This window comes from Leifsonia sp. NPDC058292, assembly GCF_042880955.1.
In the GTDB taxonomy this organism is placed as follows: domain Bacteria; phylum Actinomycetota; class Actinomycetes; order Actinomycetales; family Microbacteriaceae; genus Leifsonia.
In genome coordinates this window covers 112221-168334 of sequence record NZ_JBHVYL010000001.1, presented here as the reverse complement: position 1 = coordinate 168334, position 56114 = coordinate 112221, and the positions used below count along the sequence as shown (strand labels likewise).

55 protein-coding genes, 1 tRNA gene and 1 pseudogene (2 of these 57 cut by a window edge) are annotated in these 56114 nt (G+C 67.9%); 37 read left to right on the top strand and 20 right to left on the bottom strand.

Features of this window, described 5'->3' with window-relative positions; all coding sequences use genetic code 11:
- The 10 genes from phnE (ACFVWR_RS00815) to ACFVWR_RS00770 form a co-directional block, all read left to right on the top strand.
- Nucleotides 1-241: the 3' end of a phosphonate ABC transporter, permease protein PhnE gene (gene phnE, locus ACFVWR_RS00815; protein ID WP_387207147.1), read on the top strand. 608 nt of this gene lie to the left of the window's left edge; the window shows 241 of its 849 coding nt (coding positions 609-849); its start codon lies beyond the left edge, outside the window; the stop codon is at nucleotides 239-241.
- Nucleotides 238-1155, top strand: coding sequence for a phosphonate ABC transporter, permease protein PhnE (phnE, locus tag ACFVWR_RS00810; RefSeq protein ID WP_387207146.1), 918 nt, complete (start codon nucleotides 238-240; stop codon nucleotides 1153-1155). The genes phnE (ACFVWR_RS00815) and phnE (ACFVWR_RS00810) overlap by 4 nt, the downstream gene beginning before the upstream one ends.
- 10 nt (nucleotides 1156-1165) lie before the next feature.
- A complete protein-coding gene (locus ACFVWR_RS00805) occupies nucleotides 1166-2077 on the top strand; it encodes a metallophosphoesterase (protein ID WP_387207145.1) in 912 nt (303 codons plus the stop codon).
- Nucleotides 2074-2928 carry a MurR/RpiR family transcriptional regulator gene (locus ACFVWR_RS00800; RefSeq protein WP_387207144.1) on the top strand — a complete coding sequence of 285 codons (855 nt, stop codon included), beginning with the start codon at nucleotides 2074-2076 and terminating at the stop codon, nucleotides 2926-2928. Before ACFVWR_RS00805 ends, ACFVWR_RS00800 begins: the two co-directional genes overlap by 4 nt.
- 108 nt (nucleotides 2929-3036) lie before the next feature.
- Nucleotides 3037-5634, top strand: a complete 2598-nt coding sequence (locus ACFVWR_RS00795) for a LuxR C-terminal-related transcriptional regulator (protein WP_387207143.1) — start codon at nucleotides 3037-3039, stop codon at nucleotides 5632-5634.
- A 155-nt stretch (nucleotides 5635-5789) separates the two neighbouring features.
- On the top strand, nucleotides 5790-9404 hold the full coding sequence (locus tag ACFVWR_RS00790) for an IPT/TIG domain-containing protein (protein WP_387207142.1): 3615 nt from the start codon (nucleotides 5790-5792) through the stop codon (nucleotides 9402-9404).
- A 40-nt stretch (nucleotides 9405-9444) separates the two neighbouring features.
- The gene (locus tag ACFVWR_RS00785) at nucleotides 9445-10080 is read left to right on the top strand and encodes a SipW-dependent-type signal peptide-containing protein (protein ID WP_387207141.1); all 636 of its coding nucleotides are present in this window, start codon (nucleotides 9445-9447) and stop codon (nucleotides 10078-10080) included.
- 7 nt (nucleotides 10081-10087) lie between these two features.
- Nucleotides 10088-10726 (top strand): SipW-dependent-type signal peptide-containing protein, encoded by a 639-nt coding sequence (locus ACFVWR_RS00780; protein WP_387207140.1) that lies wholly within the window; start codon nucleotides 10088-10090, stop codon nucleotides 10724-10726.
- Between the two features lie 9 nt (nucleotides 10727-10735).
- On the top strand, nucleotides 10736-11995 hold the full coding sequence (locus ACFVWR_RS00775) for a signal peptidase I (protein ID WP_387207139.1): 1260 nt from the start codon (nucleotides 10736-10738) through the stop codon (nucleotides 11993-11995).
- Nucleotides 11992-12453 (top strand): hypothetical protein, encoded by a 462-nt coding sequence (locus ACFVWR_RS00770; RefSeq protein ID WP_387207138.1) that lies wholly within the window; start codon nucleotides 11992-11994, stop codon nucleotides 12451-12453. Before ACFVWR_RS00775 ends, ACFVWR_RS00770 begins: the two co-directional genes overlap by 4 nt.
- Nucleotides 12454-12507: 54 nt before the next feature.
- Here ACFVWR_RS00770 and ACFVWR_RS00765 read toward each other — a convergent pair whose 3' ends face one another.
- Nucleotides 12508-13470 (bottom strand): helix-turn-helix domain-containing protein, encoded by a 963-nt coding sequence (locus tag ACFVWR_RS00765; RefSeq protein WP_387207137.1) that lies wholly within the window; start codon nucleotides 13468-13470, stop codon nucleotides 12508-12510.
- An 86-nt stretch (nucleotides 13471-13556) separates the two neighbouring features.
- Here ACFVWR_RS00765 and ACFVWR_RS00760 point away from each other — a divergent pair, with 86 nt between their 5' ends.
- Nucleotides 13557-13778 (top strand): hypothetical protein, encoded by a 222-nt coding sequence (locus tag ACFVWR_RS00760; RefSeq protein ID WP_387207136.1) that lies wholly within the window; start codon nucleotides 13557-13559, stop codon nucleotides 13776-13778.
- 18 nt (nucleotides 13779-13796) lie between these two features.
- On the opposite strand, the gene ACFVWR_RS00755 is transcribed toward ACFVWR_RS00760, so the two are convergent.
- Entirely contained in the window at nucleotides 13797-14168 is a 372-nt protein-coding gene (locus tag ACFVWR_RS00755) for a hypothetical protein (RefSeq protein ID WP_387207135.1), read from the bottom strand.
- A gap of 87 nt (nucleotides 14169-14255) precedes the next feature.
- Between ACFVWR_RS00755 and ACFVWR_RS00750 the strand changes: the two genes are divergently transcribed.
- Together ACFVWR_RS00750 and ACFVWR_RS00745 are read left to right on the top strand one after the other, a co-directional pair.
- The gene (locus tag ACFVWR_RS00750) at nucleotides 14256-15491 is read left to right on the top strand and encodes an alpha/beta hydrolase family protein (RefSeq protein ID WP_387207134.1); all 1236 of its coding nucleotides are present in this window, start codon (nucleotides 14256-14258) and stop codon (nucleotides 15489-15491) included.
- A 90-nt stretch (nucleotides 15492-15581) separates the two neighbouring features.
- A complete protein-coding gene (locus tag ACFVWR_RS00745; protein WP_387207133.1) occupies nucleotides 15582-16046 on the top strand; it encodes an SHOCT domain-containing protein in 465 nt (154 codons plus the stop codon).
- Nucleotides 16047-16125: 79 nt separating this feature from the next.
- Here the strand turns inward: ACFVWR_RS00745 and ACFVWR_RS00740 are convergent, their stop codons facing one another.
- Entirely contained in the window at nucleotides 16126-16419 is a 294-nt protein-coding gene (locus ACFVWR_RS00740; RefSeq protein ID WP_387207132.1) for a GNAT family N-acetyltransferase, read from the bottom strand.
- 168 nt (nucleotides 16420-16587) lie between these two features.
- Between ACFVWR_RS00740 and ACFVWR_RS00735 the strand changes: the two genes are divergently transcribed.
- The 4 genes from ACFVWR_RS00735 to ACFVWR_RS00720 all read left to right on the top strand — a co-directional run bounded on the left by ACFVWR_RS00735 (nucleotide 16588) and on the right by ACFVWR_RS00720 (nucleotide 19854).
- Nucleotides 16588-17367, top strand: coding sequence for a dienelactone hydrolase family protein (locus ACFVWR_RS00735; RefSeq protein ID WP_387207131.1), 780 nt, complete (start codon nucleotides 16588-16590; stop codon nucleotides 17365-17367).
- Between the two features lie 165 nt (nucleotides 17368-17532).
- A tRNA-Arg gene (locus ACFVWR_RS00730) sits at nucleotides 17533-17605 on the top strand.
- A gap of 179 nt (nucleotides 17606-17784) precedes the next feature.
- Nucleotides 17785-19059 carry a hypothetical protein gene (locus ACFVWR_RS00725; protein ID WP_387207130.1) on the top strand — a complete coding sequence of 425 codons (1275 nt, stop codon included), beginning with the start codon at nucleotides 17785-17787 and terminating at the stop codon, nucleotides 19057-19059.
- 30 nt (nucleotides 19060-19089) lie between these two features.
- The gene (locus ACFVWR_RS00720; RefSeq protein WP_387207129.1) at nucleotides 19090-19854 is read left to right on the top strand and encodes an SDR family NAD(P)-dependent oxidoreductase; all 765 of its coding nucleotides are present in this window, start codon (nucleotides 19090-19092) and stop codon (nucleotides 19852-19854) included.
- A 5-nt stretch (nucleotides 19855-19859) separates the two neighbouring features.
- Here the strand turns inward: ACFVWR_RS00720 and ACFVWR_RS00715 are convergent, their stop codons facing one another.
- Complete coding sequence (locus ACFVWR_RS00715; RefSeq protein ID WP_387207128.1) at nucleotides 19860-20216, bottom strand: hypothetical protein; 357 nt, start codon at nucleotides 20214-20216, stop codon at nucleotides 19860-19862.
- A gap of 116 nt (nucleotides 20217-20332) precedes the next feature.
- Here ACFVWR_RS00715 and ACFVWR_RS00710 point away from each other — a divergent pair, with 116 nt between their 5' ends.
- The 3 genes from ACFVWR_RS00710 (at nucleotide 20333) to ACFVWR_RS00700 (ending at nucleotide 24185) form a co-directional block, all read left to right on the top strand.
- The gene (locus tag ACFVWR_RS00710) at nucleotides 20333-21307 is read left to right on the top strand and encodes a GlxA family transcriptional regulator (RefSeq protein ID WP_387207127.1); all 975 of its coding nucleotides are present in this window, start codon (nucleotides 20333-20335) and stop codon (nucleotides 21305-21307) included.
- A gap of 86 nt (nucleotides 21308-21393) precedes the next feature.
- Nucleotides 21394-22392 carry a type I glyceraldehyde-3-phosphate dehydrogenase gene (gap, locus tag ACFVWR_RS00705; protein WP_387207126.1) on the top strand — a complete coding sequence of 333 codons (999 nt, stop codon included), beginning with the start codon at nucleotides 21394-21396 and terminating at the stop codon, nucleotides 22390-22392.
- 137 nt (nucleotides 22393-22529) lie between these two features.
- Nucleotides 22530-24185: a cell wall-binding repeat-containing protein gene (locus ACFVWR_RS00700; protein WP_387207125.1), complete on the top strand. Its 1656-nt coding sequence runs from the start codon at nucleotides 22530-22532 to the stop codon at nucleotides 24183-24185.
- Between the two features lie 73 nt (nucleotides 24186-24258).
- On the opposite strand, the gene ACFVWR_RS00695 is transcribed toward ACFVWR_RS00700, so the two are convergent.
- The 3 genes and pseudogenes from ACFVWR_RS00695 to ACFVWR_RS00685 form a co-directional block, all read right to left on the bottom strand.
- A complete protein-coding gene (locus tag ACFVWR_RS00695; RefSeq protein ID WP_387207124.1) occupies nucleotides 24259-24543 on the bottom strand; it encodes a Fe-S cluster assembly protein HesB in 285 nt (94 codons plus the stop codon).
- Between the two features lie 73 nt (nucleotides 24544-24616).
- Nucleotides 24617-25138 (bottom strand): annotated as a pseudogene (locus tag ACFVWR_RS00690) (tyrosine-protein phosphatase).
- Between the two features lie 280 nt (nucleotides 25139-25418).
- The gene (locus ACFVWR_RS00685; RefSeq protein WP_387207123.1) at nucleotides 25419-25760 is read right to left on the bottom strand and encodes a hypothetical protein; all 342 of its coding nucleotides are present in this window, start codon (nucleotides 25758-25760) and stop codon (nucleotides 25419-25421) included.
- A 1037-nt stretch (nucleotides 25761-26797) separates the two neighbouring features.
- Here ACFVWR_RS00685 and ACFVWR_RS00680 point away from each other — a divergent pair.
- From ACFVWR_RS00680 to ACFVWR_RS00670, 3 genes are all read left to right on the top strand, one after another.
- Complete coding sequence (locus ACFVWR_RS00680) at nucleotides 26798-28750, top strand: cell wall-binding repeat-containing protein (RefSeq protein WP_387207122.1); 1953 nt, start codon at nucleotides 26798-26800, stop codon at nucleotides 28748-28750.
- A 39-nt stretch (nucleotides 28751-28789) separates the two neighbouring features.
- Nucleotides 28790-30052 (top strand): hypothetical protein, encoded by a 1263-nt coding sequence (locus tag ACFVWR_RS00675; protein ID WP_387207121.1) that lies wholly within the window; start codon nucleotides 28790-28792, stop codon nucleotides 30050-30052.
- Nucleotides 30053-30575: 523 nt separating this feature from the next.
- Complete coding sequence (locus ACFVWR_RS00670) at nucleotides 30576-31088, top strand: hypothetical protein (RefSeq protein WP_387207120.1); 513 nt, start codon at nucleotides 30576-30578, stop codon at nucleotides 31086-31088.
- A 60-nt stretch (nucleotides 31089-31148) separates the two neighbouring features.
- Here the strand turns inward: ACFVWR_RS00670 and ACFVWR_RS00665 are convergent, their stop codons facing one another.
- Nucleotides 31149-31709, bottom strand: a complete 561-nt coding sequence (locus ACFVWR_RS00665) for a type 1 glutamine amidotransferase domain-containing protein (protein ID WP_387207119.1) — start codon at nucleotides 31707-31709, stop codon at nucleotides 31149-31151.
- A gap of 200 nt (nucleotides 31710-31909) precedes the next feature.
- On the opposite strand from ACFVWR_RS00665, the gene ACFVWR_RS00660 reads away from it, so the two are divergent.
- Nucleotides 31910-32695 carry a DUF805 domain-containing protein gene (locus tag ACFVWR_RS00660; RefSeq protein ID WP_387207118.1) on the top strand — a complete coding sequence of 262 codons (786 nt, stop codon included), beginning with the start codon at nucleotides 31910-31912 and terminating at the stop codon, nucleotides 32693-32695.
- The gene (locus tag ACFVWR_RS00655; RefSeq protein WP_387207117.1) at nucleotides 32692-33522 is read left to right on the top strand and encodes an aldo/keto reductase; all 831 of its coding nucleotides are present in this window, start codon (nucleotides 32692-32694) and stop codon (nucleotides 33520-33522) included. The genes ACFVWR_RS00660 and ACFVWR_RS00655 overlap by 4 nt, the downstream gene beginning before the upstream one ends.
- A gap of 11 nt (nucleotides 33523-33533) precedes the next feature.
- On the opposite strand, the gene ACFVWR_RS00650 is transcribed toward ACFVWR_RS00655, so the two are convergent.
- Both ACFVWR_RS00650 and ACFVWR_RS00645 read right to left on the bottom strand, forming a co-directional pair.
- Entirely contained in the window at nucleotides 33534-35684 is a 2151-nt protein-coding gene (locus ACFVWR_RS00650) for a S9 family peptidase (protein WP_387207116.1), read from the bottom strand.
- A gap of 9 nt (nucleotides 35685-35693) precedes the next feature.
- Nucleotides 35694-37181: an FUSC family protein gene (locus ACFVWR_RS00645; RefSeq protein ID WP_387207114.1), complete on the bottom strand. Its 1488-nt coding sequence runs from the start codon at nucleotides 37179-37181 to the stop codon at nucleotides 35694-35696.
- 79 nt (nucleotides 37182-37260) lie between these two features.
- Between ACFVWR_RS00645 and ACFVWR_RS00640 the strand changes: the two genes are divergently transcribed.
- Nucleotides 37261-38961, top strand: coding sequence for an alpha-glucosidase (locus ACFVWR_RS00640; RefSeq protein WP_387207113.1), 1701 nt, complete (start codon nucleotides 37261-37263; stop codon nucleotides 38959-38961).
- Nucleotides 38962-39079: 118 nt separating this feature from the next.
- Nucleotides 39080-39514 (top strand): SRPBCC domain-containing protein, encoded by a 435-nt coding sequence (locus tag ACFVWR_RS00635; protein WP_387207112.1) that lies wholly within the window; start codon nucleotides 39080-39082, stop codon nucleotides 39512-39514.
- A gap of 367 nt (nucleotides 39515-39881) precedes the next feature.
- Here the strand turns inward: ACFVWR_RS00635 and ACFVWR_RS00630 are convergent, their stop codons facing one another.
- The 3 genes from ACFVWR_RS00630 to ACFVWR_RS00620 all read right to left on the bottom strand — a co-directional run bounded on the left by ACFVWR_RS00630 (nucleotide 39882) and on the right by ACFVWR_RS00620 (nucleotide 43328).
- On the bottom strand, nucleotides 39882-40466 hold the full coding sequence (locus tag ACFVWR_RS00630) for a TetR/AcrR family transcriptional regulator (protein WP_387207110.1): 585 nt from the start codon (nucleotides 40464-40466) through the stop codon (nucleotides 39882-39884).
- Nucleotides 40467-40541: 75 nt separating this feature from the next.
- On the bottom strand, nucleotides 40542-42833 hold the full coding sequence (locus ACFVWR_RS00625) for a transglycosylase domain-containing protein (protein ID WP_387207109.1): 2292 nt from the start codon (nucleotides 42831-42833) through the stop codon (nucleotides 40542-40544).
- Nucleotides 42834-42878: 45 nt separating this feature from the next.
- Complete coding sequence (locus ACFVWR_RS00620) at nucleotides 42879-43328, bottom strand: MarR family winged helix-turn-helix transcriptional regulator (RefSeq protein ID WP_387207108.1); 450 nt, start codon at nucleotides 43326-43328, stop codon at nucleotides 42879-42881.
- A 376-nt stretch (nucleotides 43329-43704) separates the two neighbouring features.
- Between ACFVWR_RS00620 and ACFVWR_RS00615 the strand changes: the two genes are divergently transcribed.
- The 3 genes from ACFVWR_RS00615 to ACFVWR_RS00605 all read left to right on the top strand — a co-directional run bounded on the left by ACFVWR_RS00615 (nucleotide 43705) and on the right by ACFVWR_RS00605 (nucleotide 46401).
- Nucleotides 43705-44400, top strand: coding sequence for a PadR family transcriptional regulator (locus tag ACFVWR_RS00615; protein ID WP_387207107.1), 696 nt, complete (start codon nucleotides 43705-43707; stop codon nucleotides 44398-44400).
- A gap of 157 nt (nucleotides 44401-44557) precedes the next feature.
- Nucleotides 44558-45571 (top strand): ATP-binding cassette domain-containing protein, encoded by a 1014-nt coding sequence (locus ACFVWR_RS00610; protein ID WP_387207106.1) that lies wholly within the window; start codon nucleotides 44558-44560, stop codon nucleotides 45569-45571.
- Entirely contained in the window at nucleotides 45568-46401 is an 834-nt protein-coding gene (locus ACFVWR_RS00605) for an ABC transporter permease (protein WP_387207105.1), read from the top strand. Before ACFVWR_RS00610 ends, ACFVWR_RS00605 begins: the two co-directional genes overlap by 4 nt.
- 80 nt (nucleotides 46402-46481) lie before the next feature.
- Here ACFVWR_RS00605 and ACFVWR_RS00600 read toward each other — a convergent pair whose 3' ends face one another.
- Both ACFVWR_RS00600 and upp read right to left on the bottom strand, forming a co-directional pair.
- Nucleotides 46482-47210, bottom strand: a complete 729-nt coding sequence (locus ACFVWR_RS00600; RefSeq protein WP_387207104.1) for a winged helix-turn-helix domain-containing protein — start codon at nucleotides 47208-47210, stop codon at nucleotides 46482-46484.
- 435 nt (nucleotides 47211-47645) lie between these two features.
- Nucleotides 47646-48278 (bottom strand): uracil phosphoribosyltransferase, encoded by a 633-nt coding sequence (upp, locus tag ACFVWR_RS00595; protein ID WP_387207102.1) that lies wholly within the window; start codon nucleotides 48276-48278, stop codon nucleotides 47646-47648.
- 40 nt (nucleotides 48279-48318) lie between these two features.
- On the opposite strand from upp, the gene tadA reads away from it, so the two are divergent.
- The gene (gene tadA / locus ACFVWR_RS00590) at nucleotides 48319-48786 is read left to right on the top strand and encodes a tRNA adenosine(34) deaminase TadA (RefSeq protein ID WP_387207101.1); all 468 of its coding nucleotides are present in this window, start codon (nucleotides 48319-48321) and stop codon (nucleotides 48784-48786) included.
- A gap of 45 nt (nucleotides 48787-48831) precedes the next feature.
- Here the strand turns inward: tadA and ACFVWR_RS00585 are convergent, their stop codons facing one another.
- Both ACFVWR_RS00585 and ACFVWR_RS00580 read right to left on the bottom strand, forming a co-directional pair.
- A complete protein-coding gene (locus tag ACFVWR_RS00585; RefSeq protein ID WP_387207100.1) occupies nucleotides 48832-49554 on the bottom strand; it encodes a glutamine amidotransferase in 723 nt (240 codons plus the stop codon).
- Nucleotides 49551-50513, bottom strand: coding sequence for a cation diffusion facilitator family transporter (locus ACFVWR_RS00580; RefSeq protein WP_387207099.1), 963 nt, complete (start codon nucleotides 50511-50513; stop codon nucleotides 49551-49553). Before ACFVWR_RS00580 ends, ACFVWR_RS00585 begins: the two co-directional genes overlap by 4 nt.
- A gap of 23 nt (nucleotides 50514-50536) precedes the next feature.
- Here ACFVWR_RS00580 and proC point away from each other — a divergent pair, with 23 nt between their 5' ends.
- On the top strand, nucleotides 50537-51385 hold the full coding sequence (gene proC, locus ACFVWR_RS00575; protein WP_387207098.1) for a pyrroline-5-carboxylate reductase: 849 nt from the start codon (nucleotides 50537-50539) through the stop codon (nucleotides 51383-51385).
- Between the two features lie 88 nt (nucleotides 51386-51473).
- Here proC and ACFVWR_RS00570 read toward each other — a convergent pair whose 3' ends face one another.
- From ACFVWR_RS00570 to ACFVWR_RS00560, 3 genes are all read right to left on the bottom strand, one after another.
- Nucleotides 51474-52370 (bottom strand): hypothetical protein, encoded by an 897-nt coding sequence (locus ACFVWR_RS00570; RefSeq protein ID WP_387207097.1) that lies wholly within the window; start codon nucleotides 52368-52370, stop codon nucleotides 51474-51476.
- Between the two features lie 119 nt (nucleotides 52371-52489).
- On the bottom strand, nucleotides 52490-53161 hold the full coding sequence (locus ACFVWR_RS00565; protein WP_387207096.1) for a potassium channel family protein: 672 nt from the start codon (nucleotides 53159-53161) through the stop codon (nucleotides 52490-52492).
- Nucleotides 53154-54590 (bottom strand): TrkH family potassium uptake protein, encoded by a 1437-nt coding sequence (locus ACFVWR_RS00560; RefSeq protein ID WP_387207095.1) that lies wholly within the window; start codon nucleotides 54588-54590, stop codon nucleotides 53154-53156. The genes ACFVWR_RS00565 and ACFVWR_RS00560 overlap by 8 nt, the downstream gene beginning before the upstream one ends.
- A gap of 67 nt (nucleotides 54591-54657) precedes the next feature.
- Here ACFVWR_RS00560 and ACFVWR_RS00555 point away from each other — a divergent pair, with 67 nt between their 5' ends.
- From ACFVWR_RS00555 to ACFVWR_RS00535, 5 genes are all read left to right on the top strand, one after another.
- Nucleotides 54658-55086, top strand: a complete 429-nt coding sequence (locus ACFVWR_RS00555) for an ArsR/SmtB family transcription factor (RefSeq protein ID WP_387207093.1) — start codon at nucleotides 54658-54660, stop codon at nucleotides 55084-55086.
- Between the two features lie 127 nt (nucleotides 55087-55213).
- Entirely contained in the window at nucleotides 55214-55429 is a 216-nt protein-coding gene (locus ACFVWR_RS00550) for a helix-turn-helix domain-containing protein (protein ID WP_387207092.1), read from the top strand.
- A gap of 70 nt (nucleotides 55430-55499) precedes the next feature.
- Nucleotides 55500-55598 (top strand): 30S ribosomal protein bS22, encoded by a 99-nt coding sequence (locus ACFVWR_RS00545; RefSeq protein ID WP_003792170.1) that lies wholly within the window; start codon nucleotides 55500-55502, stop codon nucleotides 55596-55598.
- 115 nt (nucleotides 55599-55713) lie between these two features.
- Nucleotides 55714-55977 carry a glutaredoxin family protein gene (locus ACFVWR_RS00540; protein ID WP_387207091.1) on the top strand — a complete coding sequence of 88 codons (264 nt, stop codon included), beginning with the start codon at nucleotides 55714-55716 and terminating at the stop codon, nucleotides 55975-55977.
- Nucleotides 55974-56114: the 5' end (the start) of a Dabb family protein gene (locus ACFVWR_RS00535; protein WP_387207090.1), read on the top strand. 162 nt of this gene lie beyond the right edge of the window; 141 of the gene's 303 nt are visible here — the first part of the coding sequence; it begins with the start codon at nucleotides 55974-55976; the stop codon falls past the right edge of the window. The genes ACFVWR_RS00540 and ACFVWR_RS00535 overlap by 4 nt, the downstream gene beginning before the upstream one ends.

Here is a 56114-nt window from a genome sequence, read left to right as displayed (position 1 = left end):
GGCGATGGTGCCCGAGGTGGCGCCCACCTACCTGTCGCAGGCGATCTACGTGCTCGAGTTGAACATCCGGGCGTCGACCGTCATCGGATTGGTCGGCGCGGGTGGTCTCGGCATGCTCATCGACAAGGTGCGCACGTTTTATCAGTACCACTACCTCAGCCTCATCATCTTCGAGATCCTCGTGCTGGTCGTTCTGCTCGAGCTGTTGAGCTCGTTCACGCGTCGGAGGCTCCTGCGATGAGCGCGACCATCGAACGGCAGGCCGCTTCACGCGTGGGCGTCGCCCCACAGCAGCGTCCGCGCAAGCCGGTGCGCGTTGCGCGCGCGATCGTGTGGGTCGTCGTGACCGTGGTCGTGGTGGCCGCCTTCTGGGGCGTCGACATCTCGTGGGATGCGCTCTGGCAGCTGCCGCAGAAGCTGGCGCACTACCTCGGCCTGATGTTCCTGCCGCCGGCCTGGAGCAAGCTCCCGGATGCGCTCGGCGCGACGATGCTCTCCGTCGCCATGGCCTGGTTCGGCACGGTCATCGGCGTCATCGTGTCGTTCCCGCTCAGTCTTCTCGCGACGCGCGGGCTCACTCCGGCCATCGTGCGCTGGCCGCTGCGTGCCGTGTTCGCGGTGCTGCGCGCCGTGCCGGAGGTGGTGATCGCGGTGCTCATGCTGTCGGTGACGGGGCTCACCGCATACACCGGCGCCCTCGCCATCGCGATCGGCTCCATCGGAACGCTGGGCAAGTGGGGCTACGAGAGCTTCGAGTCGGTCGACCGCGGCGCCATCGAAGCCGCCACGGTGACGGGCGGTTCCCGCGTGCAGATCATGCGCTGGGGCGTGTGGCCGAACGCCAAGCCCGACGTGCTCGCGTTCTGGCTCTACCGGTTCGAGATCAACGTTCGCGCCTCCGCCATCCTGGGCCTCATCGGCGCGGGCGGCATCGGAAAGATGCTGATCGACAACATCCAGTTCCGGGTCTGGGATGTGGTCGGGATGCTCATGATCGTCGTGGTCGTCGTCACCATGATCATCGACCAGCTCTCGGGCATGGTGCGGCACCGCATCATCGCGGGCCAGTGGGAGCTGCCCATCGTCACCGCCGTGCGCCGCCGGTCGGCGCGTCGGGCGCGTGCCGAGAGCATCGAGCTGAAGGCCACCGAATAGGGTGGATGACGTGACCTTTCCGCCGCCGACCACCGAGCGTGGTCTGCGCATCCTGCACCTCTCCGACACCCACCTCTTCGGCGACGGCAGCCTGCACTACGGCCGGGTCGACACCCTTGCCGCGCTCGAGCGGGTTCTCGATCGTGCCGCCGAGCTCGACCGGGTGGATGTGGTCGTGGCGTCCGGCGACCTCTCCGACGACGGCAGCGAAGAGTCGTACCGGCTGCTCGCCTCGCGAGTAGGGCCATGGGCCGACGCACGCGACGCGGCCGTCGTCTACGCCATGGGCAACCATGACCTGCGGCCGGGCTTCGAAGCCGTGCTCGGCGCACGGGAGGCCGTGACCGAGGTCGCAGGATTCCGCATCGTCAGCGTCGACACATCCGTGCCGGGAGCGGGCTACGGCAGCATCGACGCAGCACAGCTCGACAGGCTGCGCGATGTGCTCGCGACGCCGTCACCGCACGGAACCGTCGTGGTGCTGCACCATCCGCCGGTGCCCGCGTCGAGCGCCCTGCTGGCCGCGCTCGAGCTTCAGAGTCCGCACGACCTCCTCGAGGTCTGTGCCGCCGGCGATGTGCGACTGATCCTCGCCGGCCACTACCACCACGCCCTCGCCGCTGAGGCGCACGGCATCCCGGTCGTCGTCGCTCCGGGCATCGCGAACACGGCCGACCCGATCGCACGTCCCGGAACCGAGCGCGCCACGATCGGTTCGGGTTTCGCCCTCATCGATCTGCCCGGGGTCACGGATGCGGACGCCCACGACCCCGCCCACGACCCCGCCCACGACCGCGCCCGAGCCGCAGCGCCGCGCGTGCTCTTCGTCGCGGCGCCGAGCGCCGACGACGGCGCCGAACTGTTCGATCTCGATGCCGCCGAGGTCGAGCGCATCGCGGCTGCCGCCGGTCCCGCCGCATGAGCGAGCGTCGCCCGGGCGAGGTCATGGCGACCATCCGTTCCCTTCTTCCGTCTCTGCTCCCCACCGAGCAGGCGGTCGCATCCGTGCTCCTCGAACGATCCACCGAGATCGTCGAGCTGAGCTCTCAGCAGGTGGCCGAGTTGGCCGGTGCGTCGCGCGCCACAGTCGTGCGCACCTGCCAGAGCCTCGGTTTCACCGGGTACCAGCAGCTTCGGGTGCTGCTGGCACGCGATGCCGGGTACCGCCCCGTCGAGCAGGCGCCTGCTCCCGACGGGGCGGCCGGCATCGTCGCCCAGACCTTCACGCACATCGCCGGCCGGGTGAACGACATGCTGGCCCTCCTCGACGCGGATGCCGTGCATCGCGCCGTCGAATCCCTCGCCGTCGCACGCCGCGTGGTGGTGATCGGTAACGGTCTCTCCGCGCCGCTCGCGCTCGACGCAGCGGCCCGCCTCACCAGCGTCGGCCGAGCCGCCGAAGCTCCGCTCGACGTCATCGGCCAGCAGATCACGGCCCGTCTCCTGTCGCCCGACGACGTCGTGCTCGCCATCAGTGGCAGCGGGTCCAACGCTTCCACCCTCCGTACGGTCGACGCCGCGACCGCCGCCGGGGCGTCGGTCATCGCCGTCACGGCCTTCGCCCGCAGTCCGATCGCCCAGGCGGCCGGAACGAGCCTTGTCGTCACCATGCCCGACCTCACCTTCCGCGAGGAGATCACCCTCGCATCCCGCCTTCCGCAGGCGATCCTCATCGAAGGCATCGTCGCGGCGGTCACGCACCGACTCGGCGACTCGGCCCTCCGCGCCAAGAGCCTCGCCCTCGACGCCATCAGCGATAACCTCGCCGAATAGCGCTCCCAAGGGTGTTCTCTTCGCGATCTCTCACCCGAAAGGGGTGAGCGCCGAATTCGACCGCCCGGTATCCTCTGGGAAAGGCTGTATTTCAGAAACGGGGCTCTCGTGGCCGAAGGGGATTTCGACCTCCGCTCGTTTCGGGGACACACCGTCCAGCGCCGGCGCTTGCACCGCGTGCTCGACGATGCCGAAGCGGACGGTCGCTCGACCGTGACCATCACCGCCGGGGCGGGATGGGGCAAGACGACTCTTCTCGATCAGTGGTGCGCCGAGGCGGAGAGACGTCCGCACACCGTCATCCGTGTGGCCGCGCAGCAGCTGGTCGACGCGAACCTGTCTCTGGAGGCGGCACTGCGGTCAGCCTTCGGCGGCGACGCGACCAGGGCCGAGACGGCGACCCCCGTGACGATCGTCATCGACGACGTGCACCTGATCGAGTCCCACGCAGACAGAGGGGTGCTGCAGCGACTCGCCGGGTCGTTGCGCGAACACGAGATGCTCATCCTCAGCGGGCGATCCCAGCCGCTCGGATTCCTCGGCCTGATCAGTCGCCGGTCCGTCACAGACCTTGGTCAATCACAGCTCGCGTTCACGGCCGACGAAACCGAGCAACTGCTCAGCGGCGCCGGATCCGGCGGCCACGGATCCGGCAGCCCCGGACCCGCCATCGACGCGACGTCGATCGCCGAACTTCTCGCACACACGAGGGGCTGGGCATACGGCCTGTCCCTCTTCGCGCAGGTGCTCACCGCCTCGGACGACCCCCGATCAGAGGTCGCCCGGTTCACCGGAGACCCGCGCCCGCCCGCCGACTATCTGGTCGCGGCATTTCTCGCCGTGCTTCCGGAGGCCACGCAGAATTCTCTGCTCGCCCTGTCGGTGGTCGACGACGTGACGATCCCCTTGGCGATGCACCTGACAGACTGCCGCGACATCGGCACGCTGCTGGAGTCGTTGAGCGTCAACACCACGCTCGTGCGCCGGGGGCGGGAAAACCATGAGGGTCCCCGCTACACCTTCGACGAACTTCTGCGAGCCACCCTGCTCGCCGAACAGCGGCGGCGCGACGCTCGTCGGCTGCTGAACCTGCACGAGGCCGCGAGTGCCTGGCTGACCGAGAACGGCGAGTTCGCCGCCGGTCTCGACCAGGCGATCCGCTCGGAGTCGACCGACCTCACCCATCGCCTGCTGCGGTTGCACGGCCTCGGCCTGGTGTTCAGCGGCGCGGCGCCGGTCGTGCACAGCGCCATCGGGATGCTCGAAGACAGGGCGGTGATCACCGGCACCACGGCCACGCTCTCCGCCCTGCTGGCGGCGCCGTATCAGCTCGATTCGGTGCGGCTCGACCATTTCATCCGTCTCGCCTTGGAAGGGTTCGAACGGTATTCGGTGGCGAGCCAGGTCGTTGTGGATGCGTTGCTCGTGATGCGCGCGAAAGAGAAGGAGACCATCCAGGCCGCTCTGCGCACGCTCGAGGAGGCCGTTGCGAGGGCTGAGAGTGAGCCCTCCGGCTGTGCGAATCCGTCGAACATGCTCGACGCGCGGCTCTTCGCCGAGGCGGCCAGAGCGTTCGGTGCTCTGAACCTGGGCGACTTCGAGTCGGCGTTGCAGATCGGTGCGCGGGCCGTGGAGAGCGCGGAGGAGTCGTCGCGTCCGTGGCTCGCGCTCATGCTGGCCGACATCGCGGGGTACGCGGCGGCGCGGCAAGGAGACTGGCGGCAGCAACTCAGCCTCGAGCACCGCGTCGCAGCGAGAACCGCCCAGAATTCGACGCCCCGTGACATCGTCTCCGCCCACTCGGCCTTTCTGAACGCGGCGGCGGCATACCAATCCGGCGAGCCGTACGATGTGGCACGCCTGACCGACATCGTGCAGACGCAGTGGCGGTTTCTCGACCCGGGCCTGTCCCTGCCGCCTCGGGTGCTGACCCTTTTGTTCAAGCTCGACGGCGCCGACAACCAGCGCGCACTGTACGACGAGATGGAGCGCTTGCTCGCTGTCAGCCTCACCAGGCATCCACGCACGCTCGCTACCGGCTCGTACCGTTTCATCGACCTGACGCTCCGGTTCCGCGGGCGGTCCAACGCAAGAGACGCGGTTGCGATGTTGGCCAGGGCTCTGGGGCAGGATGCGTTCGAGGTGCGTCTCGCGAACGCCCACCTCCACGCAGGCACCGCCGCGCAGGGAGCGCACGAGCTCGGCCTCGAAGCCGAGCTGCGCAGGGGACCTCTGGCGTGGCACGGCAGCAATCTCGTTCTCGGCTGGCTTCTGCTGGCCGGCTGGGCTGCGGAGTCGGGGCGGCAGGAGCTGACTCTGACCCGGTTGCAGCGCGCGCTCGAGCTCGGGCAGCTGATGAACGCACGCCGCCCCTTTCTCGCCGGTGGAGCAGCGGCCGCTCGTCTCGTCGAAGAGAGGCTCGGCAGTTTCGGCGTGACCGAGGAGTTCGCGGAGTCGGTGGTCGAAGCGGCTCACCGCCTGGTCTCCGGCGTCACGAAGACGTCCCCGGATGCGGGTCAGCTCACGCCGCGTGAGCGGGCGCTCCTCCGGGAGCTTCCGCTGCACCAGAGCGTCGGCGACATCGCCCGCAAGCACAGTGTGAGCCCGAACACCGTCAAGACCCACCTGCGTTCGATCTATCAGAAGCTCGGCGCCGGCGACCGAACGTCGGCCGTCGAGAACGCCCGCAGGGTCGGGCTGCTCTAAGAACCTCACCCGCCCCGGGGGATACCCCCACCGTGCGCGACACGACAGCATCACAGACACGTCCACCTGGGGGTCTCAATATGTTCGCTGGTCATGTCCGCCGTTCGTCCGTTGCTCGTCACGGTGGAGGTGACCCAGACCCGACGACCGCGCGGGTGACGGCGTCGCCGTCGACATCATCCGCTTCGTCGTTGTTCCGGGCGACGGCGCTCGGCACCGCCATCGCGCTCGCGCTCGTCGGCACGACCGCCCTGTCGGCGCAGGCCGCTCCCGGCGACACCTCGAACGCGACGGGGCAGTACCTGAGCGGTTCGCTGCTCGGCCTCGACGCGGCGCTGGTCGCATCCCTCGACGGTGAGAGCGCGCAGAGCACGGGCGTCGACCAGACGAACGCGAACAACCTGAACGTCGGCGCGCTCGGGCTCGTCACGCTCAGCGCGCCGGGGGGCATCCAGCTACCCATCGATCTCGGTTCGGTCGGCACGGTCTCGCAGTACGCTTCGGCGCTCGGCACCGGCGCGTCCGTGGGTGCTTCCGGCCTCACCGCGGCGAACGGCGACATCGGCACGGGCATCACACCCGCCCCCGGGGTCGCACCCGGGCCGCTCCACCTGAATCTCGCCCAGGCGGTCTCTTCTCTCGGACTTCCGACGGCTACACTCAACGAGCTCGCGCAGCTCGATCTGACCGCCGGAGTGACGGCGGGGCGGGCGGCTCAGGCCGCACCGGCAGCGGCCACCGGGTCCTACTCCCTCGCCGATGTCGGACTCAGCTTTCAGAGCCCCACCGTCGCGGGGCTGAGCTCGGCGATCAACACCCAGGTGGGCTCTGTGCAGACCCTGGTGAACGGACTCGCCGGCCCCAGCGGCACGCTCGCGCAGGCACTGGGGCTGCTCAACGTCGGTGGACTGCTCAGCGTGAACGCGTCGGTCGACGCCTCGAACCTGCAGGCATCCGTCGCGCCTCTGCTGACGGGGCCGATCACTGATCCCGCCTATCCGGGCATCACTCTCGACCTGTCGACGGGCACTGTGTCTGTCGACCTCGGAGCGATCACGGCTCTCGAAGGGCTGGCCCCGAACACCGACCTGCTGACGGATGCGGTGATCACCGAGATCGGTAACCGCGTCACCGGCCTGGTCGGGGCGCTCCTCACCCGCGTGACCGACGTTCTCACGACGACCATTGACGGACTCGGCGTCGACATCTCCGCTTCGCTGCCCATCCTCGGGCCGGTCATCACCGTTGACGCCACGATCGGCAGCCTGCTCTCCAACAGCCCGGCCGGCATCACCGTCGCCGGCATCCCGATCAACGCCGGGGCGGTGCTGTCGGCACTCCTTCCGCCGCTGCAGGCGATCGGCCCGGCCGTGACCGCGATCGGTCCGGCGGTGATCGCCCCGATCGCTTCGACGCTGATCCCGGCGCTCAAGCCGGTTCTCAACGGGGTGCTCACGCTGACGGTCAACAACCAGGCGACGGCCGGTGGCGTCTTCACCGAGACCGCGCTGCGCGCCACGGTGCTGCCTGCCGCGTCCGCGCTCATTCTGAACATCGCATCCGCCACCGTCGGCCCCAACGCGCTCGCTGCGCCCCCGACGATCACCGCCGTCGCACCGGCGAGCGGGCCCGAGACCGGCGGCACCCCAGTGACGATCACCGGCACCGGCTTCACCGGCGCGACCGGAGTCACGTTCGGCGGCGACGCGGGCACCGCGTTCACGATCGTGGACGACACGACGATCACCGTCACCACCCCGCCCCACGCGCCGGGTGCCGTTGATGTGGTCGTGCAGTCACCGTTCGGCGACTCGGTTCCCGGCGCGTTCACCTTCCTGCCGGTCCCCGCTGTCACCGGCATCGCGCCGATCCACGGTCCGGAGACCGGCGGCACCGCCGTCACCGTGACCGGAACCGGGTTCACCGGCGCGACCGGCGTCACGTTCGGCGGCGACCCGGGCATCGCCTTCACGGTGGTGAACGACACGACCATCACCGTCACGACTCCCGCTCATGCTCCGGGCGCGGTGGATGTGGTGGTGCAGCACCCGAACGGCGACTCGGCGCCCGGCGACTTCACGTTCGACGCACTGCCTGTCGTCACCGGGGTCGCTCCCGACCACGGTCCGGAGACGGGTGGCACACCCGTGACGATCACCGGCTCGGGCTTCACCGGCTCGACCGGTGTCACGTTCGCCGGCACGCCGGCAACGGATGTCACGGTCGTGAACGACACGACGATCACCGCGACGAGCCCGGCGCACGCTCCGGGTGCGGTGGATGTGGTGGTGCAGAACCCGAACGGCGATTCGGCTCCCGGCGACTTCACCTTCGACCAGGTTCCGGTCCTCATCTCTCTTACGCCTGACACGGGACCGGAGACCGGCGGCACTCCCGTGACGATCACCGGCACGGGCTTCACCGGCGCCACCGGCGTCACCTTCGGCGGCACGGCAGGCACGGCGTTCACCGTGGTGAATGACACGACGATCACCGTCGACTCCCCGGCGCACGCGCCAGGACTGGTGGACGTGGTGGTGCAGCACCCGAGCGGAGACGCGGCGCCTGGCGACTTCACGTTCACAGCGCTTCCGACAGTGACCGGACTGAGCCCGAACCACGGACCAGAGACGGGCGGAACCGTGGTGACCATCACGGGTAGCGGGCTCACCGGGACGACCGGCGTCACATTCGACGGCACGCCGGGCACGGGCGTCACCGTCGTCGACGACTCCACGATCACCGTCACGACCCCGGCCGGCGGCCCGGGCGCGGTGAGCGTCGTAGTGCAGTCGCCCGCCGGTGACACGGATGCCGGAGACTTCACGTTCGATGCGGTGCCGGCCATCGCATCCCTCGACCCGACGAGCGGTCCGCAGACCGGCGGCACGGTCGTGACGATCACGGGCACGGGCTTCACCGGCTCGACGGGTGTGACCTTCGACGGCGTCGCGGGCACCGCGGTCACCGTCGTCGACGACACGACGATCACCGTGACGACTCCTCCGCACCTGCCCGGCCCGGTGGATGTGGTCGTGCAGAACCCGAACGGAGCCTCCGCTCCCGCCGACTACACCTACGTCGCGGTGGCCGGTGCGACCACGATCACCGGCCTCACCCCCGACCACGGACCAGTTGCCGGCGGAACGGTCGTCACGATCACCGGAACCGCCTTCACGGGCGCCACGCAGGTGACCTTCGACGGAACGCCCGGAACGGCGCTGACGGTGGTGAACGACACGACGATCACCGTCACCACGCCCGCGCACGCCGCGGGCCCCGTGGATGCAGTGGTCACCGGCGCGACGAGCACCTCACCCGCCGAGACGTACACCTACGACCCGTCGACGACGGTCGACACGGTGACCCCCGGTTCCGGTCCTGAGTCGGGCGGCACCACGGTGACCATCGCCGGCCAGTGCTTCACCGGCGCGACCGGTGTGCTCTTCGGAGCCACACCGGCCACGAGCTTCACCGTGGTGGACGACGCGACGATCACGGCCGTGACCCCGGCGGGCGTCGGCATCGTCGACGTCACCGTCGTCGGCGCAGGCACCTGCGGCACCGGCACCATCGGCGACGGATTCGTCTACATCCAGCCGCCCGCGGCGGGCGGTGGTGGCGGAGCGGCCACCGCCGGCAGTGGGGGCGGACTGGCCGGCACCGGATCCGACACCGGCGGCGCATCCCTGATCGCCGGTCTGGCCGTGCTCCTGATGCTCGCCGGAGCGGTCGCGGTCGCGCGGCGGCGCCACACGGAAAAGTCCTGACCGGGCTGTCTCGGCCCGGTCGAGAAGAACGGAGATCATCATGACGCACACGGATGCTGTGACAGGGGCCCCGCCCGAGAGCGGTCGGAGGCGAGGGTTCCGCTCACGGCGGGTGAAGGCCATCCTCGCCGGCGGTCTGGTGCTCGGCGTCGGAGCGGCGGTCACCCTGGCGGCCTGGAACGACTCGGAGTTCGCCCAGGGAACGTTCACGGCGGGCACGTTCAACCTCGTCGGCAGCACAGACGGCACCACCTTCACCGACCACGCGACGGCGGGAACGCCCGCCACGCTGGGATTCACGGTGAACGCAGCAAGCCTGTCTCCCGGTGCCGTCACGACCGCCCCGTTCGCCGTGGAACTCGCCGCGAACACCACCAACGACGCCGTGGTGACCGTCTCGGGCGCAGGATCGACCGGAACGGTCGCCCAGCTCACCTACGAGCTGCTGCAGACGACCACGTTCGGCTGCACCACCAGCACGACGGGAACCACGGTCGTGCCGGCGGGAACAGCCCTCACCACTGTCCCGGCGTCCACGACGTTCCCGCTCGTCCACGGAACCGGTGGTGCGGCGGGGGCACCGGTCTTCCTCTGCTACAAGGTCACGGCGGGAGCCGGCCTCGTGCAAGGGCAGACCGGATCGGCCACCTGGCAGTTCGCGGCGGCCTCGCAGTAGGCGCGCCGTGACGCAGGTGAGGTCGCCCAGCAGCCGGAGGATTCGGGCACTCCGGCTGCGGGCGATCCTGGCCGGCGGGCTGGTGCTGGGGGTGGGAGCGACCATGACCCTTGCCGCGTGGACGGACAACGAGTTCGCCACCGGCTCCTTCACCTCGTCGGTGTTCGATACGCAGTCGAGCGTGAACGGGGCCGCATACGCGGACAACAATGTGTCCCCAGGGCCAACGGTGTCGCTCAGCGGGCCGTTCGCGCCGGGGGTCTCCGCCTACCTGCCGGTGCTCATCCGCACCAAGACCAACTCGGTGGCGGGAACGGTCGTGCTGAACGGCGCGACACTGGGCGGCACGGATGCGGCGACGCTCGGAGCCGCACTCGTCTACCGTGTCGTGCGCACCACCGGCACCTGCGCGGCCAGTGCGTTCACCGGCACCCCGACCTTCGTCGTCGGCGCCGCCGGCACTCAGCGAGCACTCACCGCGGGACAGGAGACCGGCGTCTCGAACGCGCTCGCCGCGGCGACGAGCGCCGCGCCGGGGGCTGCCACCGGCTTCTGCTTCGAGGTGACCCTGCCCGCGGGCGCGGCGAACACGCTGCAGGGCAAGACCGCAACGGCCACCTGGCAGTTCGTGGCGACATCGAGCTAGGTGGTCACCATGCCCCATCGTCGTCGTCGCTCGCGCCTGGCGCGGCTCGGCAACCTCGCGCTCACCCTGGCGGCGGTGGGCGGTGTCCTGTGCATCGTCGCGGTGATCGCCGCGGCTGTCTTCCACGTCAGTCTCATCATGTTCAAGACGGGATCGATGACGCCGGCCATCCCGGCGGGGTCGCTCGCGCTGGTGCGTGAGGTTCCCGCCGGCGAGGTGCGGGCCGGGGATGTGGTCACGGTCGATCGTGAGAACGCCCTGCCGATCACCCACCGCGTGGTGTCGGCCGTTCCGCAGCCCGGCGGCACCACCGCGCTGACCCTGCGCGGTGACGCCAACCCGCAGAACGATCCGGAGCCCTACCGTGTGCGGACCGTGCGGCTCGTGATCGCGAGCGTGCCGGGAGCCGCGCAGGTCGTGGTGCTCGCCTCGAACCCGTTCGTGCTCGGCGCGGTGACCGTCGGCGCGTCGGTGCTGGTGGGGTGGGCGTTCTGGCCGCGACGGCGCGACGACGACGAGCTCGCGGGCGGCGACCCCGCCCACGGCGAGCCGATGCCGGTCGCCGGGGGAGCATCGCAGGGCACGCGCATCCTGAGCCTCTTCCTGGTCGCCGCACTGCCGTTCATGGGAACGCTCGTGCATCCGTCGGGTGCACGAGCCGACACGACCGAGACCGTCGTCAGCAGCCGCTACCTCACGCTGACGTCGCTCGCCGACAGCGACGACATGTCCGCGTTGCGGCCCGAGCGGCCGGTGCGCTGGGTGGTCGGAGTGGCCGCGCATCCGCCCGACCCGGCTCCGATCTCCATCGGTTTGAGCGCCACCGGCGCTCTGGCCGCCGCCGGCGGACTGCGCGTGTCGGTGCTGGCGTGCACGCAGCGCTGGATAGGCGGGCGGTGCCCTGGTGTGCGCCTCCGGATGCTCGACGAGCAGCGACTCACGCGGGCCATCGCAGGCGCGGGCGCCGACGGCATCCGGTTGCTCGGAACGATGCCGTCGAGCGAGCAGCGCTGGCTGGCCGTCGACGTGACCCTCCCAGCTGGCTGGAGCCCCGGGAGCAGCGCGGCCCTGCGCATCCACGTCTGGGGCGCCGGTGACAGCGCGGAGACCCCGGGGCGGTCGGCGCAGCTCTCGGCCACCGGCTCTGCAGTATCCGGCGGTGTGTTCGCGCTCGCCGGAGGGGCGGTGCTCGTCGGTCTCATGCTCGCGGCAGCCGCGAGACGCCGGCGCCGGCCGAGCGCGCTGCAAGCGGGGGAGCGTGGCCGATGAGACGCGCGCTGACGGTCGTGGCCGTCGCGGGAATGCTCGTGGCGGGGCTGGGCGTGCATCCCGCGACGACGGAGGCGGCCTGGTCGCGAGACGGATTCGTCACCTCGACCGCGGTCTCCGGTGTGCTGAACGCCGTACCGACCGTTGCCTGTGGTCAGGCGTCCGGCCTCATCGCGGTGAGCATCCCCATCACCTGGACGGCGCCTCCGACGACCGGGAACGGGGTGGCGCCGACCGCCTACCGCATCGATTACGCCGGCACCGCGGGTTCGGGGTCGACCACCTCATCCACCACCAGCGTCGGCGTTCCCGGAAGCGCGCTCACGGTCGCGGGCACGCTCGTCGTGAGTGTCTACGCCACCCGCGGCGCCTGGGTGTCGCCCGCGCCGCTGCAGACCCGAACGATCACCACCACGCTCGGAGCGCTCGGGATCATCGTGGGCTGGACCTGCGCCTAGCGCGTAGCCCTTGCCGGTCGAGCCACCAGACAGGCGGGGCTGGGCGGCGCGGGGTCAGGCGAACTCGGAGGAACGGCTGAAGGATCGGCGGTACGAGGTGGGAGCGACCCCGACCTCCTGATCGAAGTGATGCCGGAACAGCGTCGCGCTGCCGAAGCCGCACTGCCGCGCGACCTCGTCGATGGGCAGCTCGGTCGTCTCGAGCAGCAACCGGGCGTGCAGGATGCGCTGGCGCGTCAGCCACTGCATGGGCGACGCCCCCGTCTCGGCCACGAATCGGCGCGAGAAGCTGCGGGTCGACATGTGCACCCTGGCGGCCATCGCCGTCACGGTGTGGTTCTCGTCGAGGCGCGATCCCAGGTCGTCGATGAGCTCGCTGAACGTGTCGTCGGTGCAGTCGCTCACGGGGCGCTCGATGTACTGGCGCTGGCCGCCGTCGCGCTGGGGCGGCACCACCATGTTGCGGGCGATCGTGTTGGCGAAGGCGCTGCCGAGCTCGCGGCGCACGAGGTGCAGGCTCGCATCCACGCCCGCGGCGGTGCCGGCGCTGGTGATGAGATTGCCGTCGTCGACGAAGAGCACGTCGGGATTCACTCGCGCCTCGGGAAAGCGCCGCGCCAGAGCGTCCGTGTAGCGCCAGTGCGTGGTGCACGGCCTGCCGTCGAGCAGGCCGGCGGCACCCAGCAGAAAGGCGCCGGAGCACACGCTCAGCAGGATGGCGCCGCGCGCGTCGGCCCGGCGAAGCGCGTCGAGCAGCTCCTCGGGGTAGTCGTCGCGGATGCGCGCGGCCGGCACGGCGATCAGGTCGGCGTCTTCCATGGCCTCGAGGCTGAACGGCGGGATGATCGACGCGCCGGTCGGGTTCGCCAGGGGAACGCCGGGCTCGATGCCACAGACGCGGAAGTCGAACGGGGGCAGGTTCGCGTAGCTCCGGTCGAGGCCGAACACTTCGCACACCACCCCGAACTCGAACATGGCGAAGTCGTCGATGAGGGGTACCGCTACCGAGTGCAGCATGACGCCAAGTCTACTGGCCGAATCTTTACGAAGATAGACCTAAGGCCATCTCGTGGCCGAATCTTTTCGGTCGTAACGTCTGAGACATGGCAAACAACACTTGGGCACAAGGAATCGATCACGGGTGGATCGCCCGCACCCGCAGCACGACGACGGCCGTCGAGAGCATCCCGCGCCGCCGCCGGTTCGTCTTGAGCGACTGGCTGGCGTCCGCTCGTCAGGCCCGCGGCGAGAGCGTCACGCGGGAGACGCAGCGCGCATACGGCGACCTGCAGGCCGCGCGCGACGCGCGCGAATCCGGTCGCTGAGGGCTGGGGTCCGCCGGGTCAGAACGCGAAGACCTGGCCGAACACGATGACCAGGATGAGGAAGACGCCGACGATCCCGCCGATCACGGTGAGCGTTCGAGACGACAGTTTCGCTATCCCGAACCCGACGATGAACGGTAGGGCCAGGCAGAGCAGGGCGAGAATCCACCAGAACGCCTGGTAGCCGAACTGCGACGCCGACTCGAGGCGCCCGCCGAACAGCCTCTGGGTCGCAGGATGCGTTGCGAACGCGATGCAGGCCGACAGCGGATAGGCGATGAGCACCGCCACGATCAGCCCGGCGAACGCTCCCCAGTGGCCTCTGCCGACGCCCACTCCGATGTCGAGTGGCTCTTCACGATGCGGTCCCTGCCTGCTCTTCGTGCTCATGGGCACAGCATAGGGCTCTCGCGCGCGGACCTCCGCAGGAATAGGCTCCCGAATGTGAGCGTAAGCGCGCTTCGAAGGAGGCCTGACATGGCTCTCGGCTCGACACTGCACCACACGCACGGCCCGTTCTCCGACGGCTTCTTCCACAACCCCGACTTCGACTACGACCTGCGCGTCGTGCTCGGGCACGCGTTCTCGGGGGCCGCCGACACCGGCGAAGTGCTCGCCGCGGTCGAGTCCGTCGGCGAACGCGACCACGAGGCGTGGTTCGCCGCCTGGCTGGGGCTGGGCTCGCGCATCCGCGCCGAAGCCGACGACCAGGCCGCCGCTGGGCACGACGTGAGCGCCTCGCGCTCGTATCTGCGCGCGGCCGCCTATCTGGGCGCCGCCCTCAACGCCGTCGCGTCGCTCCCGTCGTCCGACGCCCTGCTTCCGACCTTCCAGGCCCATCGTGCCGCCTGGGATCGGTTCGTCGACACGACGCCCGTCTCGATCCATCGCGTGAGCATCCCTTACGAGGGGATGTCGCTGCCGGGCTACTTCTTCCGGCCGTGGGGCGCCGCCGGGTCGGGACGCACCCTGATCATGAACAACGGGAGCGACGGCCCCATCAGCTCACTCTGGGCTTCCGGCGGTGCCGGCGCGCTGCAGCGCGGCTACAACGTGCTGATGTTCGACGGCCCGGGTCAGCAGTCGATGCTGTTCGAGCACGGCGTTCCGTTCCGTCATGACTGGGAGGCGGTGATCACCCCGGTCGTCGAGTACCTGCTCGGCCGCGACGACGTGCACCGGGACAAGCTCGCCATCTACGGCATCAGCCAGGCCGGCTACTGGGTGCCGCGGGCGCTCGCCTTCGAGCACCGCATCGCCGCCGCCATCGTCGACCCCGGTGTCGTCGACGTCTCCACCTCGTGGACCTCCCATCTGCCGAAAAGCATGATGAAGCTGCTCGCCGCGGGCGAGAAGGAGAGGTTCGACCGCGACATGGAGCTCGCCCTGAAGTTCTCGCCGGATCTGGCGCGCACGTGGAGCTTTCGCGCCCGGCCATATAAGACGGACGGCTATTACGACACCATCAAAGCGGTGCTCAACTATCGCCTCGACAACGTCGCCTCGTCGATCGCCACCCCGCTCCTGATCACCGCGCCCGAAGACGAGCAGTTCTGGCCAGGGCAATCGAGCCGGCTCGCCGAGCTCACACCAGCCGTCTCGACGCTCGTGCCGTTCAGCGCCGACGAGGGCGCCAACTTCCATTGCGAGCCCCTCGCCCGCTCGCTCGTCGATCAGCGCATGTTCGACTGGCTGGATGCCCGCCTCGTCTGACTGTGCGACAGGTCTAGACGCGCATCTGCCCAGAACGGTAGGTTCGGCGCAAGCGGGCGTATCCGCGCTCGGAAGCTGGAGGGGATCATCGTGTCATTCTGGGACAACTTCTGGAACATCATTTGGATCTTCTTCTGGAGCTTCGCGTTCATCGCGTACCTCTTCGCCCTGTTCTCGATCATCGGAGACCTGTTCCGCGACCACAAGCTGAACGGCTGGTGGAAGGCGTTGTGGGTCCTCTTCCTGATCTTCGTGCCCTTCCTCACCGCACTGGTCTACCTGATCGCTCGCGGGCCCGGGATGGCCGAACGTGCCCAGAAGCAGGCGCGAGAAGTGCAACAGGCCACCGACACCTACATTCGGCAGGTCGCCGTCGCCAGCCCGGCCGACGAGATCGCCAAGGCCAAAGCGCTGCTCGACAGCGGCACGATCACGCAGGCCGAGTTCGATCACCTGAAGGCCCGGGCTCTCGCGCACGACGCGGGCGCATCGGCGGGAGCGCACGCCGCGCCGCCGGCGCCGTCCGCACCGGCAGCGCCGGACCACGTCGGCTGAGCCCGGCGGTCTCGACCTCGACGCCGCGACAGATGTCGATGCATCCGGAAGAGGCGCCACCGAGGACGGGTGACGGGCGTCAGCCGGCGCGACGCTGCAGCAGCGGCGAACGCTCCGGATGCGCCTCGAACCAGTCGGCGACATACCAGCACATCGGCACGATCTTGAGGTCGGTGTTCGCTTCGATGTCGTTCACCGCGAACTCGACGAGCTGCCCTGCGTAGCCGTGCCCGCGATCCGTCGGCACCGTGTACGCGCGGGTGAGTGAGATCGTGCCGCCCAGCACGCTGTAGTCGAGAACGCCGACCAGCCGGCCGTCGATGTGCATCGCGTAGCGCTTCGCATCCTTCTCGTCGCTGAACTCTGTGGCCATGCGCTCATGGTACGTCCGTCGCGCGGGCGTGCAAGCCGCGGTAGTGTGATTTCGTGGGATCCCGACCCGCACCCGACGGGACTCCGCGCATTCGCACACCGCGTCGAGCCACAGCAGGCCAGGCCGCAAGCGACAGACGTCGCTTGCGAACCGAGATCTGGAGCTGTTGTGACCATCGAAACCCCGTCGCCCGCACTGTCGCCCGCGCACGAGGCCCTGCTCGCCCAAGTGCCCATCCGCCCGCACTCCGTCATCGACGTCGAGACCGTCGACTACGACCACGAAGGCCTCCCGTTGCAGGGCTACCTCGCCCGGGATGTCCAAGCCGACGAGCGCAGACCGGCCGTGCTCATCCTGCACGACTGGCACGGCGTCGGAGACAACGTGCGGATGCGCGCCCAGATGCTCGCCCGCCTCGGCTACGTCGCGTTCGCGGCCGACCTCTACGGAGCGGATGTGCGCCCTACCGGCGACGACGCCTCCGCCGAAGCGGGCAAGTACTATCGCGACCTGCCCCTGCTGCGCAGCAGGGTGGCCGCCGCGTTCACTTGGCTGCTGCAGCATCCCGCGGTCGACCCGGCTCGTCTCGCGGTCATCGGCTACTGCTTCGGCGGCACCGCCGCACTGGAGTTCGCCCGAACCGGCGCTCCGCTGCGCGGTGTCGTCTCGTTCCACGCCGGCCTCATCGCCCACGATCCCAGCGATGCGGCCGGAATCGCGGCCTCCCTGCTCGTGCTCACCGGCGGCTCCGACCCCGTGGTTCCGGATGAGGCGGTCGCCGCCTTCGAGAACGAGCTGCGCGCCGCGCCCCACATCGACTGGCAGGTCACCACATACTCCGGTGCGCCCCACGCCTTCACCATCCCGGGCACCGACCGCTACCGCCCCGTCGCCGACGCCCGCAGCTGGCGTGCCATGGCCTGCTTCCTAGACGAGGTCTTCGCCTAGCTCCCTCTTTCCTTCCTTCCCGCCCGCCGCCCCCCTCCATTCGTGCCAAAAGTGCCGCTGGCGCCGCCCGAAGTGCACTTTTGCCACGAGTGGTCGCGAATTGGCGGTGGTCGGCGGCATCATGTAGGCTCTAACCCGGTCCGCGAGCGTTCAGTTCGAGGCCATGCGCCCGTAGCTCAACGGATAGAGCATCTGACTACGGATCAGAAGGTTGGGGGTTCGAATCCCTCCGGGCGCACACTGGTTGAGACAGTAAATGAGACCCCCGCTTCGAGCGGGGGTTTCGCTTTTCTGTCGACGTTCGCGGGGTGGCACGCCGATGGGCAGTGCTCCCCGTTGCCGTGCGGAGCGTCGTCGTTAGAGTGGCAGAGCACCCTGCAGCGCAGAGTTGGACGGGGATGCGTCGAAGGAGTAGCCATGACCGACCGCCCCGAGCCGACCCCGTCGCAGGAACCGCAGCCGGAACCGCAGCAACCGCAACAGCCGCAGCCGGAACCCCAGGAACCGCAGCCACCGCAGCAGCAACCGCCCCAGGAGCCGCAGCCGTACCCAGCACAGCCACTGCAGCCGCAGGGCCAGCCGCCCTACCAGCCGCCGTATCCCCAGCAGGCTCCGCAGTACGCGCAACCCGGCCAGCCGCAGTTCGCCGCGCCCGGCCAGCCGCCGTACGGCGCCCCGCCCGCCCCGCCCGCCCCGCCGCGCCGCGGGTTGGGCCGCGGAGCGCTGTTCGGCATCCTCGGCGGCGTGCTGGCGGTCATCGTCGTGGTGGTGCTCGTCATCGTGTTCGCGATCGTCCCAGCGGTGAGCCGCGCTTCGGGTGCAGGGGCCGCCGACGCGGTGAAGGGGTACCTCACCGCGCTCGCGGCGTCTGACGCGAAGAAGGCTCTGACTTTCCTGTCCGACGAGCCGGCCGACAAGAGCCTCCTGACCGCCGATGTGCTGCGCGCCTCCAACGAGAAGGCGCCGCTGAAGAAGATCAAGGTCGTCAAGCCCACCGGCAAGGGGAGCACGATCGCCCACGTGCTCGCCAAGTATTCGATCGGCGACACCCCGGTGACGGTCGACTATTCGGCGTACCGCGACGACGACGGCGACTGGAAGGTCGGCGGCGGCACGACCTCGATCGACCTCGGCGACAGATTCTCCGGGCTGGCCATCACGGTGAACGGCGTCGAGTCGTCGCAGAGCCCCATCGTCGTCTTCCCTGGTGCGTACACTCTCGCAACGACCACCCCGAACTTCGCGATCGGCGGCGACGCGACGGTGATCGCGCCCGGCGGGTTCGAGAGCCCGTCTTTGACCGGTCTCAAGGTCTCGCTCACCGACGAGGGCAAGGCTGCGTTCCGTCAAGCGGTGACCGCCGCGGTGAACGAGTGCCTCGCCTCGAAGAGCCTGGCTGCGGGATGCGGGCTCACCGTGCCGGAGACGCTCAGCGATGGCACGAAACTCGTCGACGGCACACTGACCCGAACCCTGAGCGCCGACGGCCAGGCGAAGCTGGCCTCGCTCGCCCCGGTCGACAGCCTCACCGCTCCTCTGAACGTGCGCGGCGAGTCGATCGGTGGCGTCGACACGACCGCGCAGTGCGAGAAGAACGGCCGGTCGGGCACGTGTTCGGTGCTCTTCGGTCCGTCGCTCGGCGAACCGCTCGTCGACTTCTCCGCCGACCCGCTCGTCGTCCGCTGGGACTAGCGGCGAACCGACCACGCCTACAGTTGGACCATGAGTAACCCTGCTGCACCGCGACCCGTCACCGTCGTCACCGGGGGGAGCCGAGGCATCGGCCGCGCCATCGCCGAAAGGCTCGCGGCCGACGGCCACGACCTCGTGATCACCTATCGTGTCGGGGCTGCCGAGGCCGAGGCTGTCGCGGCTTCGCTCCGTGAACGGGGCGCCGCTGTGCTCGTGGTTCAGGCAGACCTGGAGGTAGCGGAGGATGCGGCCCGCATCATCCCCGCCGCTCTCCAGCATTTCGGGCGGATCACCGGGCTGGTCAACAACGCCGGGATCACGGGCATGATCGGCGACTTCCTCGACGTCGACCCAGAGGAGTCTCGGGCCGTGTTCGCGATCAACGATCTGGCGCCGATCATCCTCAGCAAGCAGGCGATCGCGCACATGTCCACCGCAGAGGGCGGGGCGGGTGGGGCCATCGTCAACATCTCGTCGGGCGCCGCGACGAGCGGGGCGCCGAACACCTACATCCCGTATGCGATGAGCAAGGCCGCCCTGGATGCGCTGACCATCGGGCTGGCCAAGGAGTTCGGCCCTGCGGGGGTGCGCGTGAACACCGTGTCTCCCGGAACGACGCACACCGAGATCCACGCCGCCGCGGGGCGCCCGAATGCTCCGGCGGAGCGTGCGGGCGGCATCCCCATGCGACGCGCGGGCGAACCCCACGAGGTCGCGGGCGCCGTCTCCTACCTACTGAGCGACGACGCGTCGTACACGTCGGGCGCGATCGTGCGCGTCACCGGCGGCGGCTGAGCCTCTCAGATCGCGGTGTCGGCCGGGTCGAGGTAGACGGCGAGATCGCTCTCGGCGATGTCGTCCGCGCTGAAGGCGTGCGCCGTGATGACACCGTCGTTCGCGGCCTTGTCGTACAGCCCGAGAACGGTGTCCTCTTCCGTCATCTCCTCCGGCTCATCCGGTGCGGTCATGGTCGACGTCTCTGTCATCCAGCCGACGGTGAATGACGCGCGGCCGTACGCCCCGTCTGCCATGAGCACAGGGATGTCGACCAACCCCACCCGATGACGGTTGCCGAGCGCTACGGCGTACCGCAGCACCGCCTCAGCGAGCTCGCTTCCGGTCAGGAACACACCGTTCCTGGTCTTGATCGTCTTCATTTCACACCAACCGTTCCAGCTCGAGGTCGCCAAGGTCCGGGGCGGTCACGAGCATCCTACGTCGGGCTGAAGAAAATGGAACCCCGGGCCGGCAAGCCCTCGCGTAGCCTGTCGTCGTGCCTGTCAACCGTCTGAATCGCGTCGCCGTCCTGGTGCTGGAGGGCGCGAAACCGCTCGACGTCGGAATCCCGGCGCAGGTCTTCAGCACGCGCGAAAGCATGCCGTACGAGGTGCGGATGTGCGGAGCGGCGCCCGGCCTCGTCACCGGCGGTGACGGGCTCTCGTACCATGTCGCCGACGGGCTGGATGCCCTGGCCTGGGCCGACATCGTGTTCATCCCCGGCTACCGGTTTCCCGATCGGGACGATCCTCCGCGCGCCGTTCTCGACGCCTTGATCGCCGCTCACGCCCGCGGCGCGCGCCTCGCCGCGATCTCCACGGGCGCGTTCGCGCTGGCGGCGACCGGCCTTCTCGACGGCAAACGCGCCACGACGCACTGGCACTACACGAAGGCGCTGGCCGCGAAGCATCCGCTGATCCGGGTGGATGAGAACGTGCTGTTCGTCGACGAGGGCAGCGTTCTGACGTCGGCCGGCGCCGCCTCGGGCATCGACCTGTGTCTGCACATCCTCCGCGGTGACCTCGGGATGAGCGCCTCGAATCATGCCGCACGGCGCCTGGTCGCCGCGCCGTACCGCAGTGGCGGGCAGGCGCAGTACGTTCCGCGCAGCGTGGCCGAGCCCCTGGGGGAGCGGTTCGCCGCCACCCGGGAGTGGGCGCTGCACCGGCTGGGCGACCCGCTCACCCTGGGGGTTCTCGCGCGGCAGGCGGCGGTGTCGCCGCGCACGTTCTCGCGGCGGTTCGTCGAAGACACGGGGTACACGCCCATGCAGTGGGTCATGCGCGCCCGCATCGACCTGGCACGCGAGCTGCTCGAACGCTCCGAGCGAGGCATCGAGCAGATCGCGACGGATGTCGGGCTCGGCACGTCGGCGAACCTGCGTCTGCATTTCCAGCGCATCCTGGGCACGACACCGGGTCAGTACCGGCGCACGTTCCGGCCGGGGAGCGACCAGCCGCCAGTGGCGTGATCCTTTCGAAGAGTGTCCATCGCGCCGCTGTCGGCGCCGGTGCGACCGAGCGATCCTGTTCTGGAACCGAAAGGACAGAACACCTCATGACCCGCATCGCCATCAACGGATTCGGCCGCATCGGCCGCAACGTTCTGCGCGCGCTCCTGGAGCGCGACACCGACCTCGAGGTCGTCGCCGTCAACGACCTCACCGAGCCGACCGCGTTGGCGCGTCTGCTCGCCTTCGACTCCACGGCCGGCCGCCTGGGCCGCCCCGTGACCGTGGACGGCGACACCCTCGTCGTCGACGGCCACCGCATCAAGGTGCTGGCCGAGCGCGAACCGGCGCAGCTGCCGTGGGCTGAACTCGGCGTCGACATCGTGCTCGAATCGACCGGGCGCTTCACCTCGGCGGATGCCGCCCGCGCCCACCTCGACGCCGGCGCCTCGAAGGTGCTCATCAGCGCCCCGGCAGACGGCGCCGACGTCACCCTCGCGTTCGGCGTCAACACGGAGGCGTATGACGCCGTCGCGCACACGATCGTGTCGAACGCATCCTGCACCACCAACGCGCTCGCTCCGCTGGCCGCGGTGCTCGACGACCTGGCCGGCATCGAGCACGGCTTCATGACGACGGTGCACGCGTACACGCAGGAGCAGAACCTGCAGGACGGCCCGCACCGCGACCCGCGTCGTGCCCGCGCCGCCGGGGTCAACATCGTGCCGACCACGACCGGTGCCGCGAAGGCCATCGGGCTCGTTCTTCCGAAGCTCGACGGCAAGCTGTCGGGCGACTCCATCCGCGTTCCCGTGCCGGTCGGGTCGATCGTCGAGCTGAACACGACGGTCTCCCGAGACGTCACCCGCGACGAAGTGCTCGCGGCTTACCGCGCGGCTGCCGACGGTGCGCTCGCGGGCATCCTCGAATACTCGGAGGACGCGCTCGTGTCGTCGGACATCACCGGCAACCCGGCCTCGGCCATCTTCGACTCGGCGCTGACCCGGGTCGACGGACGCCACGTGAAGGTCGTCGCCTGGTACGACAACGAGTGGGGCTTCTCCAACCGCGTCGTCGACAGCCTGGGGCTCCTCGCCGGCAAGTGAGCGCCGCTCGCTGAGCCGCGATCGAGGGGCATACCGACCGACCCGGTTCTGGCTAGGATGAGCCGACATCGTTCGTGCGGACGGGTCAGGATGGACTCTTCATGCACCGCGGTCGACTCGCGATCACTCTGTCATCGATGGCTGTCGCCGTCGCCGTACTGACGGCGACAGCCATCGCCGCCCCGGCATCCGCGGTCGATCTGGATCAACATCCCCGGATCGTCGGCAGCATCGACGACGTCAAGATGGTCTATTGGAGCGATGCCGACATCAACCCGACGCTGCGAGTCTCCGGCTGGGGCGCCAACCTCAACGTGGGTTCGTCCAACGGCAACGGCTGGGTCATGGCGGTCGAACTCGTCGCGACCCGCACGGGTGGTGGAGGGAAACAGACGGTCGGTTGGGCTGAGGGCGACGAGTTCACGCTTCCCCGGCCGGATATCGCCAACGCCTATCCGGGTCTCGGGGCCGATCACGGGTGGATGACCGACACCATCAGGTTTCTGCCCGGCACATGGCAGCTCTGCGCGCAGGTCTGGGATCTGGATGCGGCCATGCCTGACGGCGGCTGGATCAACGTATCGTGCAAGACGGTGACGATACCGCCATCGCGCACGCCGTATCGGCCCGTCATCTCCGGCGACCACACCGTCGGCTCCACGATCACGACGGACACCGCCGCGTCGCACAAGCCCGCCAACGCGACCGTCTCCTACCAATGGACGCGAGCTCAGAAGACGATTCCGGGTGACACCGGGAGTTCGCACAAGATGTCTGTGGCCGACATCAACCAGTGGATCGGCGTGGAGACGACCCTGCGCCAACCCGGTCAGCTGGTTGTTCTGCAGACGGTGGATCCCATCGCGGGCGAATACGGCCAGCTCACGATGAACCGCGTGCAGGGCACGAGCCGATATCAGACCGCCGTGGCGGCTTCCGTGGCTGCGTTCCCGGATGCGGCCGCGGGGGCTCCCGTGGCATACGTGACATCGGGGACGGACTATCCGGACGCGCTCTCGGCGGGTCCAGCGGCCGTCGAGGCGGGCGGAAGTCTCCTCCTCACTGATCCCGCGAAGCTCGACGAGAGTGTGACCGCCGAACTGGTGCGGTTGCATCCGGCGAGCGTGGTCGTGGTCGGCGGTACCGGCGCCGTGTCGGATGCTGTGTTCGGCGCCCTCGAGGCGCTTCCCTTCGACCACGTCGTCTCCCGTGTGGCGGGAGCCGACCGCTACGCGACGTCCAGGGCGGTGGTCGAGCAGGCTTTCGGCACCGCCGTACCCCGAATCGTTCTCGCGACGGGCGCAGGATTCGCCGACGCCCTGACGGCCGGCGCGGCAGCGGCAGGCACCGGCCGTCCCGTGCTGCTCATTCCGGGCGATCGCAGCACGGCGGATGCCGACACGGTGGCTGAACTCGCAAAACTCGACAGCAGGTCGGCGACGGTCGTCGGCGGCGCGTCCGTCATCTCTGACGGGGTCGTCCGCACGCTTGGTGATGGCATCTCTGTGCGTCGATCGGCAGGTTCGGACCGCTTTCAGACGGCGGCCGTCGTGGCGACCTCGACCTTCCCTTCTGCTGCGACCGTCTACCTGGCGAACAGTAAGAGCTTCCCGGATGCGCTGGCAGGAACAGTGCTCGCGGCGCGAACGCAGTCGCCCCTGTTCCTCTCGCCGGGCGATTGCACTCCGCAGAGCGCTTTCGCCGCCATGCTCTCGATGCACACGACCTCGCTCACCGTCCTCGGCGGTTATGGAGCGATGTACGGATCGGTGGTCTCGTCCTGCGGGTACTGAGCGCCGAACGGATGCGAAACGGCCCCCGCGCGCCGAAGCGTGCGGGGGCCGTCGCCGTGCCGGAGGCGTGTCGCTACGCGACCGCTCCGATCGCGAAGCTGACTGCGCCGTTCTCGTCGACCTGGGCGTCGAGGATCTTGTCGTCCAGTGCGACGGCGGCGCCGTTCTCGAGGAAGAGCCGGGCGCCCGACACCTCCACGACCTGGTCGGCCGGCTCCGGCGTGGGAGCCACGGCGGCCGCGAAGGCGGTGTTCTGAGGGTTGCTGCTGCTGATGCGCAGCCCCGCGTCGTCGGTCTCGCCGACCTGCCCGGTGAGGGTCTTGACGATCGTGCTGGCGTTCTCGGTCAGGGTGAGCATGTGCTCTCCTTTCAGTTGCGTATCCCAAGAACGTCCCACCCTTCCGCGAAGTGCCGAGAGTCTCAAGGGGGCTTCACGGCATTGCCAGGAAACGCTCACTCCAGGTGTCGTCAGCTGAGACGCCGGCGTTCGCGAGCAGGAGTGCGCTCACCATGCCGGTTCGATCGCGGCCAGCAGCGCAGTGGACGAGCACTCCCCGGTTCGGATGAGGCGATCACTTCGAGTGAGCGGCGGACGAGCGCGGGCAGGACACGTTGTGCTGCCGGTATTCCGGCGAGTCGAGGATCGGCAAGCAGGTTGAGCGGAACTCCGGATGTGTCTGGTCTTCGGTCGGCGCGAGTGTGATCGCCAGATCCGCCGGTGGCTGCGCATTGGGCTCGGAGCTTCGTGCTGCCGTTTCGTCGGCGCTGTGCGGGTCCACGAGGGAGAGCAGACCCCACCCTATTGCGGCAGTCCAGCTGGCGGCTGTGAGGAGTTCGCACCGCGGACCACGGGCGATGCGGCCCGCCATCGTCCTACCGGTCGGTGACAGCGGCGTCGGCAGGCCGCCGAGGTCGCGAACGTTGCGCAGCCCGTCCCAATCGAGATTCCGCATCCGAGGATGCTACCAACCGTCCCCGTACGCGCATCGGCAAAGGGACGCTCTGACGAAATACGAGAAGTTAGTTGAAGTCGTCTAGTTCATCCAGGAGGGGCCTGGCCGATAATCGTGTTTAAGTATGGCTGCGTTAGACCAGTCGGTTCGGCTAAGCCGTTTGAACTCATGAAGGTACGCCATGCCTCCCACGCGGCACGAGCGACTGCGAGAGCGTCGACGACTGAGGATCATCTCGAAGCCGGTAGGCAATCGCCACGAAGTGTCCGCCGTTGCCGAATCACCGTCCTCCCAGATGTAGGGCGACTCGCGCGTTGCTATTCCGATTGAAATGCTTCCAAGTGTTGGCGTAGTCGCGGCAGAGCTGGAGTTCGAGGCTGTTCGCCACAGTCCTCGCAACCTGCTCCCGCAATGAAGATTGGTGAGAGAAGGCTTCCCCGAGGTGATAACCGTCGATCATGAAGCTGTTTTTGATCGCCCAGAGGTCAGTGTTCGACTCTATTTGAGCGCCGCTGTAGATCACTTGGCGACGGGCGAAATACTTCGTCACTAGCAGCCAGTGACTCTCCCAAGTCCAGCCGTCGGTGTGCTGATGGACGATCACTCCGAGCGCGACGATCACGAGGGGGGGGATCGCGATTTATGCCATGACAGGCATATTCGCACATTCGTCACGCTCCGCCCCGCCCGGCGAGCGGTGAAATAAACGGCCACTTGTCCGCATCACTCCTGCGGGGCGATGTGTGCTCAGCGGAGGGCGCATTTCCTGACGCAATCGACGTGTCCGCTCGCGCGGGTCTCGGCTTCACGATCGCCTCGAGGGGACCGGGAACCGCACCCGGATGGCCTTGGTCAATATCCAAGGCTCGCCGATCAACCTTTCGGATGACGTTCAAGCCCAATGACGTGGCTACTCTATGACCTATGGATCACCGCCATTGACGCGATCCAATACGGAATTCAAGGGGGGCCAGTGCGAGCGCTGCTCATTGTCGTCAGTGTGGTCCTTCTTGCGGTCGCGGGATGCATGGGCGTGGTGCAACTGGAGGTCGCGTTGCACAATCCTTGCCGACTCTACGGTTCCCCGCCGGCTGGCGCGCGCGTAAGCGAAAGCAATTCCGCAGTGCGGGAATCGACGTCGCTTTGGCCTCTCGGCAGCGTCTGCGACTGGCCACGCGCCGATGGCCAGGACGGCACCGTCCAATCACATGTGGGCAGCTATCCGGAGACTGTCATAACGTACGGCTCGGCCATTGCCGGCTTCGCAGCGGGAGTGACCTCCGTGATGATCAGACCAAAGGCGCGCCGAACGCAGGAGACCTGAATTTCGGAAGTCGACCCGCGCCTTCAAATGAGTCACGTGCGCTTCCTCGACCGATCTGCCTGGGCAGTGTCGAACACGGAGCAGATCCGCGAGGGACCTCGACCTCAGGAACGACGTCCGTCCACGAAATTCTTTCCAGACGTCTCGCGTCACGGCGGCAGCAACAACGACGAATTCGCGCCGCCCATGGGATCGGGCTTCTAGAGCGGGCAAGCCCCGCGTAGGTGCCCCGATCGGGGGCTAGGTTCGGTGTGTATTCATACAGAATACTCAGTCGAGTAACAGCTATTTCATATGGGGGATATCGAGTCGTGAGACAAAGAATGCTTGCCGGCATGACCGTCGGTGCACTAGTAGCGGTGGTTGCGGTGTTCTCGGGAGTCACAACAGAATCTCAGGCGGCAGGCGAGCCGCCGATTCTTCGGGGCGGACAGCCGATTGGCGGAGCCTCTCCGGATGGAGAGCCCGGCATTTGCGCCATTACTGCCACCGGATACAAACTGAGCGACGGCGCTTCCCAGGCGCTAACAGCGGGCTGGTGCAAGGACCGCAAGGTTGACACGACAGCGGCATACGAGCTCTCATCGCGCCCGGTCGCGGGCGGTAGCGCAACGTCGACGGGCGTGACCATAGGAGACGCGGTAGTAGGTACCGGGCTTTGGCAGCCCGACGGAATCGGCCTCATCGACGCATCATCGACCGCGACCTCGTCAGCCCCTGAGGCCTTGACGTGGGGGAATGGTGCTGGTGCCCCGCTCGCCACGGCGCCACAGATTGTGCGGGATGTGATCGCACCAGAGAAGGGTCAGACGATCTGCAAATCCGCGGACATGACCGGCTGGACCTGCGGGAAAATCCTCGACGTCGTCCCAGGCTATGCCGGTGAGGGAATGGTGAACTTCGAGCAGATTGTCACTGACCTTTGTTCAACGAAGGCAGAGATGGGTGGCCCTGGATTCGTGGGGAACTCTCTAGTTGGCATGGTGGTAGGAGCAACCTGGGCGGACAGTTGCGCTACGGGTGACCAGACGATGAGTAAGCCCTACACGTCATTTCTTTCCTTCCGCAGCTCGGCTGGGCGGCCGTCAGCGCTAAGTGTTCTCAACAACCTCTGGGAGCCAGCCGTCAAGGTCGAACCCGTCATCATCCCGGCCGCGACCAGCAACGGGAACGTAGTCGTCGGAAGCGAACTGTCCGGGGCGCTGCCCTTCGGCGGCCCGAACCACACGGTGACTGTAACCCTCGCGGGAGTGCCGAACCCGCTTATGACGACCGTGTCAGCGACCGGATCATGGTCGATCTCGACCAACACGCTTGCGCCCGGAATTTATGGGTATTCCGCGGTCGCTAGCTGGGGGAAGTGGTCGAAGTCCACTCCAGTGACCGGAAATCTGACGGTTGCAGCGACGGACCGCATTTGGGGTGTCGACCGCTTTGAGGGTGCCGCGGCACAGTCAAGGGCAGCGTACCCAGATACCGCGCCAGTCGTGTACGTCTCATCCGGCGTCGATTTTCCGGACGCTCTCTCTGCCGGGCCCGCGGCCGCGAAATTCGGTGGTCCTCTCCTGACCACGAACACTGATGCCCTTCCGGCTGTGGTCAAGGCAGAAATCGATCGTTTACACCCCAACCGAATCGTGATCGTCGGCGGAGAAGCTGTGGTGACGCCTGGCGTCGCTGCCACGCTGGGCACTATTGCGCCAGTCACCCGTATCGCTGGCGCAGACAGGTTTGTGGTGTCACGCACGGTCGCGGCCTCATTCGGCAACGTCAGCACCGCATACGTGGCCAACGGAATGACCTTCCCAGACGCACTCTCGGCCGGTGCGGCGGCTGCGGCACGTAGAGCACCAATCATTCTTGTGAACGGCGGGCTGTCTTCGATAGACGCAGCGACTATCGGCACTCTCACCAGTCTCGGCGTGACTAAAGTGAAGATCGTGGGTGGCATCGGCGCCGTTTCAGCGGGAATTGAAGCGGGCCTGAGTTCCTCTTTTACAGTGGAGCGGCTAGGCGGCCCGCAGCGTCAGGACACCTCGCGGATTGTCAATGACGACTACTTTCTATCGGCGACCTCGGCGTACATCGCGACGTCTTTGGCCTTCCCTGATGCCCTTACTGGCGCAGTGCTTGCCGGCAAGAACAACGCGCCGCTGTACCTGGTTCCGGGCACTTGTATCCCCGCTGAGACAGCCATGTCGATTGCTGCGCGTGGAGTGACCTCTGTCACGACACTGGGCGGGCCAGCTGCCATGACCGATCCCGCCAAGCTCCTCGTCCGCTGCTGACGACACGAACACAGAAGGATTCTTATGTTCAATCGCACAATGACCGCGGGCGCCACCGTAGCCGTAATCGCACTCGTTCTCGTCCTCGCGTTCCCCGCGGCAACAAAGTCCACCGCTGCCGGTCGGATCGGTTCGAATGCATCGAGCAGGGCTGCAATCGACCCCGCAACGCTTCCTCCAATGACGCGCGTTGTCGCCCCATTTGACCATCCCATTAGGGTCGAAGAAGCGGTGCAACTCGCGAGCGATCGTGGCGTTTCGATCGCGGGTGTCCGGGTGGAGAACCCAACAGCCGAAGCCGAATACACGCTGACCCCTGACCTCACGGCAGCCGAGTTCGTCGAGTGGTTCGAAGGCGAGTTTGGAGTATCACCTCAAGCTGTGGGATGGATTCGAAACATCGAACGCCCTGTAAATGCAAACGGCACTCTCGCCGATATTCCCGATGAGGCAGCGGTCATAACCGGACTGCCCGAGGCCGTTGCTGCACCGACAAAAGAGGAAAGTTCTGCCGATCAACTCCGCGAGTGGGCTGAAGCGGAGGCCGGAAGCGTCCCCTCTGGCAAATCAAGCACAACGGCTATAGAGCCTCGTGGAAGCACTGGTGTCGGATGGCGGCCCAATACGGTCGAAGTCGACATTGAACCATCGTCAAGCACGACACTCCAGTTCCGGCAGTACGCGTACTGGGGCAACGGAAGTTCTCCCATGAACACCTATCCGGGATTTGGCCTGGAGTTCCAGATGGACCTCTTCAATAACGCAACCGGAACCCGCCTTCCCGGCGACATCGGATGTTCGGGTTCTCATAATGGGAAAGACGCATTCATTGCCAAGAACTATGCATACCCGGCATGGGGCGTGACAGCCGGGCAATCGAACCTGAAGAGTGCCGTGAGCGCCTACGCTGACTACAACGACATCTTCGACTCCTGCGGCCGAAACTCGATGTCCATCGGGATGCGCTATCCCCATGAAATTCCGTCGTTTGCCCCGACCAAATACACCGTTCTCATCACGATCCTTGCCTCCAGGGGGAATAGCACCTCGAGCCGACTTGGATCGAGTATTCAGCAAGTCAATGACGGGAGCTGCATAGTGCCCGGAGTTGCTCTTACCGACTGCATGGGCGTAACAAACGGAGCGCCACCGGGCGGTTGGGACCGCGAAGGCTCGCGCGCCATCCTCAATGAGAATCGCAGATGGGTCGCAGCTCCCAGTCGATGCTGGGTATCTAACGCGTTCGGATATGGGTCACCTGTCCCCACCGTCCCTGGCACCAGTGACGGGTGCTACCACTGACATACGCAGGCCGATCGATTCCGGCACAGCTCACCGCGAGACTGAACCTTGTGCGTGGGGAGAGGCCGCGAGGTCAGCGATCGCAGCGTATCGATCCCAGGCTGCGGAAGCACCTGGTCGGTGATCGCGTTGAGAGGAGCCGGGAGACGTTGATGAACTATGGCTGGAGGCCAGGATGTTGAAGACGATGTAGTCGATCGGCTCCTGGCCGACGATCGCGGCGGCACGCCAACGAGCTTGGGCTCGTAGCGGCTCGTCCCGGGCGGCGCTGACGGTTTTGGTAGTCTTTCGGACCCTTTGGCGAGGGGGCTTTAGTCAATCGCCGGTCCTCAACGCCTCAGGCGGGCGCACAGCGACGGTGGAGCGGTCGAGATCAGCGAGGAGGTCGCAGTCGTCGACGTAGCGATGCAGGGGCGTTTCCGTGTCATGAGGCCTGAGAGAGTGCTCTAGGCGCTGGGACGACCAACTGGGCCAGTTCCGGACCCTTTACACCTCGGACAGCCTGCGCGGGTGCTTTCTGGAAGTGCTGGCGAAGCTGCAGCTCTCCAGCAGGCTAGAGACTGAGCTCGACGACTTCGATGACGACGACGCCAGCGTTGGCGTGCACGCCGAAGGCGGAAGCGGCGAAGTCGGGTACTCCTGGTTGAACGGCCGGAGGTATGGCGAAGCCGAGCAGTCAGGGCGGTACTGCTTCATCACGCACTCCGAAAGCATCGCCGCGCTGAAGACCGGCTATCGCTTCGACCGCCACGACATCGCGCTGGCGGACGTCGACAGCGGCTTGCTGAAGGACGCCCGCGATCGAGTGCTCACGCGTTCGATCGCGCACTGGGTCTACGACCTCCGCGACCATGACCGTAATGAGCTCGTCAACGGGATCGAGTTCCATTCTCGGCACGGTGACGAGATCCGCATGTGGGCGGTGTTCGAGCGCTCGGACGATGAGCGGCGAAGCGGCCACATCGACCCGCAGGGCAAGTCGCAGCGCGTCACCCGGGAAGCCGACGACCTGATACCCGCGGGTGCGGCAAGCTGACCAGGTCCAGCCGGTAAGCGGTCCGTGCTGCTGGCTGGGTGCGAGCGGACTGGATGGATGTCAGTCGATGCTCGGGCCCCCGCCCAGGGCCTCGAGGAACGCCTTGTTGAACGCCGGCAGGTCGTCGGGCTTGCGCGAGGAGACGAGCGTGAACGCACCCTCGTCGACCACCACTTCCCGGTCGACCCAGTCGGCGCCGGCGTTGCGGTAGTCGGTCTGCAGGCTCGGCCAGCTGGTGAGCATGCGACCCTTCACGATGTCGGCCTCGATCAGCACCCAGCCGCCGTGGCAGATCACTCCGATCGGCTTTCCCGCCTCCGCGAACGACGACAGCAGGGCGACCGCCTCGGGCTGCGTGCGCACCTCGTCACCGTTCGCCACGCCTCCGGGCAGCATCACCGCGTCGAAGTCGGCGACGGATGCGTCGGCGAGCGTCACGTCGACGGGGAACGTGTCGCCCTTGTCCAGATGGTTGAACGCCTGCACCTCGCCGGCCTCGGCCGACACGAGCACGGGGGTGCCGCCGGCATCCTTCACGGCCTGCCACGGCTCGACCAGCTCCGCCTGCTCGATGCCCTCTTTCGCGACGACGAACGCGATCTTCTTTCCGTCCACTGTCATGGTGTCCTCCTTGTGTTCGGTAACACCTGTACGCCACCGGAACGACAGCGTGAACCCCCACGGGCCGGGCGGTCTCCAGCCCAGGCGGGCGCGCCGGGACTAGGCTTGCCCGCGAACGCAAGCAGCCCAACGAGGGGGTTCTCTTGGCTCCGACCGATTCACATTCCGGACATCCTGCATCCACGAGCGGCGAAGCACGGGTGCCCCTGTGGGCGCCGCACTACGACGCCCCGCTGGGCGTCGCGTTCTCACGGTTCTGGACGAAGTACGCCCGGTTCGACGGGCGCGCGAGCCGCGCCGAGTACTGGTGGTGGCAGCTCGCGCAGGCGGTCGTGCTGTTCGTGCTGTTCATCGTCACCCTCGGCGGCGGGCTGGCCGGAGCCACGGTCACGGCCGACGGGCGCTCCGAGCCGGGGCCCGGAATCTACGTCGGCGGCTCGCTGCTCCTCCTCTGGTGGCTGGCGACGCTCGTGCCGAGCCTGTCTCTTCTCGCCCGACGCCTGCACGACGTCAACCTCAGCGGCTGGCTCATCCTCATCGGCCTCGTGCCCTACCTCGGCGGGATCGCACTGCTCGTGATGACCCTCCTCTCACCGAACCCGTACGGTGCGCGCTTCGACCGACCCGACGACGAGGTGCCCGGCTACGTGCCCGTCGTCCCGGTGTCGCCCACCTACCACCCAGCCGGACCGACCGGCCCCGGCGGACCGGCGAGCCATCCGCCGCAGCCGCCCCAGCAGTTCCCGGCTCAGCCCTATCCTGGGCCGCCGTTCGCCGGTGGCCAGCGATCCGGGGGCCACTACCCGGGCGAGCCCGTTCCCGGGCAGGGGCAGGTCTACCCGCCCGCACCGCCGCCGGGCCCGCCCGCGCCGCCGTCCGGCCCGCCTGCGCCGCCGTCGGGCCCGCCTGCGCCGCCGCCCGTGCCGCCGGAGGGTCCGGCACCGACCCCGCCACCGCCCTCCGGCCCCGAAGCGCCTCGACCGTGAGCGCGGTCAGGGTGCCGAACCTCGCACTCAACGACGGCAACAGCATCCCGCAGCTCGGTTTCGGCGTCTACAAGATCCCGGAGGCCGAGACGGCGGACGCCGTGCTCACCGCCCTGGAGGCCGGATACCGTCATATCGACACCGCGAGCTTCTACGAGAACGAGCGTGGCGTGGGTGAAGGGGTGCGCCGCAGCGGACTGCCTCGCGACGACGTGTTCGTGACCACCAAGGTCTGGTGGACAGACAACGGCTACGACTCGACGATGCGATCGTTCGACGCCAGCGTCGACCGCCTGGGCTTCGACATCGTCGACCTGTTCCTCATCCACTGGCCCGCCCCGCAGCATGACAGGTACGTGGAGTCGTGGCACGCGCTCGAACGGGTCCGCGACGACGGACGGGCCCGCTCCATCGGCGTCGCCAACTTCCACACGCACCATCTCGACCGTCTTGCGAGCGAGTCGGGCACGGTTCCGGCCGTGAACCAGGTGGAACTGCATCCGTGGCTGCCGCAGCACGAGGTGCGCGACTACGACCGCGAGCACGGCATCGTCACCGAAGCCTGGTCGCCGCTCGCCCGGGGGCGCATCCTGGGCAACGAGCCGCTGGCCGCGCTCGCCGTGAAACACGGGGTCACCCCCGCTCAGATCGTGATCCGCTGGCAGCTCGAGCTCGGCAACGTGGTCATCCCGAAGTCCGTCTCGCCCGAACGCATCCGCCAGAACCTCGACGTGTTCGGATTCGAGCTCGACACCGCCGACCACGCAGTCATCGCGGGGCTCGAAACCGGTGAACGCACCGGCCGCGACCCCGACGACCTCGGCTGACCCGACCTCGCTTATTCGCCGGTGGGATGCGCGCCGACCGCGTCGACGAGCCAGGCGTAGGCGAACGCACGCTCTCGCCAGGCGGAGTACCGCCCTGAGACGCCGCCGTGCCCGGCCGCCATCTCGACCTTGAGCAGCGCATCCGCCCCCACCTCGCGCAACCGGGCCACCCACTTCGCCGGCTCGACGTAGAGCACGCGGGTGTCGTTGAGGCTCGTGACGGCGAGGATGCGCGGATACCGCGTCTCATGCACGTTCTCCAGCGGCGAGTACGACTTCATGTACGCATAGACCTCGGGGTCGTGCAGCGGGTCGCCCCACTCGTCCCATTCGATCACCGTGAGAGGCAGCGACGGGTCGAGGATGCTGGTCAGCGGGTCGACGAACGGCACCTCCGCGAGAATGCCGGAGAAGTACTTCGGCGCGAGGTTGGCCACCGCGCCCATCAGCAGGCCGCCGGCGCTTCCGCCCTGCGCCGCGAGACGGTCGGGCGCCGTCCACCCTGTGTCGATGAGGTGCCGTGCGCTGTCGACGAAGTCGGTGAAGGTGTTCTTCTTGTGCAGCTTCTTGCCGTGCTCGTACCAGAGCCGCCCCAACTCACCGCCGCCGCGCACATGGGCGATGGCGAACACGATGCCGCGGTCGAGCAGGCTCAGGCGCGGGATGCCGAACGACGGGTCCATGCTCGCCTCGTAGGAGCCGTAGCCGTAGAGCACCAGCGGCGCCGGCTCGCCCGGCGTGACCAGGTCGCGCCGGTAGACCAGGGAGATCGGGATGCGCGTGCCGTCTTGCGCCGTCGCCCACTCCCGGCGCTGCTCGAAGAGGGCGGGGTCGAACTCGCCGAGCACGGCCTGCTGCTTGCGGAGCAGCAGCTCGCGCGTGCGCACGTCGTAGTCGTAGACGGTCGACGGCGTGACGAAGCTGCCGTAGCCGAGGCGGAGGGTCGGCTGCGTCCACTCGGGGTTGCCGCCGGCGCCGACCGTGAAGAGCGGCTCGTCGAAGTGCAGTTCGTGCAGGGTGTCGTCGTCGGAGCGATCCTTCTCGGGGATGCAGGCGACGGCCAGGCGCGTGAGCCCGTCCCGTCTGTACTCGACAGCGACGAAGTCGCGGAAAGCGTCGACGCTCTCCAGCCGCACGTCGGGATTGTGGGGAAGCAGCGTGCGCCTCGGCCCCTGGGGGTCGTCCGCCGACACGCTCACGAGCTCGAAGTTCACGGCGCCGTCGTTGTGCACGAGGAGGAGCCGGTCGCGTCCGGCGACGATCGCGTGGTCGATGTCGTATTCGACGCCCTCCTTGCGCGGCCACACGACGGTGAACTCGCCGGTCGGGTCGTCGGAGCGCAACAGCCAGGCCTCGCTGGTGATGTTCGAGCCGAGCTCGATGACGAGGAAGTCGCGGCTGCGGGTGAGCCCCACACCGACCCAGTACCTGTCGTCGGGCTCATGGAACACCTTCGCGTCCGCGCGCGATCCGTCGGACTCCACCGTAGGGCCGATGCCGACCGGATGCCGCCAGACGGTATCCGGTCGCCACGACTCGTCGACCGTCGTGTAGAAGACGTAGTCGCCGCTGCCGTCGAACAGCGCGCCCGAGCCCGTGTCGGCGATCTCGTCGGGGAACACCGCACCGTCGTCGACCAGCGACCGGATGCGGATCGTGTACCGCTCGTCGCCCTCGGTGTCGACGGCCCAGAGCAGTCGTGTGCCGTCGGCACTCACATCGAAGCTGCCGAGGGAGTAGAAGTCGTGCCCCTCCGACTCGACGTTGTCGTCGAGCAGCACCTGTTCGCCGGGCAGCCCGTTGACCTGCGCGTGCTCGTCGAGGGCGGGCGGCTCCCAGTCGTCGGGAGAAGCGATCGGGGCGCGGCAGTGGATGCCGTACTGCTGGCCCTCGACCGTGCGGGTGTAGTACCACCAGTCGCCCTCGCGGGTGGGAACGCTCAGATCGGTCTCGCGCGTGCGACCCTTGATCTCCTCGAAGATCTGCTCGCGCAGCAGCGACAGGTTCTCGGTGCGCGCGTTCGTGTACGCGTTCTCCTCGTGCAGATGCGCTTGCACCTCGGGGTCGTCCTTCTCCCGGAGCCACTCGTAGTCGTCGATGTACACGTCGCCGTGCTGAACGCGTTCGGTCGGCTTCTTCGCGGTCTCGGGAGGCTGGATCATTGCTTCAGGTTATCGGCTGGTGTCGGGCTTCGCCGCTGCTGCCGGGGGGCGCTCGGGTGGCTGCAGGGTCGAGAGCAGCGCTTCGAGGGCGAGCTGGATGCGGTCCCAATCGGTCGGCGCCGCAAGGCTGCGGCGCGCGTCTCCGATCGCTTGACGCAGTGTGGCCCGGGACGCGGCGGGAATCGGCGCGGCCAGCCGGCCGTCAACGGCATCCGGTAGCCGTTGTGCGGTCTCGATGCAGCTGATGCCGAGGCGCCGGCCCTTCCTGGCGAGCATCCGGTGGGCCCGGTGCGTCGGGGCCAGCTCGGCGAGGCGGTCGGCGGCGTCGCGCATCCGCTCGACCCGGGCCTCCGTCGGTTCGTCGGACGGCGCGAACACCTCCGAGGCCGCGGCCAGCACGTCTGCGAGACGCCGGCGCACGACATCGCCGCTGCGCACCGGCAGCAGGAACCAGCTGGCCGCGATTCCGAGCACGGCGCCGACGACGATCGCGAGCAACCGCTCCGCGAGCAGAACTCCAACGCTTGCTGCGGGAGGAGTGAGTCCGAGGACACCCTGCAGCATCGTGAGCACCAGCGTGATGGTGAGCGCCCAGAACGCGTAGCTGTACTGCCGGAGCCACGTGCCGACGAACAACGCCGCGAAGATGACGGCCACCGCGGCGAAACCGGTCGGCTCGACCACCCAGGAGAGGGCAAGGGCGGCGACGGTTCCGGCGAGAGCGCCGCCGACGCGCAGCACGCTCTTGTAGACGACATCTCCGCGACCGCGATTTCCGGAGCACACGATGAAGGCCGTCAGCACGGTCCACATCGCGTGGTCGGGGAACGCCAGCCAGCCCACGACGAACGCCGCGGCTAGCGCTGCGGCCATCTGCACAGCCATGCGCGTGCTCGGCGCCACGCGGGAGCGCGGGCCGCGAGGCCGGCCGGCGTCGCGCGCGGGTTCGCGCGCGGCCGAGCCACCGGCATCCGGCGCACGCTCAGCGGCGTGCGGGAGGAGCCGGGCCGCCTCCCGCACGAGCCACACCCACGCGATCGCGATCAGCGAGGCGGCGACGACCATCAGCAGGTCCGTCCACCAGTGCCCGGTGCCGGGCGGAACCACCGGCGCCACGAGGATGGCCGTGAAGGGCAGGGTGATCATCGTACCGAGGCGTGCGGCGGTCGCACCGTAGCGGCGCATCCAGATCGGCACGGACATGCCGAGCACGAACAGCGCCGCGCCGAGAACGGGCACGGCGAGCAGCAGCCAGCCGACACCGGCGGCGACCAGCCCGACGACGGGAAGCACCAGAGACGAGCGGAGGAACTCCGCCCGCGACGCGAAGGTGCGGCGCGAGAGCGTGAGCGCGATCACCGTGCTGAGAACCGCGATGCCCGGAGCGGCGCCGATCCCGATGGCCAGCGCCCAAGTCGTCGCGCACGCGCCGGCCGCCGCCGCGGTCGTCGAGACCGCGGCCAACGCCGATCGTCCGATGGTCGGAGCACCGCGCATGTGTCGTCCCGTCCTTCGCCTGCGTGGCGGATCCCAAGGGCAATAGTACGGGCGGATGCCTCCTCGCTAGGCTGAGGCGATGAGCGAGAAATGGTGGCACTCGGCCGTCGTCTACCAGATCTACCCCCGCAGTTTCGCGGATGCGAACGGCGACGGCATCGGCGATCTGCGCGGTGTGATCGACCATCTCGATCACCTGGAAGACCTCGGTGTCGACGTCGTCTGGCTCTCGCCGATCTACGCGTCTCCACACGACGACAACGGCTACGACATCAGCGACTACCGGGCGATCGACCCGCTCTTCGGCACGTTCGACGACTTCGACGAGCTGCTGGCTGGGCTCCATTCTCGCGGCATGAAACTCGTGATGGATCTGGTCGTCAACCACACCTCCGACGAGCATCCGTGGTTCATCGAGTCGGCGAGCAGTCCCGACAGCGCCAAGCGCGACTGGTACTGGTGGCGGCCGCCGCGCGAGGGCAAGACGCCGGGCGAGCCGAGCGCGGAACCGAACAACTGGGGCTCGTTCTTCTCGGGGCCGGCCTGGCAGCTCGACCCGGCGAGCGGCGAGTATTACCTGCACCTCTTCTCACGCAAGCAGCCCGACCTCAACTGGGAGAACCCCGAGGTGCGGGACGCCGTCTACGACATGATGAACTGGTGGCTCGACCGCGGGGTCGACGGTTTCCGCATGGATGTCATCAACCTCATCTCGAAGGTGCCGTCGCTGCCCGACGGCCAGGTGACGCCCGGCGCGCTCTATGGCGACGGCTATCCGTTCTACGGGCAGGGGCCGCGCATCCACGAGTTCATCCACGAAATGCACGAGCGCGTCTTCGCCGGTCGCGAAGACCGGTATCTGACCGTCGGCGAGATGCCCGGGGTCACCGTCGAGGATGCGGAACTCTTCACCGATCCGTCGCGCGGCGAACTCGACATGGTGTTCCAGTTCGAGCACGTCGACCTCGACCACGGCCCGGGCGGCAAGTGGGATCATCGCCCGGCCACGGTGCTCGACCTCAAGGAGTCGTTCGGCAAATGGCAGCGCGGGCTGGCCGCATCCGGCTGGAACAGTCTCTACTGGAACAACCACGACCAGCCGCGGGTGGTCAGCCGCTTCGGCGACGACGGCGTCTTCCGGCGAGACTCCGCCACGGCGCTCGCAACGGTGCTGCACCTGCAGCGCGGCACGCCGTACGTCTACCAGGGCGAAGAGCTCGGCATGACGAACGTGCCCTTCCGCGGCATCGACGACTTCCGTGACATCGAGTCGCTCAACTATTACGCGGAAGCGGTGGATGTGCTCGGCGCCCTCCCCGAGCAGGTGCTCGCCTCGCTGCGCACCACCAGCCGCGACAACGCGCGCACGCCCGTGCAGTGGACGGCCGGTCCGAACGCGGGCTTCTCGACGGTCACGCCGTGGATCCAACCGAACCCGAACTACCGGGAGGTCAACGCCGCGGCCGAACGCGACGACCCCCACTCGGTCTTCGCCTACTACCGCGCCCTGATCGACCTGCGGCACCGTGAGCCGGTCGTCGCCGACGGAACGTTCGAGTTGGTGCTGCCCGAGCATCCGCAGGTCTTCGCGTACCTGCGCCACCTCGGGGAGCGGCAGCTGCTCGTGCTCGTCAACCTCACCGGCGAGCCGGCGACCTACGCTCTGCCGGATGCGGCCGACTGGGCCGGCGCCGGGTACGTGCTCGGCAACCTGCCCGACGCCACACGCGAAGCCGACGGCTCGCTTGCACCGTGGCAGGCGCTGGTGCTCGGACGCTGAGAACGGGGCGGCGCCCGCTGCCTGTGCGGTTGCCGCGTGCGGGTGCTGCGTGCGGATTCCCTCCTTGCGCAGCCGGGCGGGGCGGTGTCTGATGAGGGGGCGTACTGAGGAGGCAGACATGTCGAGTTACGTCGCACGTGCCGAAGCGGACATCGCCGCGCCGAGGGAGCGGGTGTGGCGCGTGCTGGCGTCGAACGGTTCGCATCCCGAGATCTTGTTCGGGGCGGAGATCGTGTCGGACTGGCGCATCGGCAGCCGCATCGTGTGGCGCGGAGAGTATGAGGGCAAGAAGTTCGAAGACCACGGTGTGGTGATCGAACTCGTCGAGCCGTCGCGGATGGTGCTCACCCATTTCAGTCCGATGACCGGCCTCCCGGATGTGCCCGAGAACTACCACACGCTGCGTTTCGAGCTCGACGAGACCCCGACCGGAACCCACGTGACCCTCGACCAGGACAACAACCGCTCCGTCGAGGCCGCCGAGCACTCCCGCCAACTCTGGGTCGCCATGCTCGACGGCGTCCGCCAGGTCGCCGAGCGCCCCGCGCCCTAGCCTGCCCGCATCGCCCGCTCGCTCCCGCCGTTTCGCCCGGCCCGGCTTGCCCGGCCAGCCTTCTCGAGTGTGGCCGTTCCGGTCGAGTGTGATCGGTGCGCCGGCCACATTCGACCGCATTGGCCACACTCGCCGCGAACGGCAACATTCGGTCCGAGCGGCCACGTTCGCCCGGCTTGCTGGCCAGCCCTTCTCGAGTGTGGCCGTTCCGGTCGAGTGTGATCGGTGCGCCGGCCACACTCGCCGCGAACGGCCACACTCGCCGCGAACGGCCACACTCGCCGCGAACGGGCACGCTCGCGACCAGAGCGGGCGCGGGCGCGGGAGCAGCCAGCGCGCAGCGCACAGCGCGCGCCGGCCCAAGCCGCTACGCGGCGAACGCCTCGCGGATGAACGCAGCGACGAACACGTCGAACGCGCCGACCGTCGTGTCTCGGTCTCCAGAGATCAGGTAGCCGAAGTGCAGCCCTGTCGCGGTGTCGACGAGCCAGTGCGACAGGATGCGCGCCCGCTCCACCTCGACGCCCTGGCCGGTCAGCCACGCTTCGACGGTGTCGCGCCAGCGGATGTACGACTCGGTGATCCTGGTTCCGATGTCGGGGTCGACGGGCTCGAGTGCGCCGGCCTCGAACTGCAGACGCAGCACGGTGCGGTTGTCGTCGGAGATCGACCGGCGGAAGACCTCCCTGTACCAGTCGGCGAATTGCTCGCGGTCGAACTCGGCGACATCGAAGCTCGCATGGTCGGAGTACTGCTGCCGAACGCCCTCCGCGAGGATGGCGTCGATCATCTCCTGACGGGAACCGAAATGGTAGACGAACGAGTACGTGCTCACGCCGAGCGAGTTGGCGAGACTGCGGAACGTCATCCTCGACAGCGGCTCCGTCGCCACGTGGCGCATGATGCGGCCCAGCAGTTCGGGCTTGCGATTCGGGTCAGGTGTGCGTCCCACGTGACAACCATAGGCGAGAGGAGGTTGCCGTTGCTTGCATTTTCGAGCCCGAGGACCTCTAGGGCTTCAGCCCGGTCAGGGTTTGCGACCGGGCGGGTTCGGGCCGTTTCCCTGCTGCCCGGGCCCACCCTGCTGACCGGGCCCACCGGGCTGGGTCGGGGCCGTCGGGGTCTGCGGCTTCGGTGCGACCGGCGCTTTCGTGTACTTGCCGTCCGGGCTCGGGAACGCCGAGCCGCCGTAGGCTGCGTTCAGCGCCTGCACGATCGGTTTCACGATCGAGAACTTGACGTTACCGCCGCCAACGCCGTTGAAGCGCTGGCTGCGCAAAGCGACGGCGCCCTGAACGTTGCCGACCCAGGTGGCCTGCGCGGTCTTCGTGGTCGAGGTGACCAGCCAGTTCTCCAGCGAGTCGTCTGTGGTTCCTGTCTTGCCGAAGATCGGGATTCCGTCGCCGGGGTTCGCGGATGCGGCCGTTCCCCCACCGCGCAGCACACCTTGCAACGCGAAGACCGCCGCGGCGGCCACGCTCGGATCGATCGGCGTCGTCGAGCACTGGGTCTTGGGCACCGGATGCTCGGTGCCGTCGGCGTTGACGATCTTGTCGATCGCGATCGAGCTGCAGGCGACGCCGTTGTTGGCGATGCCCGCGTACGCCGTGGCCATCGTCATCGGGGCGATGTAGTTCGTGCCGAGCACCGACGACGGGTTCGCCCTGAATGGGTTCGCCTGTTCGTCAGCCCCGTGCACCAGCAGGTCTTGCGCCCGTTGCTTGATTCCGCAGAGGTCGATCTTGGTGGCCATCATGGCGAAGATCGTGTTGATGGACTGGGCGGTGCCGTTCATCACGCTCGTGCGCCCGACCGTCTCGCCTTCGTCGTTCGCGACGGGCCAGGGGGCGCCGCCGATGTCGGCGCAGGGGTCGCTCTCGTGGAACATCGATTGCGGAAAGAGGTGTCTCGTTCCGTCGACCGACTCGTACAGGGAGTGCCCCTCCTGCAGCCACTGCAGCAGGTCGAAGGCCTTGTACGACGAGCCCGTCTGGAACCCTTCCGAGCCGCCGTACTCGTAGTCGGTGTTGTAGTTCACGGCCGTCGTGCCGGGCGCGGGTGCGGCCGTGTTATCGTACGGCCGGTTCTGCACCATCGTGATGACGCGCCCGGTTCCCACCTCCACCGAGACGTTGGACGCACCGAGGTCGAGGTTGCCGCTCGTCGGCGGGATGTATGCGCTCAGCGCCTGCTGCGCCGCGTTCTGCAGATCGAGGTTCAGCGTCGTGTAGATCTTCAGGCCGCCACGGCTGAGGAAGCTCGTGCGGTCGTCTTCCGTCTTGCCGAAGATGGCGTTCTTCTCGATCGTGCGCTCGACGAAGTCGCAGAAGAAGGCCGCGTTGTACTGCTGGGCCGTCATGCAGCCGTTCTGCACGGGTGTGATCTTCGGCTCGACCTTGGTCGCCTTGGCTGCGTCGCGTTCTTTCGCGGTGATCTTGCCGGATGCGAGCATCCTGTCGAGCACGTAGTTGCGGCGTTCGAGCGTGGCCGCGTATCCGTTGGCCGCGCCGTTGTCTTTGTCGTCGGGGCGGTCGATACGGAGGTTGTCGGGGTTGTTCAGGATGGCGATGAGGGTCGCGGCCTGCTGAAGGTTGAGAGCACTCGCAGACACTCCGAAGTAGTACGCGGCCGCCGACTGCACTCCGTAGACCCGGCCGCCGAACAGAGCGATGTTCAGATAGCTCTGCAGGATCTGGTTCTTCGTGTACTCCTTCTCGAGCCCGATCGCGTAACGCATCTCCTTCAGCTTGCGCACCGGGTCGACCTCGGTCGCGTCGTTGTAGCATGCGGTGTAGACAGTGAGCTGCTTCTTCTGCACATCAGGGGATGCGGTCACGTCGGGCTGCTTGTTCTCGCAGCGCTGCACGAGGATGTTCTTCACGTACTGCTGCGTGATCGAGGAGCCACCCTGCACATCCTTGTGGAGGGCAGTCAGCACCGCACCGCGAAGGGTGCCCGTCACGTCGACGCCGCCGTGCTCGTAGAAGCGGGGATCTTCGGTTGCCACGGCCGCGTCTTTGAGGTTCTGCGAGATCTCGTTCCAGCCGACCTCGACGCGGTTCTGCGAGTAGAACGTCGCGATGGCCACCGGCTGGCCGTTCGAGGTGGCGTACATGGTCGACGCCTGCGCGAGCGGCTCGACCTTGATGTACTCGGGAAGGCCGTCGAACACGCCGATCGTCGAGTCGGCGGCCGACCCGGTGAGCGCGACCGCAGGGGTCACGGCGGCGGCCGCGAGCACGCCCGCCACTGCGCTGAGCGCCACGAACCCCAAGAGCGAAGGTGCCCACGTCCAGCCTCTGCGTCCCGAAGAATTCATGGCGTCATGATACGCGTCGAACGTCGCGAGTCGGCCGAGGAGAGGTCAGTCGTTGCGGAGTTTGTCGCACAGTGCGGTGAGCTGTTCGAGCTCGTCTTGATCGAGACGGCCGCCGACGCGCTCCGTGATCGTGCGCATGTGCTCGACCGCGACGCGACGGAACATGTCGAAGCCTTCGTCGGTCAGCCGGATGACGCTTCCGCGCGCATCCGACGGCTCAGGGCATTTCGCGACCAGGCCACGGGCGACCAGCCGGTCGATGAGCCGGCTGACGCTCGGCTGGGTGAGCAGCACGTGCTTGTTGAGGTCGCGCAGGCGCAGCTCGCGGTTGGGCTGGCGCGACAGGTTGAACAGCACGTCGTACTCGTTGAAGGAGACGTCTCTGGTCGGAAACTCCGCGGCCAGCGTGCGCATCACCGAGACCTGCGCACGGAACAGTGACTCCCAGGCGCTCACGGCGTTCGTCCGCGTCTTCGCCCGCTCCTGCGTGTGCATGCTGTGTTTCCTCCTCGATGGCAGGGCCGACACCTCACAGGTCGGCCCGAAAACGTCGACGCATTCTCAATGCATTCGCATCATCCCACCACCCGGTGACAGTGGCATCGGTGCCAGCACGGTTAAACAGATCGAGGGCCGGTCGCAGAGGCTAGCGACCGACCCTCTCCCTTGCACCAAGAGTGTCCTGCAATCACATTCCGCGTTGGCTGCCACAGCAAACAACTAACGCTCTTGAACTATATAACGAAGAGGTAACGGCCGCTAGTTACCAGTTCGTTATTTTTGCTGCGAGTTTTCTAGGTATCACCTGTGCCTCAACCGCTGGACAAACTACTCGAACTCGAATACTCTAAGTAAAGTAATCGGAAGGTGGATGATGGCAGCGACCGGCAAGTCGAAGCGTCCCGTGGGCAACCCACTGGCGCTGGCCGTGCTGTCCTGCCTCTGGGAGCGCCCGATGTACCCGTACGAGATGACCACGTCGATGCGGGAGCGCGGCAAAGAAGACAGCATCCGCCTCAACTTCGGTTCGCTTTACGCCGTGATCAAGTCGCTCGAGAAGCACGGTCTCATCGCCGTCGCTCAGACCGAGCGGGAGGGTAACCGCCCCGAGCGCGTCGTCTACGAGATCACGGATGCGGGGCGCCGCGAAGCCGACGAGTGGCTGCGGGAGCTCATCGACACACCGGTGAAGGAGTACCCGGCGATCGAGACGGGTCTCTCCCTGATCGCGATGCTGCCTCCGGCCGTCGCCGCCGATCTCCTCGCCGACCGGGCCGAGCGACTGGGCGCGGAGATCGCCGAGCGGGAACAGCTCTTGGCGGGTGAAGCGTCAGGCGTGCCCGAACTCTTCATGGTCGAGTTCCACTTCAAGCAGGCGATGCTCGCCGCAGAGCGCGCCTTCGTGATCGACCTCGCCGCCCGCGTGCGAGAGCGCGCCATCGGGGGGATCGAGATGTGGGAGGGGCTGCACCAGCTCCTCGATCAGGGTCTCAGCATGGACGACATCCAGAAGCGCGTGTCGGCCGGCGACTTCGGACGGGAGGTGGCCGACCTGCTGAGACAGTGAACCGAACGAAATGATGGCCGGAGAGCGGCAACTCTCCGGCCATCGAAACCCCAGTCGTTCCGTGAGGAACCTGCGTCAACAGTCACCGAGGGTCCACTTCATGGTACCGCGCAGCGCATCACGGACGGCATTCCCGAATATCAGAAAGGGAGCCATCGTGGCTGCTGCATACCCAGGGGAGTCGGCGCTCGTCGCCGAGAACCTCGTCAAGACCTATCGCACCGGGCGGGGCAAGCCCCCCGTTCGTCCACTGGACGGTCTCAGCTTCTCGGCCGAGACCGGCACCGTATTCGGGCTTCTCGGCCCGAACGGCGCCGGAAAGTCCACCACCATCAAGATCCTCGCGACCCTGGCCCGGGCGGACTCCGGAACCGGGACCGTCGCGGGGATCGATGTCACCCGTCATCCCGCCCGGGTGCGCAGGGCCATCGGGTTCGTCGCGCAGAAGTCCGTGGCCGACCCGATGGACACCGGCGTGGAGAACCTGGTGCTCGCCGGGCGCCTGCAAGGGCTGAGCGCGCGGGATGCACGGGCCCGCGCATCCGAGCTCCTCGACCGTTTCGCGCTGACCGAGCAGGCGACCAGGCAGGTGAAGACGTACTCCGGCGGCATGGCCCGCAAGCTGGATGTCGCCATCGGCCTCATGCACCGGCCGGCCGTGCTCTTTCTCGACGAGCCGACCACCGGCCTCGACCCGGAGGCGCGCGCCGAGCTCTGGGCGGAGATCGAACGGATGACCGCCGCCGAGAACCTGACCGTGCTGCTCACGACCCACTACCTGGAGGAGGCGGACCGTCTCGCCAAGAGGCTTGCGATCGTCGACCACGGCACGGTCGTCGCGGGCGGCACCCCGGAAGAGCTGAAGAACGATCTGCGCGGTGACGCGGTGATCGTCGAGCTGACCGGCGACGGCGACCCGTTCGCCGCGCTCGCAGCACTGGGGCGAGTGGATGCGCTGAGAGAGGTCGGCGGAGACGGCCGCACCCTGCGCGCCCGCGCCGACAACGGGGCCGCCACCCTGCCTTTGGCACTTGCCGCACTGGAGGCCGCCGGCGTCATCGTGGCCTCCGCCACCGTCGCCCGGCCGAGCCTCGACGACGTGTATCTGCGGCGCACCGGCCACACCATCGGGCGAGCGCAAGAGAACTACGAACTGGAGAACGCGTCATGACCACCATCGCACCGGGCGCCACAGCGCCGAGCCGGCCCAGGGCATCCGTCGGGCCGACGTTTCTGACCCACACGCTCATCCTCACCGGCCGCCAGCTGCGCGCCGCCTGGCGGATGCCGGCGTTCCTGGTGATGAACCTCATCCAGCCGATCATCTGGCTGCTGCTGTTCGGGCAGCTGTTCAAAGCGGTCGTGCAGATCCCCGGGTTCGGTAACGGCCAGAGCTACCTGGAGTTCCTGACCCCCGGCATCGTCATGATGATGGCACTGTTCGGCAGTGCCTGGTCGGGCACGGTGTTCATCCAGGACATGCAGCGCGGCGTGATGGATCGGTTCCTCACCTCGCCGACGAATCGCGCGTCGCTGATCGTGGCGACGCTCCTTTACCAGTCGATCCTCGCGATCTGCCAGTCGCTCGTCGTGGTCGGGATAGCGTTCTGGGCGGGAGCGCGCTTCGAGGGCGGCTTCACGGGCATCCTCCTGCTGCTCCTCGGGGTGGTGCTGCTGACCGCCGTGTTCTGCTCGCTCTCCAACGCCGTCGCCTTGCTGGCACGGGATCAGACCGCGCTCATCGGCATCTCGCAGATCATCACGCTGCCGCTGATGTTCCTGAGTTCGGCGATCATGAACACGAAGCTCTCGCCCGAGTGGGTGCAGAACGTCGCCGCGTTCAACCCGTTCGAGTGGGCCGTGATCGTCGGCCGTCAAGCCTTGAGCGCGAACCCGGACTGGGCGGCTCTCTGGGGCCACGTCGGTCTGCTCGCAGCACTCACCGTGGTGATGGCTGCGTGGGCGACGAGCGCCTTCCGCGTCTACCAGCGCTCGGCGTAGCGCCGCTGTCGGCTCCGCATCCGTTCATCCGTTCTTCTCTTCCGGATGCGAACGGGTGCGGAGTCGTTGGCCGCGTGCGTTTAGAAGAGGTCGGGGGAGGGGGCGCTGGCGTGACGGATGGAGACGTCGGCGTGACGGTCGAACCGGTAACCGACGCCGCGCACGGTGCGCACGATGTCTTCGTAGCGGCCGAGCTTGGCACGCAGGCGGCGAACGTGCACGTCGATCGTGCGCTCGTTCGGAACCTCGTCGTCGGCCGAACCCCACAGCGAGGTGATCAGCTCGGCGCGCTCGATGGTGCGACCCTCGCGCAGCACGAGGTACTGAAGCAGCTCGAACTCCTTGTACGTGAGGGCGGCGGTCTGGTTGTCGAGCAGCAGGCGCTTGCGGGAGATGTCGACGACGACGCCACCGGATGCGCGGTCCTCGTCTTCGTCGACGGCGCCGGCGTGGCGGTGCTTGGCGATGGCGGCCGGGTCTTGCAGGGCCAGGCGCACCACATCCACGTCGCGTCCGCCTGCGCCCTCGGGGGCGAGCGCCACGGCGGCGTACGTCTCGGCGGAGGGGGCGATCTCGGCGGTCAGGCGCTTCAGCGCTTCGACGATGCGACCGAGGTCGGTGCCCGCGGCGGCGGCCTTGGCCTCGTCGATGCCGACGTAGAGCACGAAGCCGCGGGCCTCGGTGCCGTTGGGCACTGCACGGATCTGCGGCGCCGGAGCGGCGGGGGCCGGAGTCGCGACCGGGGCGACGGGAGCGGCGGACAGGCGGCGGGTGGGGGCGAAATCGGTGTCGATGGTGGCGAGAGACATGGGATGAGGTCCTTTGCGATGATGCGTGGAATCCGTTGCCGCCGAGTTCGGCGTTCCCGTCGCGGCCGGTTCGTCCGGCGTGCAAAAGGGTGACGGGTGCGAGGATTCGCGTGTTCTGTGTTGGGCCTTCAGAAGTGGCCGGTGAGCGGATGCGTGAGTGTGGCGCATCCGGGGAACCAAGGGCCTGGCTCGACTCAGTGGGTCGGCGGCCGGCTGGTTCGGCGAAGGGTCGTCAGATTAGCGACACATTCGGCAACACATGACCGAAGCACTGCCGGGCATCATCATGCCGGCATCCCCAGGGGCCTCGAAGGAGGTCAGGGTGTGCGAGTTGTCAGTCATGTTGGCAAGTAAAGCGAATAGTGACGCGCCGTGTCAAATGATGACGTCATGTTACGGCGCGTTTCGAGCCGGCGCGGAGGCCGGTTCGACGGGTCAGACGGTGCCGTAGAGGCGGTCGCCCGCGTCGCCGAGGCCCGGAACGATGTATCCGTTCTCGTCGAGGCGTTCGTCGAGGGCGCCGAGCACGATCGTCACATCGCGGCCCTCCGTCGCCTTCTCAAGGGCGGCGATGCCCTCGGGAGCGGCGAGGATGCAGATGGCCGTCACGTCGACGGCTCCGCGCTTGAAGAGGAACTCGATGGCGGTTCCGAGCGAGCCGCCCGTGGCCAGCATCGGGTCGAGCACGAAGCACTGACGATCGGAGAGGTCTTCTGGCAGACGCTCGGCGTATGTCGTCGGCTCGAGCGTCTCCTCGTTGCGCACCATGCCGAGAAAGCCCACTTCTGCGGTCGGCATCAGCTTGACCATGCCCTCGAGCATCCCGAGACCGGCGCGAAGGATGGGGACCACCAGCGGGCGGGGCTCGCTCAGGGTGACGCCTGTCGTCGCGGTGACCGGGGTCTCGATCTCCCGCGGCTCGACGCGCACGCTGCGCGTCGCCTCGTAGGCGAGCAGAGTCACCAGCTCTTCGGTGAGTGCGCGGAAAACAGGAGACGGGGTCTCTTTGTTGCGCAGCACCGTCAGCTTGTGGGTGATGAGGGGGTGGTCGGCAACGTGCACTCGCATAGGCTCAAGGCTACCGAACATATTCGTCTGGAGACCCCGCTTGAGCCTCGCCGTTCCCGCCGACTACGCCGAGTGGATGCGCCGCGCCATCGCGGACGCCCGGCTCGCCTTCGGCACAGGCGACGTTCCGGTGGCCGCGCTCGTGCTCGACGAGTCCGGTGCGGTCATCGGAACCGGCCGCAACGAGCGCGAGCTGCTGGGCGACCCGACGGCGCACGCGGAGGTTCTGGCGCTGCGACAGGCGGCCGCATCCCGCGACGACTGGCACCTCGAAGGATGCACGCTCGTCGTCACCCTCGAACCCTGCGTCATGTGCGCGGGCGCTGTCCTCGCCGCGCGGGTTCCCCGTGTCGTGTTCGGCGCCTGGGACGAGAAGGCCGGCGCGGCCGGATCGGTGTACGACGTGCTCCGCGACCGCCGCCTCAACCACCGGGTGGAGGTCTACGCGGGCGTTCTGGCCGAAGAGTGCGCCGACCTGCTGCTCGACTTCTTCCGGGCCAAGCGCTGATCCTTCTCGAACGGCCACAGTGGCCGGCTTCGGCCGGCGCGGCGCCTACGCGGGCAGCTGCGACAGCCACTCCGAGAACGCGCGGTGCGACGCCTCCTGCATCGCGGCCGCATACCGCTCGGCGTCGGCGCGCAGGGCATCCGGGTTCAGGTCGTGCTCGTCGAGCTCGTTGTAGCCGTCGCTGATCCACTGCTCGTGCATCTCGCCGGTGACCTCGGGATGGAACTGCACCGCGAGGGCGAAGTCTCCGATCGCGAACGCCTCGTTCGAATAGTCGGACGAGGAGGCGAGAAGCGTCGCGGACTCCGGCAGCTCGAACGTGTCGCCGTGCCACTGCACCACCGGGGTGTCGCCGAAGTGACGGATGGGCGAGGCCGCGCCCGCCGCCGTCGGCTCGATGCGCCGAAAACCGATCTGCATGCTGTCACCCTTGTAGACGCGCTCCCCGAGCGCCCCCGCCATCAACTGTGCGCCGAGGCACACGCCGAGCGTCGGCCGTTCGGCGGCGATCCGATCGCGGATGAGCTGCTGCTCCGTGGTGAGAAAGGGGAACTCGTCCGTCTGGTACGCGCCCATCTCACCGCCGAGCACGACGACGAGGTCGGCCTCCGCCGGGTCGATGGCCGCGACATCCTCCACCGTCACATCGACCACGCGTACGTCGTAGCCGTGCTCCGCCAGCACCGGGCCGATGTTGCCCAGATGGATCGTCGGGTCGTGCTGCAGAACCACCGCGGTGCGCGGCTCGCGCGGAGAATCCGTCGTCACTCGAGACCCTTGATCACGATGGCGTCGGTGGCCGGGTGCTTCTCGTTCGGGTCGATCCAGACGTCGGGCTCGATGTAGATCACGCGGGCGGCGGGAACGGCGTCGCGGATGCGGCGCTCCACGATGTCGATCGACGCCGCCACCTCCGCGAGCCGGTATTCGCCCGGGAAGGCCAGCTTGGCGCCGACGAGCAGCTCGTCGGGGCCGAGGTACAGGGTCTTCATGTGGATGACGCGCTCGACCTCGGTGCCGGCCATGATCGCCTTCTGAATGGCCGCAGTGTCGACATCGCTGGCGCCCTCGCCCACGAGCAGGCTCTTCGTCTCCATGCCGAGGATGATCGCGACCGCGATGAGAAGGAGGCCGATCAGGATGGTGCCGATCGCATCCCACAGACCGTCGTGCGTGATCACGGTGAGGCCGACGCCGATGAACGCGAAGACCAGGCCGGTCAGCGCGGCGACGTCTTCGAGCAGCACGACCGGCAGCTCGGGAGCCTTCGCGCGACGGATGAACTGCGGCCAGCTCATCCCGATCTTGTGCGGCCGCGACTCGTGGACGGCGGTGCGCAGCGAGAACGACTCCAGGCCGATCGCGATGAGCAGCACCAGGATGGGCAGCCACCAGTTCTCGAGAGGATGCGGGTGGGTCAGCTTCTCGATGCCCTCGTAGAGCGAGAACACGCCACCGACCGAGAACAGGATGATCGACACGACGAACGCGTACACGTACCGTTCGCGGCCGTAGCCGAACGGATGCTCGCTGTCGGCCTTCTTCTTCGCCTTGCGTCCGCCGAGCAGCAGCAACAGCTGGTTGCCGGAGTCGGCGAGCGAGTGCACGCCCTCGGCGAGCATCGACGACGAGCCCGAGAAGAACCAGGCGATGAACTTCGTGAGCGCGATGCCCAGATTGGCGGCGAATGCCGCGACGATGGCCCTGGTTCCACCCGATGCGCTCATGGGCTCCATCCTAGGATGGCCGCATGACCGACACGCAGAACGTCACGCTCCCCACGATCGCGCTCCTCGGCGCAGGCTCCATGGGCCGCGCCATCCTCAGCGGCCTGGTCTCACCGGGGGTCACCGTCGACGGCGGGATCCGCGTGACCAACCGATCCGCGTCGCGCGCCGCCGAGCTCGCGTCGCTCCCGGGGGTCCGGGCGTACGCCACCGAGTCGGACCCCGATGCGAACCGTGCAGCCGTCGACGGAGCGGAGATCGTGCTGGTCGCCGTGAAGCCCGCGATGGTGCCCGATCTGCTGCGCGAGATCGCCGCATCCCTCACCCCGGGCGTGGTGGTCGTGAGCGTCGCCGCCGGTGTCACCGTCGCGACGTTCGAATCGCTGCTGCCCGACACCGTCTCCGTAGTGCGCTCGATGCCGAACACGCCCGCCGTGGTGCGCAAGGCCGTGACCGGGATCAGCCCGGGGAACCGTTCGGATTCCGACGACCTGGCCGTCGTGCGCGCGCTGTTCGAGACGGTCGGCGAGGTCGTGGAGGTGCCCGAATCGCAGCTGGATGCGTTGAGCACCATCTCCGGGTCGGGGCCGGCGTACGTGTTCTACCTGATCGAGCAGCTGACCGCGGCCGCCGTCGAGAAGGGCTTCACGCCCGAGCAGGCCGCGCAGCTCGTCAACGGGACTTTTCTCGGCGCCTCGGAGCTGCTCGTCACCTCGGGCGAAGAGCCGGCCGAGCTGCGTCGCCGCGTGACCAGCCCCGGCGGCACCACCGAGCAGGCCGTCACCGTGCTCGAATCCGCCGACCTCGCATCCCTCTTCACCCGCGCCACCGACGCCGCCCTCGCCCGGGCCCGCGCCCTCGCCGCCTCCTAGCGCTCCCGCCCCGCCCCCTGCCCCGCCCGCCCCGCCCCCTGCAATCGACTCCGGGCAGAATGCTCCCCAGCGCGCCGATTCAGAGCATTCATCCTGTAGTCGATTGCAGGAGGGCGCGGCGGGTGCGCAGCGCGACCGCGTGGAAGTCGTCGGCCGCGGTCACGAGTATGACGTTCCAGCCGAGTTGCACGAGCAGCTCGCGCCGGATGTCGGCCCGATAGGTCTCACGCTCCGTGCGGTGATGGTCGCCGAGGTACTCGACGGCGACCCGGTGCTGCGGATACGCGAGGTCGATCATGGCGAGCGTGCGGCCGGAATCGGTGACGGGATGGTTCAGCGCGGGCTCAGGGAGGCCCGCGGCCGTCAACGCCAGGCGCAGGCGGGACTCCTGCGGTGACAACGAGCCGTAGCGCACCGCATCCAACGCGAGCCGCAGCGGCCGCACGCCGCGCCGTCTCCCGTGCCGCTTGACCGCACCCTCGAGAAGCTCGATCGACGACGGTGGGGGAGCGCCGTCGTAGGGATGTGTGCCGGTGATCAGGAGATCGCCGATCACCACGAGGTCATCGAAGCTCAACGACGAGCTGAGTTGCGCCCAGGTGTCTTCGACGCCCAGCACCCGCAGGCCGTCGACGGACCGGAGGATCTGCGAGTTCCCGCGGAGCTGATGCGCGATGACGCCGTGCAGCTCAGGGGGCCGCGCGGGTTCGAAGACGCTGACCTCGACCTCGCGAGGGGACTCCCGCCACGGCAGGGGGAGCCCGTGGATGACCGCGGCCGAGTGGTGGCTGAAGAAGCAGGCCGGCGGCAGTACGACCGCGGCCGCGCGGCACAGCTGCAGGTGATCGTCGAGGTCGAGGCCCACCGACCGCATCCCGTAGAACGGATGCTGAAAGGAGGGCCCCCGCAGCCGCCCTGTCCCGACGCCCGCCGCTCTCGCATCCCGCACCCGGAACGCCGCCGGAAGATCGTCATTCGCACGCATCCCCCCATCCTCGCGAAGCCCCCGCCCACCCCGCAGAAGTTATCCACAGCCGCAATCGACTCCGGGAAGAATGCTGCGATTCGTCGCCGAAAAGAGCATTCTCACCGGAGTCGATTGCTTTAGGCGTCGACGGCGGCGAAGCGTTCGATGTCGGCGGAGGCTCCCGAGACGATGATGAGGTCGTGGTCGGAGACGGTGGTGTCGGCCGTGGCGTACGTGAACGGTTTGCCGGGGGACTTCACACCGACGATCGTCACGTGATACTTGCTGCGCACGCCGGCCTCGCCGAGCTTGAGGCCCCGGATGGGCTTCGGCGGGTACATCTTGACCAGTGCGAAGTCGTCGTCGAACTCGATGAAGTCGAGCATGCGCCCGGAGACGAGGTGCGCTACGCGCTCGCCGGCTTCGGCCTCCGGATAGATGACGTGGTTCGCGCCGATGCGCTCGAGGATCTTGCCGTGCGACTGCGAGATCGCTTTCGCCCAGATCTGGGGCAGCTTCAGGTCGACGAGGTTCGCGGTGATGAGCACGCTCGCCTCGATGGACGAGCCGACGGCGACGACCGCGACCGAGAAGTCCTCCGCGCCGATCTGGCGCAGCGTCTCGATGCCGCGCGCGTCGGCCTGCACCGTGTGCGTCACTCGGTCGGCCCACTTCTGCACGAGGTTCGCGTCGGTGTCGATGGCGAGCACCTCGCGGTCGAGCCGGTCGAGTTCGCCCGCCGTGGCGGCGCCGAAACGACCGAGGCCGATCACCAGCACGGGTGCGTTGTGCTTGATCTTGTCAACCAACGAGCGGCCTCTCTTCCGGATTGTGGAACAGCTGCTTGCGCTGACTCTGGGCCAGTGCCGCAGCGAGAGTCACTGTACCAACGCGCCCACAGAACATCGTGGCCGCCATCACGTAGACCCCCGCATCCGGCAGGTTCTCGGTGAACCCGGTGGTGAGGCCGCAGGTGGCGAAGCCCGAGATCACGTCGAACAGCACGTGGTCGAGGGGCGCCTTGGTGATCTGCAGCAGCACGATGGTGGAGACGGCGACGATTGTCGCGCCCCACAGCGCCACCGCGACAGACAGGCGGAGCACGTCGATGGGGATGCGGCGGCGGAAGGCATCCATCGACTCCACTCCGCGCGCCTCGGCGAAGGCGGCGAGGAAGAGCACGGCGAGCGTCGTCACCTTGATGCCGCCGGCCGTGGACGCCGATCCGCCTCCGATGAACATCAGCATGTCGGTGACGAGCAGACTCGACCCGTGCAGGTCGTCGATGGGGATCGTCGCGAACCCGCCCGACCGGGTCATCGTCGAGAGGAAGAGGGACTGGAAGATCGTCTGCCCCGCATCCATGCCCCCGAACGTCTTGGGGTTGTTGTATTCGAGCACGATGTAGAGCACGGTTCCGGCCGCGAGCAGGATCACCGACACGAGCAGCGTCATCTTGACGTGGATCGACCACCGCCGACGCTTGACCCGGAGGTTGTTGGCGACGGCGAGGATGACCGGAAAACCGATCGACCCGAGAAAGACGCCGAGCATCAGCGCGCTCAAGAACCAGTAGTCGTCGATGAAGGGAGTGAGGCCTTCGACGTTGGGGGCGAATCCTGTGTTGGTGAACGCCATCGCCGAGTAGTAGAGGCTCTCCCAGAGGGCCGTTCCGAACGACATGCCCGCGATCAGCATGCGAGGGAACAGCAGTAGCGCAACGATTCCTTCGATCACGACCATGCTGAGCGCGACGGTGATGAGCAGCTTGCCGACCTCGCCCAGACGTACGGCCTGCCCTTCGGCGACGGGGCCGGCGTGGATGCGCTGAGGGTTGCTGTCGCTCGCGGCCATCAGTTTCGCTCGCAGCCCCAGGCGGCGCGATATGACCAGGCCGAGGATGCTCGCCATGGTCAGCACGCCGACGGCGCCCACCTGCACGCCCACGTACACGAGCGTGTGGCCGAAGACCGACCAGTGGGTGGCCATGTCGACCGTCGACAGCCCGGTGACACAGATCACGGAGACGGCGGTGAAGAGGGCGTCCGCGAGCGGCGTCGACGTTCGCGAGGTCGTCGCGATGGGGAGTGAGAACAGGAGGGTGAAGACCAGGATGAGCAGCGTGAACACCAGAATCGCGAACCGCGACGGACTGCGGCTCGCGAAGACGTTCACCGCTTCGCGCACTCGGCCGGCCGGTGTCATCGACGGCTTCCGCGCCGTCAGGGTCGCTCGCATGCTCCGATCTTCCCACCCCTCCCGTTCTGACGTGGTACTCGGCTGGGCGAGTGACTAGCCTGGGGGAATGGCCGACATCTTTGACGTGATTGCCGACGCGACCAGGCGGGACATCCTGGGGGTGCTCCTCGACCGTCACGCCGACGACGCGCACACGTCGGGCGAGATCAGCGTCTCCGAGATCGTGTCCACGTTGGAGCTCAGTCAGCCGACGGTGTCGAAGCACTTGAAGGTGCTGAGGGATGCGGGGCTCGTCGCCGTGCGCGAGGAGGGCCAGCACCGCTACTACCGGCTCGACTCCGAGCCCCTCGAGGCCGTGGAGGACTGGATCATCCCGTTCGTGTCGGCCGACATCGACGCCGCGGCCTTCGGCGCAGACCTCGCCGACGAGACGCGCGAGTTCGCGAGCTCCGTCGGCAAGGTGTTCGCCGACACGAGTCACCGCGTCACCACCGCGGTCGAGCGGGTGACGCCACGCAAGTGGCGCCGCGACTGACTCGCACCGGCCCTCTTTACGCGGGGTCTGGGAACCTCTAGAGTTTCGATTCACCACCCGTTTCAGGCGGGTACGATGCCCTATGCCCGGGATGTTCCGGGCCTGGATCAAAGAGGACTCGACTTCAATGGCACGCGATCTTTCGGATGTGCGCTTTCTGACGGTCGCGGAAGTGGCCGACATGATGCGCGTCTCCCGCATGACCGTGTACCGCCTCGTGCACTCGGGGGAGCTTCCCGCCATCCGTTTCGGTCGCTCGTTCCGGGTGCCGGAGTCGGCTGTCACCGCGGCCCTCGAGGCCGTCGTGCACGCTCCCGAGACGGGCGTCGCCGACAGCGCCTGACGTCGGGTAGACTAGAGCCCTGTGTCGCCGCGCATCCCGCGGCCTACCCCCTAACTTTTGTGAGGTCTACGTGGGTTCCGTTATCAAGAAGCGTCGCAAGCGTATGGCGAAGAAGAAGCACCGCAAGCTGCTTCGCAAGACTCGTCACCAGCGTCGCAACAAGAAGTAGACCTCGCGTCTACAGCTCAGGCGTCGGCCCTTCGGGTCCGGCGCTTTCTGCTGTTAAGCCGATGGGATGCGCTGAGCGGGCTGTCGGGGGCCGGTACAGCGCCTAGGCTGTTCGGGTGACGAACGTCGATCTGACTCTCATCGGCAAGCCCGGCTGTCATCTCTGCGACGACGCGCGCGCCACGATCGCCGCGGTCGTCGCCGAGCTGCCCGTGGGCGCGCCCGCCGTCTCGGTGGCCGAGCTCAGCATCCTCGACGATCCGGCATTGCACGAGCGGTACGTCGAGGAGATCCCCGTGGTGCTCATCGACGGCCGCGTGCACACCTATTGGCGGGTCGACCCGGCCCGCCTGCGCACAGCACTCTTGGGAGCAGAATGACCATCCGCCATGTCGTCTCGTGGAAGCTCGCCACCGCCGATCCGGCCGAACGCGCCGAGCAGGCGGCCACGATCAAGCGTGGCCTGGAGGCGCTGCCGGCGTCGATCCCCGAGATCCTCGCTCTGGAGGTCGGCGTC

Coding starts and splice junctions, on each gene's coding strand:
- ACFVWR_RS00740 (WP_387207132.1), bottom strand. CDS start 16,419: ATGGCCACAGAGTTCAGCGACGAGAAGGATGCGAAGCGCTACGCGATG.
- ACFVWR_RS00555 (WP_387207093.1), top strand. CDS start 54,658: ATGGCCGACATCTTTGACGTGATTGCCGACGCGACCAGGCGGGACATC.
- ACFVWR_RS00650 (WP_387207116.1), bottom strand. CDS start 35,684: ATGATCCAGCCTCCCGAGACCGCGAAGAAGCCGACCGAACGCGTTCAG.
- ACFVWR_RS00560 (WP_387207095.1), bottom strand. CDS start 54,590: ATGCGAGCGACCCTGACGGCGCGGAAGCCGTCGATGACACCGGCCGGC.
- ACFVWR_RS00750 (WP_387207134.1), top strand. CDS start 14,256: ATGGCTCTCGGCTCGACACTGCACCACACGCACGGCCCGTTCTCCGAC.
- ACFVWR_RS00770 (WP_387207138.1), top strand. CDS start 11,992: ATGAGACGCGCGCTGACGGTCGTGGCCGTCGCGGGAATGCTCGTGGCG.
- ACFVWR_RS00800 (WP_387207144.1), top strand. CDS start 2,074: ATGAGCGAGCGTCGCCCGGGCGAGGTCATGGCGACCATCCGTTCCCTT.
- ACFVWR_RS00785 (WP_387207141.1), top strand. CDS start 9,445: ATGACGCACACGGATGCTGTGACAGGGGCCCCGCCCGAGAGCGGTCGG.
- ACFVWR_RS00700 (WP_387207125.1), top strand. CDS start 22,530: ATGGCTGTCGCCGTCGCCGTACTGACGGCGACAGCCATCGCCGCCCCG.
- ACFVWR_RS00725 (WP_387207130.1), top strand. CDS start 17,785: ATGACCGACCGCCCCGAGCCGACCCCGTCGCAGGAACCGCAGCCGGAA.
- ACFVWR_RS00680 (WP_387207122.1), top strand. CDS start 26,798: ATGACCGTCGGTGCACTAGTAGCGGTGGTTGCGGTGTTCTCGGGAGTC.
- phnE (WP_387207146.1), top strand. CDS start 238: ATGAGCGCGACCATCGAACGGCAGGCCGCTTCACGCGTGGGCGTCGCC.
- ACFVWR_RS00675 (WP_387207121.1), top strand. CDS start 28,790: ATGACCGCGGGCGCCACCGTAGCCGTAATCGCACTCGTTCTCGTCCTC.
- ACFVWR_RS00720 (WP_387207129.1), top strand. CDS start 19,090: ATGAGTAACCCTGCTGCACCGCGACCCGTCACCGTCGTCACCGGGGGG.
- gap (WP_387207126.1), top strand. CDS start 21,394: ATGACCCGCATCGCCATCAACGGATTCGGCCGCATCGGCCGCAACGTT.
- ACFVWR_RS00775 (WP_387207139.1), top strand. CDS start 10,736: ATGCCCCATCGTCGTCGTCGCTCGCGCCTGGCGCGGCTCGGCAACCTC.
- ACFVWR_RS00760 (WP_387207136.1), top strand. CDS start 13,557: ATGGCAAACAACACTTGGGCACAAGGAATCGATCACGGGTGGATCGCC.
- ACFVWR_RS00600 (WP_387207104.1), bottom strand. CDS start 47,210: ATGTCTCTCGCCACCATCGACACCGATTTCGCCCCCACCCGCCGCCTG.
- proC (WP_387207098.1), top strand. CDS start 50,537: ATGACCGACACGCAGAACGTCACGCTCCCCACGATCGCGCTCCTCGGC.
- ACFVWR_RS00765 (WP_387207137.1), bottom strand. CDS start 13,470: ATGCTGCACTCGGTAGCGGTACCCCTCATCGACGACTTCGCCATGTTC.
- ACFVWR_RS00665 (WP_387207119.1), bottom strand. CDS start 31,709: ATGACAGTGGACGGAAAGAAGATCGCGTTCGTCGTCGCGAAAGAGGGC.
- ACFVWR_RS00625 (WP_387207109.1), bottom strand. CDS start 42,833: ATGAATTCTTCGGGACGCAGAGGCTGGACGTGGGCACCTTCGCTCTTG.
- ACFVWR_RS00715 (WP_387207128.1), bottom strand. CDS start 20,216: ATGAAGACGATCAAGACCAGGAACGGTGTGTTCCTGACCGGAAGCGAG.
- ACFVWR_RS00550 (WP_387207092.1), top strand. CDS start 55,214: ATGGCACGCGATCTTTCGGATGTGCGCTTTCTGACGGTCGCGGAAGTG.
- ACFVWR_RS00695 (WP_387207124.1), bottom strand. CDS start 24,543: ATGCTCACCCTGACCGAGAACGCCAGCACGATCGTCAAGACCCTCACC.
- ACFVWR_RS00635 (WP_387207112.1), top strand. CDS start 39,080: ATGTCGAGTTACGTCGCACGTGCCGAAGCGGACATCGCCGCGCCGAGG.
- ACFVWR_RS00620 (WP_387207108.1), bottom strand. CDS start 43,328: ATGCACACGCAGGAGCGGGCGAAGACGCGGACGAACGCCGTGAGCGCC.
- ACFVWR_RS00570 (WP_387207097.1), bottom strand. CDS start 52,370: ATGCGTGCGAATGACGATCTTCCGGCGGCGTTCCGGGTGCGGGATGCG.
- ACFVWR_RS00755 (WP_387207135.1), bottom strand. CDS start 14,168: ATGAGCACGAAGAGCAGGCAGGGACCGCATCGTGAAGAGCCACTCGAC.
- ACFVWR_RS00640 (WP_387207113.1), top strand. CDS start 37,261: ATGAGCGAGAAATGGTGGCACTCGGCCGTCGTCTACCAGATCTACCCC.
- ACFVWR_RS00645 (WP_387207114.1), bottom strand. CDS start 37,181: ATGCGCGGTGCTCCGACCATCGGACGATCGGCGTTGGCCGCGGTCTCG.
- ACFVWR_RS00605 (WP_387207105.1), top strand. CDS start 45,568: ATGACCACCATCGCACCGGGCGCCACAGCGCCGAGCCGGCCCAGGGCA.
- ACFVWR_RS00580 (WP_387207099.1), bottom strand. CDS start 50,513: ATGAGCGCATCGGGTGGAACCAGGGCCATCGTCGCGGCATTCGCCGCC.
- ACFVWR_RS00615 (WP_387207107.1), top strand. CDS start 43,705: ATGATGGCAGCGACCGGCAAGTCGAAGCGTCCCGTGGGCAACCCACTG.
- upp (WP_387207102.1), bottom strand. CDS start 48,278: ATGCGAGTGCACGTTGCCGACCACCCCCTCATCACCCACAAGCTGACG.